The organism is Chryseomicrobium aureum, from assembly GCF_043182735.1.
Classification (GTDB): Bacteria; Bacillota; Bacilli; order Bacillales_A; family Planococcaceae; genus Chryseomicrobium; species Chryseomicrobium aureum.
Genome location: NZ_CP171117.1, coordinates 623,593 through 681,263, shown reverse-complemented (window position 1 = coordinate 681,263; position 57,671 = coordinate 623,593). Strand labels below are relative to the sequence as shown.

The 57,671-nt window shown below is 42.2% G+C and carries 48 protein-coding genes, 2 rRNA genes, 2 pseudogenes and 2 riboswitches (1 of these 54 running past the window's edge); of the genes and pseudogenes, 7 read left to right on the top strand and 45 right to left on the bottom strand.

What is annotated here, in order from left to right; genetic code table 11:
* The 9 genes from ACF3OH_RS03745 to ACF3OH_RS03705 form a co-directional block, all read right to left on the bottom strand.
* Positions 1 to 1,116 (bottom strand): 23S ribosomal RNA (locus tag ACF3OH_RS03745); it reaches 1,810 nt to the left of the window's first position.
* A 187-nt stretch (positions 1,117 to 1,303) separates the two neighbouring features.
* Positions 1,304 to 2,856: ribosomal RNA gene (locus ACF3OH_RS03740) — 16S ribosomal RNA — on the bottom strand.
* Together the 16S and 23S rRNA genes form the textbook arrangement of a ribosomal RNA operon.
* 409 nt (positions 2,857 to 3,265) lie before the next feature.
* On the bottom strand, positions 3,266 to 4,597 hold the full coding sequence (locus ACF3OH_RS03735) for an NCS2 family permease (protein ID WP_204590663.1): 1,332 nt from the start codon (positions 4,595 to 4,597) through the stop codon (positions 3,266 to 3,268).
* A 99-nt stretch (positions 4,598 to 4,696) separates the two neighbouring features.
* A riboswitch (purine riboswitch) is annotated at positions 4,697 to 4,798 on the bottom strand.
* A gap of 77 nt (positions 4,799 to 4,875) precedes the next feature.
* Entirely contained in the window at positions 4,876 to 6,429 is a 1,554-nt protein-coding gene (gene guaA / locus ACF3OH_RS03730; RefSeq protein ID WP_392455865.1) for a glutamine-hydrolyzing GMP synthase, read from the bottom strand.
* Between the two features lie 142 nt (positions 6,430 to 6,571).
* Positions 6,572 to 6,673, bottom strand: a riboswitch (purine riboswitch).
* Between the two features lie 32 nt (positions 6,674 to 6,705).
* Positions 6,706 to 8,874, bottom strand: a complete 2,169-nt coding sequence (locus ACF3OH_RS03725) for a transglutaminaseTgpA domain-containing protein (RefSeq protein WP_392455864.1) — start codon at positions 8,872 to 8,874, stop codon at positions 6,706 to 6,708.
* Complete coding sequence (locus ACF3OH_RS03720) at positions 8,871 to 10,052, bottom strand: DUF58 domain-containing protein (RefSeq protein WP_204590666.1); 1,182 nt, start codon at positions 10,050 to 10,052, stop codon at positions 8,871 to 8,873. Before ACF3OH_RS03720 ends, ACF3OH_RS03725 begins: the two co-directional genes overlap by 4 nt.
* The gene (locus ACF3OH_RS03715; RefSeq protein ID WP_204590667.1) at positions 10,049 to 10,999 is read right to left on the bottom strand and encodes a MoxR family ATPase; all 951 of its coding nucleotides are present in this window, start codon (positions 10,997 to 10,999) and stop codon (positions 10,049 to 10,051) included. The genes ACF3OH_RS03720 and ACF3OH_RS03715 overlap by 4 nt, the downstream gene beginning before the upstream one ends.
* Positions 11,000 to 11,121: 122 nt before the next feature.
* A complete protein-coding gene (nadE, locus tag ACF3OH_RS03710) occupies positions 11,122 to 11,946 on the bottom strand; it encodes an ammonia-dependent NAD(+) synthetase (RefSeq protein WP_392455863.1) in 825 nt (274 codons plus the stop codon).
* Positions 11,943 to 13,424, bottom strand: coding sequence for a nicotinate phosphoribosyltransferase (locus ACF3OH_RS03705; protein WP_204590670.1), 1,482 nt, complete (start codon positions 13,422 to 13,424; stop codon positions 11,943 to 11,945). The genes nadE and ACF3OH_RS03705 overlap by 4 nt, the downstream gene beginning before the upstream one ends.
* Positions 13,425 to 13,696: 272 nt before the next feature.
* On the opposite strand from ACF3OH_RS03705, the gene ACF3OH_RS03700 reads away from it, so the two are divergent.
* Entirely contained in the window at positions 13,697 to 14,377 is a 681-nt protein-coding gene (locus ACF3OH_RS03700; protein WP_392456684.1) for a gamma-glutamyl-gamma-aminobutyrate hydrolase family protein, read from the top strand.
* On the top strand, positions 14,364 to 15,266 hold the full coding sequence (locus ACF3OH_RS03695) for a dipeptidase (protein ID WP_392455861.1): 903 nt from the start codon (positions 14,364 to 14,366) through the stop codon (positions 15,264 to 15,266). Before ACF3OH_RS03700 ends, ACF3OH_RS03695 begins: the two co-directional genes overlap by 14 nt.
* Before the next feature lie 283 nt (positions 15,267 to 15,549).
* Here ACF3OH_RS03695 and ACF3OH_RS03690 read toward each other — a convergent pair whose 3' ends face one another.
* From ACF3OH_RS03690 to ACF3OH_RS03610, 17 genes and pseudogenes are all read right to left on the bottom strand, one after another.
* The gene (locus ACF3OH_RS03690) at positions 15,550 to 16,833 is read right to left on the bottom strand and encodes an aminotransferase class I/II-fold pyridoxal phosphate-dependent enzyme (protein WP_392455859.1); all 1,284 of its coding nucleotides are present in this window, start codon (positions 16,831 to 16,833) and stop codon (positions 15,550 to 15,552) included.
* A 39-nt stretch (positions 16,834 to 16,872) separates the two neighbouring features.
* A pseudogene (locus ACF3OH_RS03685) lies at positions 16,873 to 17,639 on the bottom strand (exodeoxyribonuclease III).
* Between the two features lie 151 nt (positions 17,640 to 17,790).
* Complete coding sequence (locus ACF3OH_RS03680; protein WP_392455857.1) at positions 17,791 to 18,618, bottom strand: GNAT family N-acetyltransferase; 828 nt, start codon at positions 18,616 to 18,618, stop codon at positions 17,791 to 17,793.
* Between the two features lie 76 nt (positions 18,619 to 18,694).
* Complete coding sequence (locus ACF3OH_RS03675; RefSeq protein WP_392455856.1) at positions 18,695 to 20,116, bottom strand: serine hydrolase domain-containing protein; 1,422 nt, start codon at positions 20,114 to 20,116, stop codon at positions 18,695 to 18,697.
* Between the two features lie 55 nt (positions 20,117 to 20,171).
* On the bottom strand, positions 20,172 to 21,026 hold the full coding sequence (locus ACF3OH_RS03670) for a MurR/RpiR family transcriptional regulator (RefSeq protein WP_204590683.1): 855 nt from the start codon (positions 21,024 to 21,026) through the stop codon (positions 20,172 to 20,174).
* 31 nt (positions 21,027 to 21,057) lie between these two features.
* Complete coding sequence (locus ACF3OH_RS03665) at positions 21,058 to 22,041, bottom strand: ABC transporter ATP-binding protein (protein ID WP_204590685.1); 984 nt, start codon at positions 22,039 to 22,041, stop codon at positions 21,058 to 21,060.
* The gene (locus tag ACF3OH_RS03660) at positions 22,038 to 23,069 is read right to left on the bottom strand and encodes an ABC transporter ATP-binding protein (RefSeq protein WP_204590687.1); all 1,032 of its coding nucleotides are present in this window, start codon (positions 23,067 to 23,069) and stop codon (positions 22,038 to 22,040) included. Before ACF3OH_RS03660 ends, ACF3OH_RS03665 begins: the two co-directional genes overlap by 4 nt.
* A gap of 14 nt (positions 23,070 to 23,083) precedes the next feature.
* Positions 23,084 to 23,983: an ABC transporter permease gene (locus ACF3OH_RS03655; protein WP_392455854.1), complete on the bottom strand. Its 900-nt coding sequence runs from the start codon at positions 23,981 to 23,983 to the stop codon at positions 23,084 to 23,086.
* Positions 23,984 to 23,999: 16 nt separating this feature from the next.
* Entirely contained in the window at positions 24,000 to 24,920 is a 921-nt protein-coding gene (locus ACF3OH_RS03650) for an ABC transporter permease (RefSeq protein ID WP_204590691.1), read from the bottom strand.
* A gap of 66 nt (positions 24,921 to 24,986) precedes the next feature.
* Positions 24,987 to 26,594, bottom strand: a complete 1,608-nt coding sequence (locus tag ACF3OH_RS03645; RefSeq protein WP_392455851.1) for an ABC transporter substrate-binding protein — start codon at positions 26,592 to 26,594, stop codon at positions 24,987 to 24,989.
* A gap of 19 nt (positions 26,595 to 26,613) precedes the next feature.
* Positions 26,614 to 28,083 carry a M81 family metallopeptidase gene (locus ACF3OH_RS03640; RefSeq protein WP_204590693.1) on the bottom strand — a complete coding sequence of 490 codons (1,470 nt, stop codon included), beginning with the start codon at positions 28,081 to 28,083 and terminating at the stop codon, positions 26,614 to 26,616.
* Complete coding sequence (gene menC, locus ACF3OH_RS03635) at positions 28,080 to 29,222, bottom strand: o-succinylbenzoate synthase (protein ID WP_392455849.1); 1,143 nt, start codon at positions 29,220 to 29,222, stop codon at positions 28,080 to 28,082. Before menC ends, ACF3OH_RS03640 begins: the two co-directional genes overlap by 4 nt.
* A gap of 494 nt (positions 29,223 to 29,716) precedes the next feature.
* Positions 29,717 to 30,610, bottom strand: a complete 894-nt coding sequence (locus ACF3OH_RS03630; protein WP_204590697.1) for a serine hydrolase — start codon at positions 30,608 to 30,610, stop codon at positions 29,717 to 29,719.
* Positions 30,611 to 30,625: 15 nt separating this feature from the next.
* Entirely contained in the window at positions 30,626 to 32,713 is a 2,088-nt protein-coding gene (locus ACF3OH_RS03625; RefSeq protein WP_392455847.1) for a S9 family peptidase, read from the bottom strand.
* A 179-nt stretch (positions 32,714 to 32,892) separates the two neighbouring features.
* A pseudogene (locus ACF3OH_RS03620) lies at positions 32,893 to 33,172 on the bottom strand (M20/M25/M40 family metallo-hydrolase); the annotation flags it as partial.
* Between the two features lie 87 nt (positions 33,173 to 33,259).
* The gene (locus ACF3OH_RS03615) at positions 33,260 to 34,027 is read right to left on the bottom strand and encodes an exodeoxyribonuclease III (RefSeq protein ID WP_392455846.1); all 768 of its coding nucleotides are present in this window, start codon (positions 34,025 to 34,027) and stop codon (positions 33,260 to 33,262) included.
* Between the two features lie 71 nt (positions 34,028 to 34,098).
* The gene (locus tag ACF3OH_RS03610; RefSeq protein ID WP_392455845.1) at positions 34,099 to 34,956 is read right to left on the bottom strand and encodes a dimethylarginine dimethylaminohydrolase family protein; all 858 of its coding nucleotides are present in this window, start codon (positions 34,954 to 34,956) and stop codon (positions 34,099 to 34,101) included.
* Positions 34,957 to 35,100: 144 nt separating this feature from the next.
* Between ACF3OH_RS03610 and ACF3OH_RS03605 the strand changes: the two genes are divergently transcribed.
* Positions 35,101 to 35,832: a YqcI/YcgG family protein gene (locus ACF3OH_RS03605; protein ID WP_204590705.1), complete on the top strand. Its 732-nt coding sequence runs from the start codon at positions 35,101 to 35,103 to the stop codon at positions 35,830 to 35,832.
* A gap of 26 nt (positions 35,833 to 35,858) precedes the next feature.
* Here ACF3OH_RS03605 and ACF3OH_RS03600 read toward each other — a convergent pair whose 3' ends face one another.
* The 7 genes from ACF3OH_RS03600 to groES form a co-directional block, all read right to left on the bottom strand.
* The gene (locus ACF3OH_RS03600; protein WP_392455843.1) at positions 35,859 to 36,953 is read right to left on the bottom strand and encodes a DNA cytosine methyltransferase; all 1,095 of its coding nucleotides are present in this window, start codon (positions 36,951 to 36,953) and stop codon (positions 35,859 to 35,861) included.
* A gap of 11 nt (positions 36,954 to 36,964) precedes the next feature.
* Positions 36,965 to 37,741 (bottom strand): DNA-methyltransferase, encoded by a 777-nt coding sequence (locus ACF3OH_RS03595; protein ID WP_392455842.1) that lies wholly within the window; start codon positions 37,739 to 37,741, stop codon positions 36,965 to 36,967.
* Between the two features lie 19 nt (positions 37,742 to 37,760).
* Positions 37,761 to 38,993 (bottom strand): McrC family protein, encoded by a 1,233-nt coding sequence (locus tag ACF3OH_RS03590; RefSeq protein WP_392455841.1) that lies wholly within the window; start codon positions 38,991 to 38,993, stop codon positions 37,761 to 37,763.
* Positions 38,994 to 39,004: 11 nt separating this feature from the next.
* A complete protein-coding gene (locus ACF3OH_RS03585; RefSeq protein ID WP_392455840.1) occupies positions 39,005 to 40,294 on the bottom strand; it encodes an AAA family ATPase in 1,290 nt (429 codons plus the stop codon).
* A gap of 65 nt (positions 40,295 to 40,359) precedes the next feature.
* Complete coding sequence (locus ACF3OH_RS03580) at positions 40,360 to 41,109, bottom strand: hypothetical protein (RefSeq protein ID WP_392455838.1); 750 nt, start codon at positions 41,107 to 41,109, stop codon at positions 40,360 to 40,362.
* A gap of 222 nt (positions 41,110 to 41,331) precedes the next feature.
* Positions 41,332 to 42,966 carry a chaperonin GroEL gene (gene groL, locus ACF3OH_RS03575; RefSeq protein WP_392455837.1) on the bottom strand — a complete coding sequence of 545 codons (1,635 nt, stop codon included), beginning with the start codon at positions 42,964 to 42,966 and terminating at the stop codon, positions 41,332 to 41,334.
* Positions 42,967 to 42,984: 18 nt separating this feature from the next.
* On the bottom strand, positions 42,985 to 43,269 hold the full coding sequence (gene groES, locus ACF3OH_RS03570; protein ID WP_204590731.1) for a co-chaperone GroES: 285 nt from the start codon (positions 43,267 to 43,269) through the stop codon (positions 42,985 to 42,987).
* 182 nt (positions 43,270 to 43,451) lie between these two features.
* On the opposite strand from groES, the gene ACF3OH_RS03565 reads away from it, so the two are divergent.
* Positions 43,452 to 44,192, top strand: coding sequence for a CPBP family intramembrane glutamic endopeptidase (locus ACF3OH_RS03565; protein ID WP_204590733.1), 741 nt, complete (start codon positions 43,452 to 43,454; stop codon positions 44,190 to 44,192).
* A 25-nt stretch (positions 44,193 to 44,217) separates the two neighbouring features.
* Here the strand turns inward: ACF3OH_RS03565 and tatC are convergent, their stop codons facing one another.
* The 3 genes from tatC to ACF3OH_RS03550 all read right to left on the bottom strand — a co-directional run bounded on the left by tatC (position 44,218) and on the right by ACF3OH_RS03550 (position 45,930).
* Positions 44,218 to 44,985, bottom strand: a complete 768-nt coding sequence (gene tatC, locus ACF3OH_RS03560; protein ID WP_392455836.1) for a twin-arginine translocase subunit TatC — start codon at positions 44,983 to 44,985, stop codon at positions 44,218 to 44,220.
* 21 nt (positions 44,986 to 45,006) lie between these two features.
* Complete coding sequence (locus ACF3OH_RS03555) at positions 45,007 to 45,201, bottom strand: twin-arginine translocase TatA/TatE family subunit (RefSeq protein WP_204590738.1); 195 nt, start codon at positions 45,199 to 45,201, stop codon at positions 45,007 to 45,009.
* Between the two features lie 93 nt (positions 45,202 to 45,294).
* Positions 45,295 to 45,930: a redox-sensing transcriptional repressor Rex gene (locus ACF3OH_RS03550; RefSeq protein WP_392455835.1), complete on the bottom strand. Its 636-nt coding sequence runs from the start codon at positions 45,928 to 45,930 to the stop codon at positions 45,295 to 45,297.
* 119 nt (positions 45,931 to 46,049) lie between these two features.
* On the opposite strand from ACF3OH_RS03550, the gene ACF3OH_RS03545 reads away from it, so the two are divergent.
* A complete protein-coding gene (locus ACF3OH_RS03545) occupies positions 46,050 to 47,981 on the top strand; it encodes an ABC-F family ATP-binding cassette domain-containing protein (protein WP_392455834.1) in 1,932 nt (643 codons plus the stop codon).
* A gap of 336 nt (positions 47,982 to 48,317) precedes the next feature.
* Here the strand turns inward: ACF3OH_RS03545 and tsaD are convergent, their stop codons facing one another.
* Genes tsaD through ACF3OH_RS03520 form a run of 5 tightly spaced genes read right to left on the bottom strand, consistent with a single transcriptional unit; the run spans position 48,318 to position 51,576 of the window.
* Positions 48,318 to 49,334 carry a tRNA (adenosine(37)-N6)-threonylcarbamoyltransferase complex transferase subunit TsaD gene (gene tsaD / locus ACF3OH_RS03540; RefSeq protein WP_392455833.1) on the bottom strand — a complete coding sequence of 339 codons (1,017 nt, stop codon included), beginning with the start codon at positions 49,332 to 49,334 and terminating at the stop codon, positions 48,318 to 48,320.
* Complete coding sequence (gene rimI / locus ACF3OH_RS03535; protein ID WP_392455831.1) at positions 49,331 to 49,786, bottom strand: ribosomal protein S18-alanine N-acetyltransferase; 456 nt, start codon at positions 49,784 to 49,786, stop codon at positions 49,331 to 49,333. Before rimI ends, tsaD begins: the two co-directional genes overlap by 4 nt.
* The gene (gene tsaB, locus ACF3OH_RS03530) at positions 49,779 to 50,453 is read right to left on the bottom strand and encodes a tRNA (adenosine(37)-N6)-threonylcarbamoyltransferase complex dimerization subunit type 1 TsaB (RefSeq protein WP_392455829.1); all 675 of its coding nucleotides are present in this window, start codon (positions 50,451 to 50,453) and stop codon (positions 49,779 to 49,781) included. The genes rimI and tsaB overlap by 8 nt, the downstream gene beginning before the upstream one ends.
* Positions 50,434 to 50,898 carry a tRNA (adenosine(37)-N6)-threonylcarbamoyltransferase complex ATPase subunit type 1 TsaE gene (gene tsaE / locus ACF3OH_RS03525; protein WP_392455828.1) on the bottom strand — a complete coding sequence of 155 codons (465 nt, stop codon included), beginning with the start codon at positions 50,896 to 50,898 and terminating at the stop codon, positions 50,434 to 50,436. The genes tsaB and tsaE overlap by 20 nt, the downstream gene beginning before the upstream one ends.
* Before the next feature lie 60 nt (positions 50,899 to 50,958).
* Complete coding sequence (locus ACF3OH_RS03520) at positions 50,959 to 51,576, bottom strand: SGNH/GDSL hydrolase family protein (RefSeq protein WP_392455827.1); 618 nt, start codon at positions 51,574 to 51,576, stop codon at positions 50,959 to 50,961.
* A 91-nt stretch (positions 51,577 to 51,667) separates the two neighbouring features.
* Between ACF3OH_RS03520 and ACF3OH_RS03515 the strand changes: the two genes are divergently transcribed.
* Both ACF3OH_RS03515 and ACF3OH_RS03510 read left to right on the top strand, forming a co-directional pair.
* Positions 51,668 to 52,735: an acyltransferase family protein gene (locus tag ACF3OH_RS03515; protein ID WP_204590751.1), complete on the top strand. Its 1,068-nt coding sequence runs from the start codon at positions 51,668 to 51,670 to the stop codon at positions 52,733 to 52,735.
* Positions 52,736 to 52,749: 14 nt separating this feature from the next.
* A complete protein-coding gene (locus ACF3OH_RS03510) occupies positions 52,750 to 53,220 on the top strand; it encodes a BsuPI-related putative proteinase inhibitor (protein WP_392455826.1) in 471 nt (156 codons plus the stop codon).
* Between the two features lie 40 nt (positions 53,221 to 53,260).
* Here ACF3OH_RS03510 and ACF3OH_RS03505 read toward each other — a convergent pair whose 3' ends face one another.
* The 4 genes from ACF3OH_RS03505 to ACF3OH_RS03490 all read right to left on the bottom strand — a co-directional run bounded on the left by ACF3OH_RS03505 (position 53,261) and on the right by ACF3OH_RS03490 (position 57,586).
* Positions 53,261 to 54,103, bottom strand: a complete 843-nt coding sequence (locus ACF3OH_RS03505; RefSeq protein ID WP_204590755.1) for a sugar ABC transporter permease — start codon at positions 54,101 to 54,103, stop codon at positions 53,261 to 53,263.
* Positions 54,103 to 55,386, bottom strand: coding sequence for a carbohydrate ABC transporter permease (locus tag ACF3OH_RS03500; RefSeq protein WP_204590757.1), 1,284 nt, complete (start codon positions 55,384 to 55,386; stop codon positions 54,103 to 54,105). Before ACF3OH_RS03500 ends, ACF3OH_RS03505 begins: the two co-directional genes overlap by 1 nt.
* A 112-nt stretch (positions 55,387 to 55,498) precedes the next feature.
* On the bottom strand, positions 55,499 to 56,782 hold the full coding sequence (locus tag ACF3OH_RS03495) for an extracellular solute-binding protein (RefSeq protein ID WP_204590759.1): 1,284 nt from the start codon (positions 56,780 to 56,782) through the stop codon (positions 55,499 to 55,501).
* A 282-nt stretch (positions 56,783 to 57,064) separates the two neighbouring features.
* Positions 57,065 to 57,586, bottom strand: a complete 522-nt coding sequence (locus tag ACF3OH_RS03490; RefSeq protein WP_204590761.1) for a GyrI-like domain-containing protein — start codon at positions 57,584 to 57,586, stop codon at positions 57,065 to 57,067.
* Between the last annotated feature and the right edge of the window lie 85 nt (positions 57,587 to 57,671).

Sequence of the window (57,671 nt, the reverse complement as noted above, 5' to 3'; positions counted from 1 at the left end):
CTTCTAAGCCAACATCCTGGTTGTCTAAGCAACGCCACATCCTTTTCCACTTAACGGTTACTTGGGGACCTTAGCTGGTGGTCTGGGCTGTTTCCCTCTTGACTACGGATCTTATCACTCGCAGTCTGACTCCCAGATACAAATCATCGGCATTCGGAGTTTGTCTGAATTCGGTAACCCGGGATGGGCCCCTAGTCCAAACAGTGCTCTACCTCCGAGATTCTTCATCTGAGGCTAGCCCTAAAGCTATTTCGGAGAGAACCAGCTATCTCCAGGTTCGATTGGAATTTCTCCGCTACCCACACCTCATCCCCGCACTTTTCAACGTGCGTGGGTTCGGACCTCCAGTGAGTGTTACCTCACCTTCATCCTGGACATGGGTAGATCACCTGGTTTCGGGTCTACGACCCCATACTCATTCGCCCTGTTCAGACTCGCTTTCGCTGCGGCTCCGTCTCCTCGACTTAACCTTGCATGGAATCGTAACTCGCCGGTTCATTCTACAAAAGGCACGCTATCACCCATTAACGGGCTCTAACTACTTGTAGGCACACGGTTTCAGGATCTCTTTCACTCCCCTTCCGGGGTGCTTTTCACCTTTCCCTCACGGTACTGGTTCACTATCGGTCACTAGGGAGTATTTAGCCTTGGGAGATGGTCCTCCCGGATTCCGACGGAATTTCACGTGTTCCGCCGTACTCAGGATCCACTCTGGAGGGCAATGGGTTTGGACTACAGGACTCTTACCTCGTGTCGTGGGCCTTTCCAGACCGCTTCGTCTACCCCTTGCCTTTGTAACTCCGTATAGAGTGTCCTACAACCCCAAGAGGCAAGCCTCTTGGTTTGGGCTCTTCCCGTTTCGCTCGCCGCTACTCAGGGAATCGATTTTTCTTTCTCTTCCTCCAGGTACTTAGATGTTTCAGTTCCCTGGGTCTGCCTCCGACCAGCTATGTATTCACTGGAAGGTAACACGCCATTACGCGTGCTGGGTTTCCCCATTCGGAAATCTCCGGATCAAAGCTCACTTACAGCTCCCCGAAGCATATCGGTGTTAGTGCCGTCCTTCATAGGCTCCTAGTGCCAAGGCATCCACCGTGCGCCCTTCCTAACTTAACCTAAGTTAGTGCTCTCCATAAAGAAGAGACTTAAGGTCACACGTCAATTCACTTGACGTTGTGTTTTGTTACAATCAATGTCGTTCTATCCAGTTTTCAAAGAACAGGTTGTTGAATGTATGAACATTCAAAACTGAACTGCAAGACGTCAAGTCAGACCAAACGGTCTGTTCCGAAATAATCCTTAGAAAGGAGGTGATCCAGCCGCACCTTCCGATACGGCTACCTTGTTACGACTTCACCCCAATCATCTGTCCCACCTTCGGCGGCTGGCCCCATAAAGGTTACCCCACCGACTTCGGGTGTTACAAACTCTCGTGGTGTGACGGGCGGTGTGTACAAGGCCCGGGAACGTATTCACCGTGGCATGCTGATCCACGATTACTAGCGATTCCAGCTTCATGTAGGCGAGTTGCAGCCTACAATCCGAACTGAGAATGGTTTTATGGGATTGGCTCCCCCTCGCGGGTTCGCAGCCCTTTGTACCATCCATTGTAGCACGTGTGTAGCCCAGGTCATAAGGGGCATGATGATTTGACGTCATCCCCACCTTCCTCCGGTTTGTCACCGGCAGTCACCTTAGAGTGCCCAACTGAATGCTGGCAACTAAGATCAAGGGTTGCGCTCGTTGCGGGACTTAACCCAACATCTCACGACACGAGCTGACGACAACCATGCACCACCTGTCACCGCCGTCCCCGAAGGGAAGGCCTAGTCTCCTAGGCGGTCGGCGGGATGTCAAGACCTGGTAAGGTTCTTCGCGTTGCTTCGAATTAAACCACATGCTCCACCGCTTGTGCGGGCCCCCGTCAATTCCTTTGAGTTTCAGTCTTGCGACCGTACTCCCCAGGCGGAGTGCTTAATGCGTTAGCTGCAGCACTAAGGGGCGGAAACCCCCTAACACTTAGCACTCATCGTTTACGGCGTGGACTACCAGGGTATCTAATCCTGTTTGCTCCCCACGCTTTCGCGCCTCAGCGTCAGTTACAGACCAGAAAGCCGCCTTCGCCACTGGTGTTCCTCCAAATCTCTACGCATTTCACCGCTACACTTGGAATTCCGCTTTCCTCTTCTGCACTCAAGTCCCCCAGTTTCCAATGACCCTCCACGGTTGAGCCGTGGGCTTTCACATCAGACTTAAGGGACCGCCTGCGCGCGCTTTACGCCCAATGATTCCGGACAACGCTTGCCACCTACGTATTACCGCGGCTGCTGGCACGTAGTTAGCCGTGGCTTTCTAATGAGGTACCGTCAAGGTACCGGCAGTTACTCCGGTACTTGTTCTTCCCTCACAACAGAGTTTTACGATCCGAGAACCTTCTTCACTCACGCGGCGTTGCTCCATCAGACTTTCGTCCATTGTGGAAGATTCCCTACTGCTGCCTCCCGTAGGAGTCTGGGCCGTGTCTCAGTCCCAGTGTGGCCGATCACCCTCTCAGGTCGGCTACGCATCGTCGCCTTGGTGGGCCGTTACCCCACCAACTAGCTAATGCGCCGCGGGCCCATCCTGTAGTGACAGCCGAGGCCGCCTTTCAACACCGGACCATGTGGTCTGGTGGATTATTCGGTATTAGCCCCGGTTTCCCGGAGTTATCCCAATCTACAGGGCAGGTTGCCCACGTGTTACTCACCCGTCCGCCGCTGAATCTGGAGGAGCAAGCTCCTCCTTCATCCGCTCGACTTGCATGTATTAGGCACGCCGCCAGCGTTCGTCCTGAGCCAGGATCAAACTCTCCATAAAAGAGAACTTAATAGAAGCTCATTTTGTTGCTGGCATCATAATGATGTCCATTTTTGAACGTCCATCACATCCCGTTAAAGGATGCGACTTGGTTCGTGTTTGCGTCACGCACACCCAACGGGGGTCGGGGCGGTGACGCTCTATCTTGACGTCTTGCATGTTCAGTTTTCAATGTTCATATGTCGTGTTGAGACAACTTTTATATAGTAACAAAACATTCAATGTGTTGTCAACTATTTATTTATTCTCTCTTGGCGACCTTTATATCTTAGCATCCTTTGCAATAGCCAGTCAACTAAAATTCAGTAGAAATATAATAACATTTTATTCTTAAAAATACAAGTGTATTTTTAAGTAATACAAACAAAAAAATCCTCATCAATAAATGATGAGGAATTGGAGTTTCTTCTTATAAGAATATAAAGTAAGCCAAGAAAATGAAAAATAGGCCATACATAATCGGATGAATCTCTTTCGCTCTTCCTGCAACTAACATTGTAATTGGATAGAAGATAAATCCGATTGCGATTCCTGTAGCAATCGAGTATGTCAGTGGCATCATCAAGATTACGAAAAATGCTGGTACTGCGACTTCGAATTTTGACCAGTCGATCTTACCAATTGAACTTACCATCAATACCCCTACAATAATTAAAGCAGGAGCTGTCACACTTGCCGTAATGACACTCAGTAATGGGTAAAAGAATAAAGATAGTAAAAATAATACTCCTGTTACGACGGCTGCAAAACCTGAACGTGCCCCTGCTGCTACACCTGCACTTGATTCTACATAGGAAGTAGTTGTCGATGTTCCAACGATTGCTCCTGCTGTCGTGGCAATCGCATCTGATAATAGAGCTTTACTCGCACGTGGAAGCTTTTCGTCTTTCATAAGACCTGCTTGGTTTGCGACAGAGATTAGAGTTCCTGCTGTGTCAAAGAAATCAACGAATAAGAATGTTAAAACAACGATTAAGAATTGAACTGTCAGTAGTGAAGCTGGATCATTAAAAATTGGTTCAAACGCAACACCGAATGTTGAGCTGACACTTGGCACTTCGCCGATAATTCCTGATGGCATAGGAACTAATGAAAATACCATTCCTACGATTGCTGTAATAGCCAATCCGTAGAATATTCCGCCCTTGATTCCCTTTACCATCATGATGACTGTGATCACAAGTCCAAAGATTGTGAGTAAGACATTCGGGTCTGTGAAATCTCCAAGGCCTAATAACACAGCGTCGTTATTTACAATAATTTGAGCGTTTTGAAGGCCAATAAATGTAATGAAAAGTCCAATCCCTGCTCCCACAGCATATTTTAATTCACTTGGGATCGAGTTGATAATGACTTCACGAATTCCAGTTAAAGATAAGATAATAAAGATAATACCAGAAAATAGAACACCTGTTAAAGCAACTTGCCAAGGGATTTCCATTGTTAAGATAACGGTATAAGCGAAAAATGCATTAAGTCCCATACCTGGTGCCAGTGCAATCGGGTATTTAGCAAGAATCCCCATGACGAGTGATCCGATTGCTGCTGCTAATGCAGTTGCAGTAAAGACTGCCCCTTTATCCATATACATAAAGTCTGGTAGACCTGGTACTGTTTCTAGAGAGAGCGTGATTGGATTGACGATTAAAATATACGCCATTGCTAAGAAAGTAGTGAGTCCACCGATGATTTCTCTTCGGTAGTTGGTGCCTAATTCTTCAAAACGAAAATACTTCTTCATAATTTCCTCCTGATTTCTGTCGCGAATAGCCTTGTCTACAGAAAAAGGGAGTATACGAATTCGCATACTCCCTCAATAAGCAAAACAAACCGACAAAAGTGGGAGTGCTGTGCTCATCGTAGTCAGATCATTTACGGTGATCCGGTAGAGACGTTCGGGCCTTATTCCCAAATATATACGACGACATGATTCAATTTTATAATCTTAGGATAACATTTCAGTTTTTCTCCGTCAACAGAAAAACCGAACATTATTTATATTTATTCCACGAAAGTTCGTTATTCCCACTCAATCGTTGCTGGTGGCTTAGAAGTAATGTCATAGACAACACGGTTGATGTGGTTTACTTCATTGACCAGACGAACAGAGATTTTCTCTAAAATATCCCACGGGATACGTGCCCAGTCAGATGTCATACCGTCAATTGACGTTACGGCACGAATTCCGATTGTGTAATCATATGTGCGTGCATCACCCATTACGCCTACACTGCGGATATCAGGTAGCACTGTGAAGTACTGCCAGATGTCACGGTCAAGACCAGCTTTTGCAATTTCCTCACGAAGGATTGCATCGGATTCACGAACGATTTCTAGTTTTTCTTCTGTCACTTCTCCAAGCACACGAATCGCAAGACCCGGACCTGGGAAAGGCTGACGCCAAACTAAACTTTCAGGAAGACCAAGCTCTGCTCCTAATGCACGTACTTCATCTTTAAAGAGTGTGTTTAATGGCTCGATCAATTCAAACTTCATGTTTTCAGGAAGGCCACCAACATTGTGGTGTGATTTGATTGTTTGAGCAGTAGCCGTACCACTTTCGATAATATCCGTGTAAAGTGTCCCTTGTGCGAGGAAGTCCATGTCTGAAAGCTTCGCTGCTTCGTCGTCAAATACATAAATAAATTCATTTCCGATGATTTTACGTTTCTTTTCAGGATCTGAAACACCTGCAAGTTTTGACATAAAGCGCTCACGAGCATCGATTTTGATGACGTTCATATTGAAGCCGTCAGCGAAAATTTTCATTACCTCATCTGCTTCATTTTTACGAAGAAGATTGTGGTCAACGAACATACATGTCAATTGATCGCCGATTGCTTTATGGATCAGTACCGCAACTACTGATGAGTCAACGCCACCTGATAGTGCGCAAAGTACTTTTTTATCGCCGACTTGCTCACGGATTTTCTCGACTTCAAGCTCGATGAAACTTTCCATCGACCAGTCCCCTTTTGCTCCACAAACTTTGAACACGAAGTTCTCGATTAACTGGTTTCCATAAATCGAATGACGAACTTCTGGGTGGAATTGGACAGCATAAAGATTTTTTTCAACGTTCGCCATCGCTGCCACTTCACATGAAGGACTTGTTGCGATGACTTCGAATCCTGGAGGTGCAACTGTTACATGGTCACCATGGCTCATCCATACAACTTGTGAATCTGGTAAAGAATCAAATAGATGTGTAGGGTTTTGAACAGCGATGTCTGCTTTTCCGTATTCACGTTGCATTGCGCGCTCCACTGTTCCACCGAAATAATGTGCCATCAATTGCATACCATAGCAAATACCTAGGATTGGAATATCAAGTTCGTAGATTGCTGGATCGACGTGGAATGCATTCACGTCATACACAGAGTTCGGACCACCTGAGAAGATGATTCCGACAGCGTTCATCTTTTTGATGTCTTCTGCTGTAATTGTATGGGGATGTAATTCACTGTATACGCCAAATTCACGAATGCGACGCGTGATCAATTGATTGTACTGGCTACCAAAGTCGAGTACGACGATTTTTTCTTGTTCCTGTAATAAAGGAGCAGCTGTCATGTGTTTGTCCACCTCATTGATTAGTATCACAGGTTCTGTCATGAAAAAAACGCATAGATGCCTTGATCTATGCGTCTGGTGTGGTCTACTGAAGTCCATCTAAAATGAACAACTAAAAGGACGAATAACGCCCCTGCATGTGCATGACGAAATCCGTCCTCATAGTCAAGTCATTTCCGGTGACTTGGTAGAGACATCCATACCAGATTAATGGACATATACGAGGCCTGTGTAGTTATTGAATTGTACCTAGTGTACAGCCTTCGTAGGGCAAAATCAACTGCTTAGGCGATTGATTAAATATTCCCAACTTTCCCGCAAGTGCTCCGGTTTTTCTGGTGTCCCTTTTCCGTATAAATGGCGCTCGTAATGGGTAGTCAAATTACGCATGTGCCCTTCGCCAAAATAGTTGTCGATCTGGGCGGCGTAGCGCGTCAGTGTATGCCCTGGTTCTTTCGGTAATCCATACAGCGCCAAATAACGAAGCAGTCGCGTATATAATTTTTCAAATTCTTCTGCTGATTGATCTGAAGCCAAATAGCGGCGCAGCCAGAATTTCGGCAACCATTTCAAACGGAACTTATAAAGTAAGCTTCCGATGACACCGAGTAAACCGAATAAACCGAGCAGTCGCCATTTGTTGGCATCGAGCCATTCAACAGCAGGTTCTAATGAGAAGTTCGATTGCTGTGTCGTCTGTTGATCTGGTGTTTCTTGCTGTTGTTGCTCTTGTTGTTCAATTTCTTGTTGCTCTGCTGCAAGTGCATCGTCTGGACTTAACTCGATGTCAAACTCGATATCCGGTGTATTCGTAAATCCGATAGTCGGCTCAAAATTCATCCAGCCGATTCCAGGTAAATACGCTTCGACCCATGAGTGCGCGTTGTTATTCGTCACTTGAAAGATTTGCTCACCGTTTTCAGCTTGTACAACTTCGCCAGGAGCAAATCCTTTCACCCAGCGCGCTGGAATATCAGCTGCACGAAGCAAGACGACCATAGACGTCGAAAAGTTGTCACAGTACCCGATTTTTGTATCAAACAAGAACTGGTCAACGTAATCTGTGTCCCCTTCCGGAACGGCCACGTTGTTTTGACTGTAGGTGAAGCCATTCGTTCGGAAATACTGTTCGATGGCTTTTGCTTGGTCATAAACACTTTGTTGCTCAGAAGTAATATCAAGCGCTAAGTCTCGCACACGTTGCGGAAGTGTATTCGGAAGCTGCAAGTAACGGTCAAATTCTGAACCAATCGTTTGTAAATCTTCGATGGCAGTTGATCGAAGCTCACTTAACAAATAACTTGGCTCTGCAAAGTCGACACTGTAACTTTGCGGTTCTACAATTGCTTCTTGATCGACTGCATCAAACTTGTTTGTACTGAGGTTGAAACGGACGTCAAAGGGTTCTCCGCTCGTATAGGACGTTGCCCCGTACGTATGGAAAAGAAAAGGGAAATCCGTTTGCATGTCGAATGTCATTTGTTGCACATCGTCTTCTACGCTAGGTGGGAAGTCTAATGCAAATTCTTCCTCTTGTTGATAGTAATCATAGACAAGCTGAGGTTCTGATTGGATCCACCCTTTCGATGTATACGTATCCTTTGTTTCTACACGGTAGTAGCCACGAGAGGTGGAAGTTACTTGGAATACCTCGGTATCATCACTGATGAATGAGCCTCCGAGTTGTTCATCATTTTCATCATAGCCGACTTTATTGATTCCTCCTGCCCCACCTGGACCAGTCCCTGACTGCGGATTGGTTGAGTAGAAATACGGCACGGGGTCTGGCCATAATGGTCCAGCTTTTGGGAGCACGATGGCAAGTGATACAGAAAGAAGAAGAAGTGCTGCTGTAAACGCAATGCCAATGTAGCGAACTTGCTTTTGGTTCTCGTGCAACTTAAATAAGAATAGGAAGGCACTGACTCCTAAACCGATGACAAAGACGCGAACAATCGCTGCAGAACCGTCATACGGAGTAAATGTGTCAAGAATGCCGATGATAATGACTGTTAAAATAAAGAATACAAATATAGTTGCACGCATGCGAATCCAGTAGCCAATCAAATAGACAGTCATCCACAACAAAACAAAAAATAGGATTGTGCGGAACGGATCAGTCATTTGTGTCAAATCCAATGTAATCAGTTGTGTGATATTGAAAATGAGTTCAGTCAAAAAGAAGCGAATACTCTCTCCACTTAAAATCGTGAACTCTGAATAAATAGAAACGATGAACCAATAAATATAAGCAATTTTTACAAATCCACTGATCCACCAAGGGGTTTTCAAAAATAACAAGATGAAGGAAATCGCGACAAAAATGTAGAACACGCGAATAAAACCAATATTCGTCAATTCCGCAATTGGGCCTAACCATTCAATAAGTAACAATAAGGCAGCTAAAAACGTCACGGCCTCCATAATAAATGTGCGCTGCTTCATCGTTTGGCCACCTCCCCGAATGCATCCGGGAATTGAGACGGTGAGACGGTGATGACCGACCAACCTCGTGCTTTCGCATACTCTTCGACTGGCAGTTCAGCTGAAGTCAGCCGCGGAGCATTTTCCCCTTTTACTACAAAGCAAATGCCTTCTCGTAAATTCGGTGTCATGTGTGTAAGTGCTTCAATTCGTGCTTTTTCAAGATAAGCAGTAATACAGATAATGCCCTTGAACGTACCCAGTCGTTTGTCTTCAGAAATCAATCGACGCATCGCTTGAGCTTCGATTGCTTCCGTTGTGGCCAATTCTCGTTTTGCTCTTTCTACATGTCCTTGGTGCTGAACAGTCGTCAGCATCATGCCCTTGGAACCTGGAATGATGAATGCACCGGTGGAATCCGACTTTTCCATTGCATGAACGACAGAGAGTGTGAAGTCGATGGCATCGTCAAAGCTTTGTCCTTCTGTTCGGTCAAGGTACAACAAAGTATCTTGGGCTTGACGATCTTCGAAATCTTTTGTTCGCAGGGTTTGACTTTTCGCAAACGATTTCCAGTCAATCCAGGAAACCCGGTCACCTGGTTGATACTCACGGACTCCTGTTGCAACAGAGTTTTCTTTATGCGCTTGGAAACGCGCTCGTGCTGCACCTTGATCATAATTGGAAGCAATCGGCGTATAGAAAAGGTCTGTCACACGAGGATACACCGTTATCTGGTGCGGACTTGAGACTATCCACGATTTGCGTAACCAGCCGAGAAGGTCGACGAGTTCAAGTTCTACATCGTCAAATATGTATATACCGCGTGGCAATTTCTCAATGGCATACGTGAGCGTAATGGATCGGCGGAAGCCTACAAATACAATACGTTGTTTTGGTTCATAGTCTTTAAACGGTGGATAGTCTCTTACTTTCATATAGTAGAGGGGCCACCAGTCATTTCGTGTTATATGGAGAGTGACTTCAAGTGTTTGACCACGTGTGAGTTCACCTGAAGTCAATTCGCGCTCCACTGTCATTTTTCGGACAGGGTAAAAATAAATAATGAGCGCAAAAATTAGAAATGGGATGATAGCATAGAGTAAAAACCAACTGACAAACCCACCTTGAAACATTGCGTATGCAAAACTTGCAACTCCTATCAGTAAGAGGCCTATCAAGCCTGCATGGTGTTTCATGTCGCAACATTCCGTTCCACAGGCACAGGAGTGCGCTTGATGATTTCTTTCAAAATCGCTTGCGCCTGCATCCCTTCATATCGAGCTTCTGGTTTCAAGATAATACGGTGTGAGAATACGAATGGGGCGAGATATTGAATGTCGTCAGGCATGACAAAGTCTCTGCCTTTCATTAAGGAGTACGCCTGCGCTGCTCTCATTAGTGCTATAGAAGCACGTGGACTCGCACCTAAATAGACATACGGATCGTTTCGCGTACGTGTTGCAAGCTCGACAATATATGTTTTCAAGACGTCCGAGACATGCACCGCCCGCACTTCTTTTTGAATCGCTGTCAGCTCTGCTAGTGAAATCACCGTCTCAAGTTCCTCGATTGGCACATTGTGTTCAAGACTGTTTAATACCTGAACTTCTTCCGTCACAGTCGGGTAGCCCATTTTGAGCTTCATGATGAATCGGTCGAGCTGGGCCTCTGGAAGTGGATACGTCCCTTCATGTTCAATCGGGTTTTGTGTAGCCATAACAAAAAACGGTTTAGGGATCGCAAGTGTCTCTCCGTCTACGGTGACAGAGGATTCTTCCATCCCCTCAAGTAGTGCAGATTGGGTCTTTGGCGATGTCCGGTTAATTTCATCGGCAAGAACAATGTTCCCCATGATCGGGCCAGGTCGAAATTCAAATGCCATTTCTTTCGGGTTATAGATGGAGACGCCTACAACGTCAGATGGGAGTAAATCTGGGGTAAACTGGATGCGGCGGAAATTAGCACCTGTGGATTTTGCTAAAGCACGAACAAGCATCGTCTTCCCAACACCAGGCACATCTTCTAATAGAATGTGGCCTCCTGCTAATAGAGCTGCTACCGATAGTTCTGCGACTTCACGTTTTCCTATTATCACTTTACTGATATTCTCTAATACTTGGTCAATCTTCAATTTGGCGTCCATTGCGCTCGTCCTCTCTATAGGTCCGGTCATTTTTCGAAAATTACGTCAGTTCTCTTTTAGCATACCCAATGACCTACAAGAAAACAAATAAAGAGACTGCAAATGCAGCCTCTTCACTAGGTTTATTTTTTCCACCACGTGTCAAATACAGTGACGGGCATCGTACGTTTATGACGCGAGCGGATAAAGTAGCCTTCAATCTTTTCTTGCGCCTCTAGATCAATCTGTTTTCCTTCAAGGTAGTCGTCGATATGATCATAGGTAACGCCTAATGCCACTTCGTCTGGAATCGCCGGACGGTCTTCTTCTAAATCCGCAGTCGGGATTTTCATATAAAGATGTTCTGGAGCTCCAAGTTCTTTTAACATCGCACGACCTTGGCGTTTGTTCAGACGGAATAAAGGGGTAAGGTCCACACCCCCATCGCCGTATTTTGTGTAGAATCCAGTAACAGCTTCAGCTGCGTGATCTGTACCGAGCACCACACCATTGAAACTTGCAGCAATCGAATACTGAGCCTTCATTCGTTCACGTGCCTTTTCGTTTCCTTTTGCAAAATCACTCAAGTCAACTCCTGCTTCTAGCAATGCTCGGTCGCTTGCATCCACAGCTTCTTTGATATTAATAGTAATCTTTCGGCTAGGTTGAATGAATGCGAGCGCATCTTGACGATCATGTTCATCAAACTGCACACCATAAGGGAGACTGACTGCAATAAATTCATAGCCCCCCTCTGTTTCTTCATTCAATTCGTCTACAGCCATTTGAGCAAGTTTACCAAGTAACGTAGAATCTTGCCCTCCAGAAATTCCAAGTACTAGTGATTTTAAAAAGCTATGTTTTTTCATGTAGTCTTTCATGAAATCAATCGTCACACGAATCTCTTCGTTCACATCAATTTGCGGCTTTACACCAAGCTCTTGAATAATTTCTTGTTGCATTGTCATTGAACTTTCCCTCCTGTCGCTTTATGCATGTCGACCATTTCTTTCACTTCTTGAATATTGCGCATTTTGTTGTCCCAGCATTTTTGACTCAGGTCGACAGGATATTCTTCTGGGTTCAACGAACGTTTGTATTCATCCCAAAGGAGTGTCAGGTTGGACTTCGCGTAAGCCTGCATCTCAGGTAAAGTTGGGTTGTCATAAATCACACGGCCATCTGCCACTACGTGATGATGCAAATCAATGGCATCAAAGTTGGTAACAAATTTTGATACGAATGTATGAACCGGGTGGAACATTTTCAAGCGATCCTCTTTCGTCGGATCTTCTTCTTTAAGTGTAATGTAGTCCCCTTCTGCTTTTCCGTTTTCACGGTCGATGATGCGGTAAATCCTTTTTTCACCGGGAGTCGTCACTTTTTCAGTCGTAGAAGAAATCTTAATCGTATCTTCCATTTCTCCCGCATCATTTTCGATAGACACGAGTTTATAAACGGCGCCGAGTGCAGGTTGATCATACGCAGTGATCAGCTTTGTCCCGATTCCCCACATGTCGACTTTGGCCCCTTGTGCCTTTAAGTTCAAAATTGTGTATTCATCTAAATCGTTGGAAACCACCACTTTTGCGTCTGGGAAACCTGCTTCATCAAGCATGCGACGTGATTCTTTAGACAAGAACGCAATATCCCCGCTATCGAGTCGAATGCCGACAAAATCTATTTTGTCCCCTAGTTCTTTGGCTACCTGAATCGCTGTCGGTACACCAATATTAAGCGTGTCATACGTATCGACTAAGAACACACACTTTTTATGGCGCTTGGCGTAGGCATGGAATGCTTCGTATTCAGATTTATACGCCTGAACCATAGAATGGGCATGTGTTCCTGAAATCGGAATGCCAAATAACTTTCCTGTGCGCACGTTACTTGTTGCTTCTGCTCCCCCAATATAGGCAGCACGTGCTCCCCAAATAGCTGCATCCATCTCATGCGCTCGGCGTGAACCAAATTCCATGACGATTTCGTCTTTGACCACTTGTTTAATGCGTGATGATTTCGTCGCAATCAACGTCTGGAAATTGACGATGTTCAGGAGCGCCGTCTCAATGAGTTGGGCTTCGATTAGGGGTGCTTCTACACGCACGAGTGGGGCTTGCGGGAAAGCGAGCTCTCCTTCACGCATGGCATAGATGTTGCCGGTAAATCGCAGGTCCTTCAAATACGCTAAGAAATCTGCCTGATAGCCTTGTTCTTCTAAATATGCGAGGTCTGATTCACTGAAACGGAAGTTCTTTATATAGTCGAGAATCCGTTCTAGCCCAGCAAAAATTGCATACCCATTGCCAAACGGGAGCTTCCGGAAGAACAGTTCAAACACGGCTTTGCGCTCGTGCATGTTGTCTGCCCAGTAGGCCTCTGCCATGTTGATCTGATAGAGATCGGTATGTAATGTTAAACTGTCATCTGCATAAGGATGATTCATCTCGTCGCCTTCTTCCATACATAATTAGTTCTTAGTATACCCTTTTCCCCGAAAATGTGACAAAAAATCATTTCTTTTGGAATCGAGATAAAGAGACCTGTTCTCTATCATTATACTTCTTCACAATGATGCTCACTCAAGGTATAATGATACTCAAAATAGTAGCGTAAACTTAAAGTGGATGATCGCCACATAAGGAAAGTTCGTTACAACGGTAATAGAACTAAGCACTTCAGTCCCAATCGAATTACAGACATATGAGGAGCATATAGATTGGTTCAGAAGAAAATGAACGATTCACGCTCGCGTGTGGTTATATGCGGTCGATTGAGGATGCGGGTTGCAGTGCGGTTTATTTAATCGGCTCTCTTGACGAGTCGATTCTTCAGAAGATGGACGGATTTGTGCTTACTAGCGGCGGATACATTGACCCGATTCATTTCGGAGAAGCCCCCCTTCCTGGTCTCGGGGAAATTAACGGGTCACGAGATATCCGGGAACTCGCCTTCTTAAGGAAACTGACACAGGTGCGTAAACCTGTACTCGGGATCTGCAAGGATATGCAAATGTTGAACGTCGCGTGTGGTGGAACGATTCACCAAGACCTCTATTCGATTGCAGATGGGTCATTCCTCCAACATAACCCGAAGCGTTCACGCGAAGAAGCCCATCATGTTGTTGACGTTGTTTCTGGAAGCTTCTTAGAAAAACGGACAGGATGCACATCACTCCCCGTAAATTCATTTCACCACCAAGCCGTCCATCGTTTAGGTGATGGCACGCGCGTGAGTGCCACATCGTCTGACGGAGTTGTGGAAACAATCGAGCGCAAGGCTTCTCCTTGGTATAGCGTACAATGGCACCCCGAAACGATGGTGAATTGCCTGCATTCCAGTACATTATTTGCTGCATTTATAAAACACACAAAGGAGCTTAATTATGACACTTATTGATCTACATTGTGACCACTTGTATAAATTACAGAAGAATTTTCAGGGTGAACTAGATACATCGATTGAACGCTTACGGGCTGGCGGGATTACTGCTCAGGCCTTTGCGATCTATGTGGAACCTTCGCTTTCTGCGGAAACCGCCTATACAGCAGCCATGCATCAAGTAGAGCTTTTTCACAAGCATGTATTGTCTCATCCAGACGTGCACTGGGTACGCAACTGGCCAGAGCTTGCTGAACGTCCGGACGGCAAAATCTCTGTCTTCTTAACGCTCGAAGGACTCGAGTGTATCGGCAATGAACTGACGAAACTCGATGCTTTTTTGGACGCAGGTGTGTTATCTGTCGGGCTCACTTGGAATCCTGCAAACTTGGTAGCGGACGGCTGTGGGGAACCCCGTGGTGCTGGACTGACGACGTTCGGTAGACAGGTGGTGGCTCGGTTGAATGAGCGAGGGATTCTCGTCGATCTTGCCCATATTGCGGAAGCAGGGTTCTGGGAGACACTCGAGCTTGCCGAGTTTCCGATTGTCAGCCACGCGAATGCGCGTGCGCTCTGTGACCATCCTCGGAACTTATCGGATACTCAATTGCGAGCCATGATTGAAAAAGGCATACCGTTACATATTGTGTTTTATCCGGGGTTCATTTCAGGTAAAGACCATGCTGAAATCGATGAATTGATTGTTCATTTCGAGCACATTGTGGCTCTCGGTGGGGAAGACATTATTGGATTCGGTTCAGATTTCGACGGGATTAATATCAAAGTGGATGGACTGGAACACGCTGGACAGTTCCCTCACCTATTAGAACGTTTGCGCTCGAGTTTTAGTGACGACCAAGTGGAGAAGTGGATGTATAAGAATTTTTATCGATATGTGATGGGGTGAATGGGGCTTAGTCAGGGCTGGAGTGTGGATGAGCGGGAGTTCACCTTACAGCACGTGCATTTCTCGTGACAAAACAGTGATTTGTCGTGACGAAATAGAACTTTCATCTAGCAGAAAATCGATTTGTCGATCTTTACAAGCTTGTTCCCGGCCGGCTCACCACACGCTAACCTGCCCGCATGCACTAAACCCAAAACCCTAGCTGCCCAAGCCCTTGCTAGCAAGATCTACCCCACTTAAAAAAGCCGACGCGTGGATGCTTCCATACGTCGGCTTTCGTCATTTAGTTGGTTGTTAAGTCTTCGCACGCTTGGTAGATCAAGTCGAATAGCTCTGTCAGGTCTTCCTCGTCCACGCAACTAAATGCGACACGAATATCCGTCTGGTTGTTCGAGATGACACCCACGCCGTACTGGTCGAGTAAGTGTAAACGAAGCTCTTCTGCATCGATTTCATGCAACTTCACACACATAAAGTAGCCAGAGTTGAACGGATAGTACGTCCAGTGCTTATCAAACTTCGCGTCTGATAAAATCTCCTTTGTCTTCACGGCTCGGCCTTTCATGACGTCAAACTTCTGTTGCTTCTCGACTTCAAATTCAGGTGACTGAAGCGACTCTAGTATCATCGTCTGCGAAATGTGAGCCCCACTTGAAATGGTCCCACGAATAATACCTTTCGTTTTCTGCTCAAGAGCAGCCAGCGTCTCTTTGCCTGCAGCATACGTTATGAAGCCTACTCGTAAGCCCCAAACATAGTTCTCTTTCGTCGCTCCGTCAATCTTCACCGGAAGAATGCGGTCATGCACTCCTGCTAGGCGCCCAAATAGGGATTCAGTGATTGAATCTTCATAGAATAGACCAAAGTACGCGTCGTCTAACACGACGACTAAGTTTAATCCATTGTCTGCCGCTTCTTTTAACACGTCGACGATTTCATTCGCTTCGTCTTCGTGCGGTGTGTAACCAGTTGGGTTATTCGGGAAGTTTAACAGCACAATCGCTTTTCCGGATTGTTCTGCGAGCGCCTCGCGAAGTCCGTTTGTATCAAAACGCGTGTTTTCCGCGAACAGCGGGAACGTGACGATCTTTCCACCACGACGAACTCCGAATACGGTGTTGTAGTTGCCCCAGTAGTGGTTCGGTACGACGAGCGCGTCTCCTTCGTTCATAAATAAGTCCGCGAGAATCGATAGTCCGTGCGTCAATGCATTGGTGACAATCGGCTTCCCAATGGATTTGCCGACCATTGACGGGTTGTCTTTGTAGAGTTTTTCAAGCCATGCATCACGCAGTGCAGGCTTCCCTTGAGGGGATGCATACGGGTAGACATCTTTTGGTGCATAGTCGATGCGTTTCTGGATATGTGAAAAGTGCATCGGTTCGCCATGTTCAGTCGCAATTCCGATCGTCGCATTGAATTTATGCGCTTTCTCAGACGCTTCAGCTCCTTGGCTCAAGATGCCTTTTGGATAGAATAAGTTTTTCCCAAGCGACGACAACATGTCGTGGACAGCCGGGCTTTCGTTTTGGATCTGGGTGTTCAGTTGCTGTGCTAATGGATTCACGAGTCAGAACCTCCTGCGTTTTTCTCTATTGTACGCTATTTACTTTGAAAATTCTTTCCCTAATTCTAAAAAGATTGGACAATGGTCACTGCCCATCGTGTCCGGGTGCATCCCTGCCTCTTTAATTAATGGAGCCAGTTTTTCGGAAACGATGAAGTAATCAATGCGCCACCCGATATTGCGCTCACGCACCTTCGCCATATAACTCCACCACGTATAATGGCTTTCTGCAGTTGGGTGAAGATAGCGGAAAGAATCCACAAATCCATTGTCGAGCAGACGTGTCATCTTCTCACGTTCTTCAAAGGTGAATCCGGAATTGCCGATGCTCGACTTCGCATTGCGGATATCGATTTCTTGGTGCGCGACATTTAGATTTCCTGCATAGATGACCGGCTTCGTCAAATTGAGCAGCGTCAAATAGCTATACATACGGTCTTCCCATTCGAGTCGGTACGGTAAACGTGACAGGTCTCTCTTTGCGTTCGATATGTAGGTGTTCACGAGATAAAAGTTGTCGTACTAAAGTGTAATGATGCGCCCTTCCGCTTCATCCGGATCGTCTTCTAATCCGTAATGAACCGACAGCGGCTCATGCTTCGTAAAATAGCTGTGCCGGAGTAGCCCTTTTTCTCAGCGTCATTCCAGTACTGATGATATCCCGGAAGATCCAGGTCCAGCTGCCCTTGTTGCATCTTCGTTTCTTGAATACAGAAAAAATCAGCGTCTTGCGCGTGGAAGTACTCCATCCATCCTTTTTTTACACATGCGCGGATGCCGTTTACGTTCCATGAGATGAGTTTCATGCTGCCGCCTCCTTTAGTTCGAGACTAGTTTACCATAAAAAAAAGACTCGCTAGGCAAGTCCGATATTATTTGTTGATACAACTTTCACCTATCATTAATTTCTTTCACAAAGTAAACGAATCTCCCTTAACCACTCATCTATTTGGTGTATCATGTATGTGCCTCACTTGTTTTCTGTCTCTGTAAAATGTAATAATTCATCGCAGCACTGTCTTTGTGACGGATGACATCAACCACCCGATACCCTGATGAAAACGCCTTTACAAAAGCTTTACGCAGTTCATGTCTCCAGAGTTGCGCTATCTTGATGCTTTGCTTTTTGATGAAATGAATGTCTCTTGGAACTGCTACTGCATAATAATCATCCACCAGCTCCTGTAAAGATCCGATCGGTGATAGTAGGTCAGCCACAACTTCACCATCTACCAGGTGGTCAATCACGTCAAGGTCCACTTGCGTCCTTTTCATCAACTCTTTTTCAGCTCCATGGACATCCCATTCAACCAAAAAACGGTCAGCGGGCATTCCCTTATTGATTTCGTCCGTCATTTCACCGTAATACTCCTTGTAATAAGTTCGGACATATCCCCCTAACTTGTGAATATTCAAATATCCATTTCTTGACTCCAAAGGGTCGTATGTCCAAACAATTTTGGTGTAACCATAATCAGCAGCCCAGGATTTTTGCGATATTTTTAGGCTTTCACCAATTCCCATGTTTCTATATTCCGGATGAATGGCCATCATATGTGAAATGAGAAGGTTTTGGCTGTCTTTAAAACCGGCAAATCCATAGCAAAATCCTACTAATTTTTCTTCGTCGAACGCACCGATGACAACTCCGCCATTATGAATGGCTGCAATTAAGTGGGGCAGCATCGTTACACTTTCAATACTCCAAATCCATTCCTGAAATTTTACGATTTCTTTTAAACGTTGAATATCGGTTACTTGTCGATAAACAATATGTGGAGACATGATTGTATCTCCTTTCCATAAAAGTTTTGTCTTAAATAAAACCCTTAGCTATACGGGATAGCTAAGGATGAAGAAACTAATTAGTTTTTGGGAATTGACGATAATGATAAGCGACTCTATCTATTTTCCCTTCGGAATTTCGCACAAAACGAATAATTTCTTTTTGGTCATTGACATCAGCCAAAAATAAATCTTTCCCTATACTTTTTACCGGGAAATTAAAGCCTGGCACTGAAAACTCAAGGCTGTCTTGTTTTAAATCCACTGTGAGTTTCATACCCTCGTTGGATACGTATTCCCCCACGAATTCAGCCAATTCTTCTGGTGTATGTGTATAATCATCGAATTCTACAGGAGATGCATCGAACTCCCTTCCCTCATATACATTCAATGCACGAGCCATGATTGATGAAGCTGGAACTGCTGCTAGGTTTGTAAGGATCATGGCGCTGACCCCTCTTTCCGGAATGACACATAGCTGTGAAGCAATCGCTTTTAAATTGCCTCCATGTTCCACTAATGTACCGCCATAGTAATCCGGTGTAATCATTAATCCATACCCGTAATATCGACCTAGGGAGCACTCTATGTGAGGTTTAATCATTTCTTGGACACTTTCTACAGAAAGAATCTGGTTATCTCCGACTTTTCCATTGTTTCTGAAAATCTCGGCATACTTCAACATGTCTTCGACCGTCGATTTCAAATAGCCTGCAGCTCTCATTGAAGGCGAATCCCACCATACGGGAGCTTCATACACTTCCTCGCCATTTTCGCCTTTTTGAATGGCGTAGAGTGATGTGATATTATCGTAGTCTCCGAATTCTTCTATTAGAAACCCTGAATGATTCATGCCTGCCGGTTCCAAAATATGTTCTTTCACAAAATCTTCATAGGATTGCTCACTAACACGAGCTATAATGGCACCTAATAAAGCATAGCTGTCATTCGAATAACTAAATTCGTTACCGGGATCGCCTAGCAATTCAAATTGCTGCTTCCCAATAAACTCCATCAGCTCTTCAAATGTATCGATTGGTCCTTGTTGTTCTTCTTCTTCTTTCAACTTGAGTCCAGGATAATCGTTTACAGAAGGATCGCTATCAAAGCTTCTTTTATTTGCGTACACCAGAGACGGGAGCGGCGGTAAACCAGCTGAATGAGTCATGAAATGATGGATTGTCATTTGATCTGTTTTATCTGTAAGAGTCTTAAATTCAGGCAAATACTTCACAACTGGATCATGTACATTTAGCTTGCCTAGTTCCTGCAGCTGCATGATGGCAACACAGGTAAAAGATTTTGTGACGGATGCAATGCCATAGATAGTTTCCATTGTTACCGGCTTTTCCTTCTCAATATTACGATAACCAAATCCTTTACCGTAAACCAATTCACCATCCTGAGCAATACCAATAGCTACTCCCGGAATGAGGTACTTGTCAATCAACTCCTGTCCGGCATTTTCAAACGGCTTCATGTCCAATGTTTTAATCATCTCAACATCCCCTTATTTTTTATTCAGATAAAAAAAGCTGTAAAGATCGTGAATATCATTCTCTTTGGTTATAAAACGTAGGATATACATCACTTGTCCGCTGGTATTCTTCAAGTCTCTTTTCGACTTCTTGACTATTTTTAATCATCACACCTGACACCATGGCGTTCAGAATAGAAAAAATAGTTGGCATGCCTTTCAAGCTTGAAGGATTAGGTGTTATCACATTAAGTGTAATGTCAGACATGAGGCCTAAAGGTGATAATTCATCATCAGTAATCGTAACGATTTGTGCACCTTGTTCTTTTGTGGCACTGACAAAAGAGATGGTTTGCTGGGAATAGCGTCTGAAAGAGAGTGCGATAACCAACCAGTCTTCATCAATCAATGTAAGCAAATGGTGTGCGTCGTCGATGTCACCCTTAAATAAGTACGTATCACCTTTAACAATATTCAAGCTGTAGGATAGCCAATTGGCAGCCGCATATGAAGTACGAAGACCAACAATTAACACCTTTTTGGAATCAATGATTTTATCAATCGCCTCATTAAAGTGGTCCTTGTCCATAGAATCAAATGTTTTTCTCATGAATTCAATGTCTTGTTCCACTGACGCCTGAATATCAGGCGATTCATTCTTCATTCCATCGGTCAATGCTTTGAATGGATCATTATCAGGCTGGAGCAGCGAATTTCTGATTTCTTCCTGTAATGCTGCATAACCTGAATACCCCAAGGCATGGCAACATCTGATCACAGTAGTTTCACTTGTATTGGTCAGATTCCCGATTTCCTTTGCCGGATATAGAGCAACAGAGTTGGAATTTGCCACTATGAAATTTGCTACACTTTTCAAGCCTTGTGTGAGTTCACTATAATTTTCTTTAATTTGTTGCTTGAGTTTTTTCATTGAAATCTCCTTTTAAGTGCCCTTAAGTGGATTAATTGTAAGCACTATCATATAAGTGACAGGATACAACATGACCAGGTGAGATTTCAATGTCTTTCGGTTTTATTGTTTTGCAAACTTCCATGCATGCATTGCAGCGCGTATGGAATGTACAGCCAGAGGGTGGAGCTGCAGGGTTTGGAACGTCACCTTTCAATGAAATTTTTTCTTTTTTCATTAAAGGATTCGGAACTGGAACTGCGGACATTAGTGCCTGTGTGTATGGATGTGATGGATTGGAAAATAAATCATCTTTTGAAGCATATTCCACCATTCTTCCTAAATACATGACGCCAATTTTGTCACTAATATGTTTCACTACACTCAAATCGTGGGCAATGAAAATATAAGTTAAGCCCATTTGTTCCTGTAGATCTTGAAATAAGTTCAAGATTTGAGCTTGTATGGAAACATCAAGAGCTGAAACAGGCTCGTCTGCAATAATTAGAGTTGGATTTACAGCAATTGCACGTGCAATTCCTATACGCTGTCTTTGTCCTCCACTGAATTCATGAGGATATCGGTTGGCTAACTGTCGATTCAAACCTACCCTTTCCAATAGCTGAAGGACAATTTCTCTTCGTTCTTTTTTATCCTTCCCAATGCTGTGCGTGGATAATGCTTCCTCTAATATAGAGGCAATCGTTATTCTTGGGTTTAATGAAGCATAAGGATCCTGGAAAACAATCTGCATTTCTTTTCTGAGCTTAAGAAGTTCACCTTTGGAAAGTGACGTTACCTCTTTTCCTTTATATTTGACGGAACCGCTAGTAGGATTGATTAAACGAAGAATACTCCTTCCCGTTGTCGACTTACCGCAGCCGCTTTCCCCGACAATTCCCAACGTTTCTCCTTTTGCTAATTTAAATGAGACTCCGTCTACAGCTTTAACGAATCCAGTATTTCTTTTTAAAATGCCCTTTTGGATAGGGAAATGTGTTTTGAGATCACTGACTTCCAGTAATTCTTCTTTCATGATACTTCCCCTTCCTCTTCAAATAACCAGCATCTGACTTTTTGCTTTTCAATATTAAATAATGGTGGATTTTCCGTTGAACATTTTTCTAAAGCAAATTGGCATCTAAAACGAAAAGGGCAGCCTTCAGTAATTTCCCCTAAATTTGGTACATTCCCTACAATCGGATCTAATCTATCCTTATTTTCCTCCAAATTAGGAATAGAGTTTAGTAGACCTAATGTATAAGGATGTTTTGGTTGTGTAAATAATGTAGTGACTTCTGCCTCTTCTACTATCTGCCCGTAATACATAACCATAACCCTGTCTGCAACTTCAGCAACTACTCCTAAGTCATGAGTGATCAACAATATCGTTGTATCAAATTGATCTTTTAAATCATTCATTAAATCCAATATTTGTGCTTGAATGGTTACGTCCAATGCAGTTGTGGGCTCATCTGCAATAAGCAAGCTTGGATTGCATGCCATGGCCATGGCAATCATGACACGTTGCCTCATCCCACCTGATAACTGATGAGGATAATCATTTATAATCTTATCGGGTCTTGGTATTTCCACTTTTTTCAACATTTCAATCGTTTTTACTTTAATCTCTTCTTTAGAAGCTTTTGTATGTAACCTGATTACTTCACCAATCTGCTTTCCGATTTTGTGGACAGGATTTAGCGAAGTCATTGGCTCCTGAAAGATCATGGAAATTTCTTTTCCCCGAATTTGACGCATCTTCTTTGGTGATAGCCCATTAAGTTCTTTATTGTTCAGTCGTATGCTTCCTAAGACATCGCCTGCATGCTTTGGAATAAGTCCCATGATGGAAAGTGATGTAATGCTCTTCCCGCAACCTGATTCCCCAACAAGTGCTACAGTTTCTCTCTTTTTCAGATTGAAGTTTACATGATTTACTGCTCGAACATGACTTTTCTTTTCCGCTGCAAATTGAATCACCAGGTTTTCAACAACTAGTAAATCATCCTCGTCAACAGCTTCTGGGTTTTTTTCTAATAGCTCAAGTAAATTGGTTGTCATAGTCATTACCTCCTTTACTTTAGTCTTGGATCAAGTGCATCACGAAGACCGTCTCCCAATAGATTAAATCCTAAAACGACCAACATGATTGCAATGCCAGGGAATAAAGACATCCACCATGCTTGTAACAAGAACGATTTTCCTACATAAGCCATTGCCCCCCATTCAGGCGTGGGTGGTTGAGCACCTAAGCCTAAAAAGCTGAGTGCAGCAGCTGCCAGTATACTTGTGCCAAATTGTAAAGTAGACAATACTATTACTGGAGATAACACATTAGGAAATATATGTTTGACAATAATTTTAAAATCACTGACACCCAATGCTTGAACAGCCTCGATGTACTCTTTTTCACGAATTGATAATACTGCACCACGTACAACACGGACATAGGATGGTATAACCGAAATAGCAACAGCGATCATGGCATTTGTCAGCCCAACACCAAGAACTGCAATAATTGCGATTGCCAATAACAAAGAAGGAAATGCAAGTAAAATATCCATCATTTGCATAATGTAAATATCAATTCTTCGATAATAGCCGGAAATCACGCCGAGGACCACCCCGGTAATACCTGCAATAGAGACAGCGACAAGTCCCATCATCAATGATATCCGGCCGCCATGCATCATCCGTGATAATATATCTCTTCCAAATTCATCTGTTCCAAGCAAATGGTCAAGGGATGGAGGCAAAAAACGGTTTTCCATCTTCATTTCATCGATAGGAAAAGGAGCCAAAACAGGTGCCAATAGAGCAGCCCCTATAAAGAAAATCAATATAAATGATCCAGCCATTGCACCTTTGTTTTTCATCAGTCTTCCCCATACGATTTGCCAATATGATTTCGTGTTGTTTTTTTGGAGGTGAATAAGTGAAGGATCTATATTTTTTGAAGTAATTATTCCGCTCATTTACACTTCCTCCTTTCTATTCATATTTAATACGTGGATCTATTACACTATAAAAAATGTCTACGATTAGATTTACTACAATAAACATAAAGGCCATAAATAACACCAATCCCTGGACTGTCGGCATATCCCTTGTTGCAATTGCATCGATTGCCAAACTTCCTATTCCGGGCAATGCAAAGACCGTTTCAGTTACAACCGCTCCTGCTAACAAGTTTCCAAATTGAATTCCAATGAGTGTGATAACAGGTATCAAAGCATTTTGTAATGCATGTCCAAAAATTAACTGAAATACATTGACTCCTTTTGCTTCTGCAGTCCGCATATAGTCCTGTTTAATAACTTCCAGCATACTTGATCTGGTCATACGAGCTATATTTCCTGATGTGCCAAGACCAAGAGTGATTGAAGGAAGAATTAAAGAATATATGCCGTCATATCCCGATATAGGAAAAATAGGTATTAAATATGAAAACAAATAGATTAAAAATAGTGCTATCCAAAACCCTGGCGCAGATATTCCCACGAGGGAGATTAACATGGCCAATTGATCAAAAATGGTATTTTGTTTAACAGCAGCTATAATCCCCAACAATATTCCGACTATGGAGCCGATGATCAAGCTAAACACGGCTAACTGAAAGGTTACCGGAATTCGATTTATTATTTCTTCTATTACACTTAAGCCTGTAATATAAGAAGTGCCTAAATCACCCTGTATGACACCTAATAAGAATACAAAGTATTGGATGAGAAGATTTTTGTCCAAGCCTAATTCGCTTTTCAGCTTATTCACCGCTTCTTCGGTCGCAAACTCACCAAGAATATAGGTAACAGGATCACCAGGAATAAGATGTACCATTAAAAATACAATGATGGAAACACCCAATAAAGTTAAGAGCGTAGTAAATAATCGTTTCACAATATATCCTGACACACCAACTAACCTCCTTAAAACCAATAATTAGGGGAGGAAGTTATGCCGTTCCCCTAATATTGAAGCCTATTTCTTAAGCTTTACGTCCGACCATATAATCGTCCCCGTTATTGGATGTATTTTCAATCCTTCCAAGTCACGGTGTGCCAGTACATTTTCCCTAACAAACAATGGTACCCACGGAGCCTCTTCAACAATGATTCTCTGAGCTTCCTCATAAAGTGCCATACGTTCATCTGTATCAACTACAACACGAGCTTTTTCCAATATACTGATTAATTCATCATTTTGATAATGTACGCGAGTTGACAAACCACGACCAAACATGGAATTTAAGATGTCTGCATCATACCAGCCGTAAGTCCAGAGAAGCATTTCATGAACACCTTCAGGGGATTGTGCACGTATTGTTGCATCTTCCTGAACTGAAATCCTGATTTCAATACCCACTTCCTTCAATTGATTTTGAAGTACTTGTGCAATTCGCTGCATAGTCGGTTCTTGTGTTACCCAAAGCTCGATTGATAAAGGTTTCCCATCTTTTACGACAAATCCATCTCCATTTGTTTCTGTATATCCGGATTCTGCCAACAAGCTTTTTGCTTCCTCTAAGTCACGAGCATATTTTGCTGCAGCCTCGTCCTCAACAGTTTGGCTATATCCTGGAATCGTTGGAGGAAGGGGGCCGTATATAGGTTGTGCAGACCCTTCAAGCGCGAAATCTACGATTGTTGAACGGTCGACAGCTAATGCTATAGCTTGTCTAATATTTTTGTCTTGGAAAATTGGTTTTTGATTGTTGAAACCAAGGTATACGTGTCCATTTGCCAATGTCCGCTCTAACGTGACGTTCGGATCTGCTTCCAATTCCTTAATATAATTGGGAGGAACGGACATCATGATTTGTGAATTTCCACGCTTGAATTCAAGAAGTCTTGTATCATCATCTGAAATAAAACGGAAAACGACCTCATCAAAAGTAGCTGCCCCCTTGTTTTCTGAATAGGCAGGGCCTAAATTGAAATTTTCGTAAGGTACATACGTAATGGAGGATCCGCGTTTTATTTCTGAAACTTTTAATATACCAGCTGAACTTGCAACATCTGTTAAGTCTTCGCTATATTCCCCAATTACAGATGGATCAAGAGGTGCTAAATAAGAGACAGTAGCATTGCTAAGAAAAGGCGCAAATGGTTCTGAAAAGTGGAATTCAAATGTCCTATCGTCTATGACTTTAATTTCTTTCAATGGACCGATCATGTAGCTTGTTGGAGATGATTCAATAAAACGCTCAAAGGATATTTTTACAGCGTCTGATGTTACTGGGGTGCCTGTATGGAAAGTGGCGCCTTCCTTAAGCGTGAAAGAAACAACAAGACCATCAGTTGAAACTTCATAAGATTCCGCTAATGCAGGAACAATATTGCCATCAAAATCGAATCGAAGAAGAGGCTCATACAAGTGATTATTCGCATCATCTACCCATGTAGTCCTTTGGACGTCGACCGTATCAGGCTCACGGACAGAGGTAACCACGATTGTGCCCCCTTCAGAAGCTTCTGCCTGGCCGTCGCTTGTTTCAGTTTCTGAAGACTCACTCGGCGAGCAGGCTGATATTACCAGTAATAGTACAAGCAGCATAGACCAAATTTTAAATGGTTTCATTTTCCCCATAATTCTTCCCCCTAATCTATTATTTAATTAATACTTCACTTAGCGGATATACTTCTGTTTTTAAATTTGTATACTTGAAGGATGTAAAGTCTAATGTTGTTAAGCCTGGAGAATCTACAGTGATGATCTTGGAGCTGATAGGTTCGAAACCTGCGCGGAAGTGCTGACTTGACTTTAACGCAACGATTTTATAATCTTGTACGTCAATGCCATGGAGTAAGAAGATCTGTTCATCTAATGTTTGTGCTTTTACTGAGCAGACAATGATATCTACGCCATTGCTCTGCAATCTGACAGAAGGTCCTAAATTAATGACAGAACCTTTCCCCATAGGAGAGGATTGAATAAATACACCATCTGTAATACTTTTTACATAAGCTTTTAATTGTATCGGTTCGCCATGCAAACTATCGGTTTTTCCACCTAATTGGGTCTCAATGGTGGTGCCGATGCCGGACTCGACTGCTTGTTTCACCACTTCTGGGTCAAATATAAAACCGAAGCAGCTTTTTTCAATGCCTTTATTAATCATTGCCTTTAATAAATACGTCCCATCAGCAGGAGTTCCCCCCCCAGGGTTATCCGATGTTTCATTGATGACTACTGGCTTCCCCACATGTGCAAGGGCAAGTTCTATGCCTTCATCCGGAGATGGCTGTTTTTGCAGAAACTTTTCTTTGTTATCCCAAATATATTCACTAATTTTATTCGCAATATCTTCTGCATACTCACTGCTATTGTTGGTTGTGACTAAAACGGATACTCCTACTTGAGAAATGTTCGTGTAGGGGAATCCATGGAAAAAGGTACAATCCACAACTTGGTCGCTCTTTTCCCAATCAAAGCATAGATTATTCACTTCTTTTGCCGGAGGGAGATTCGTTGTGGAAGTGGGAATCATCAATGGAAGATGTCGCAAAAACATGGTCGGTTTTAGATTTCCTTCAATGATTTGCACGGCACAGTCAACTGCTTCCATTCCTATTTCATAGCTATCTGTGTGGGGATACAAATGATTCCCCAAAATGAGCGTTGCATGCTTGACCATCTCGAATGTAACGTTTGCATGTAGATCCAACGTAACGATAATCGGAATATGATTTCCGACAACTTGTCTTACTTTACTAAGAATGGAACCTTCCAGATCTTCTGTAACTTCAGAAACTCCTGCTCCATGAAGCGCAAGAAGAATAGCATCGTATCCATCAGCACTTTTGATGCCTTCGATCAATTCATTCAATAGTGCTTCATAGGCCTCAGAAGTGATGATTCCTGCTGGATAGGCAAAGGTAGCAAAGGTAGGAATCAATCCAATTCCTAATGCTTCTGCCTGACCTATCATGCCGCCTAAATAATTTCTTACATTTCGGTTTTTTGAGAGAAGGTCTTCACCTTTGTTCCAGCCCCATAACTTGAAAGCTTCGACTTCTGTTTTTACATTGGAAAACGTGTTTGTCTCATGTAAGATTTCGCCGATTAATAATTTCAAACTACCTCTTCCTCCCCTAATTGAGATTTTGCCCCGAATGAAACTTCTTTTGTTAAATACTTTCTGATCACTTGTTCATTCAGCTCAAAACCAATGCCGTCGCCTTTAGGGACTTCAATAACCCCTGGTCTAATCGTGGTTACTTCCGGTAAGACAATATCTTCATTCCAGTAACGGTTTGAGGCCGATGTATCACCCGGAATACTGAAATTATGCAAGGATGCAATGGCAATATTATGTGCTCTTCCTACACCTGCTTCTAACATGCCTCCACACCACACGGGAATATTTTTTGATGCACAGTAGTCATGAATTTGTTTTGCTGCTGTTAGCCCCCCTACTCTTCCAACCTTTATATTAATAATTTTGCAGCTGCCCAATTCTATGGCTTTTCTGGCATCTTCTAGTGAGTGGATACTTTCATCCAAACAGATAGAGGTTGAAATTTGAGCCTGTAATTTCGCATGGTCGATAATATCGTCATGGGCTAGCGGTTGTTCGATCATAATCAATTTGTATCGATCCAACTCTTTCAGTAGATCAATATCCTGTAATGTGTATGCTGAGTTTGCATCTGCCATAAGGGGAACATCGTAGCCGTACTTTTCCCGGATGGCTTTGATTGGCTCTACATCCCAGCCCGGTTTGATTTTGACTTTGATTTTTTTATAGCCTTCATTTAAAAATTGACCTACAACTGTAAGAAGTTGTTCTATGCTGCTTTCAATCCCGATACTGACACCGACATCAATTTCTTTAAAAGATCCCCCAAGTGCGGTGGACAAGGATTGATTGTTTGTTCGGCTGTATAAGTCCCAAACAGCACTTTCCAGCACAGCCTTTGCCATATTATTTCTGCGTATATGTGAAAATAATGATGAAACATCATCTGGGTGTGAAATTTCGTTTTCTAATAATATAGGAATCAAAAATTCCTCCATAATGTTCCAAATAGTGCCATTCGTTTCTTCGTTATAGAAAGGAAATGCCAATGCCACACTTTCTGCAATGCCAACCTTGCCTTCACTATGTAGCCGGACAATCGTTATTACTTTCTTTTCCTGCGTCCCAAAACTTGTAACAAATGGTGATTTTAAAGGCATTAATATTTCTTGCAATTCAACTCTTTCTATTTTCAAAACTCCTCCTCCTTGAACAATAAAAAATTTATGAAGTTTAAACTTCAATTATTTTTTGTGATAAAGTTTAAACTTTCATACATTATATGACTATTATCTTTGAATTACAACTTAATTTTTATATTTTTTTGAATATTTTCAAATTTAAATATTTATAAAAAGAATGAACCTTTTCTTTTCTTTGATTAGAATCGAAAAAGGCTGCTAACTCCTAAATGTTCAGAGAGATACAGCCGCAAATATTTAAATATTATTAAGGAGTTCTTTTTGAATTCGTTATAGCCGTTACCATCCGATCTATTACTGGAACGGTACTTGATTTGTAGTCATATTCACCAATGCAGGACGTTCATAGTCAGTATTGTATGGACTGTCAGTATCAATGTTCTTTCAACAGATTGAGCCATTAATCTCCCCTCCCATATAATGGGCCCTAACAAAAGAAAAAACCGTTCACCACATACTATGATGAACGATTGTTAAATTAAATGGATTTACACTGCTGTAAAGTGATCATAAGCAATTTTAGCTATTTGAGCGATGGTTTTTTCTCCCTCTTCCATGGTCACGTTATTTTTGGAAAAAACAGAGATGGTGTAAGCACCTTTTCCATCCGGCAGGTAAACAATCCCGACATCGTTAACTACATCACGAATAGTTCCCGTTTTGCTTGCAACTTTAGTCCCGTAAGGCAAATGATGTGGAATTCTATTTCTATACTGCTGCTTGTATAGAATTTCTAATATTCCAATACTGGAGGCTTCTGAAAGTAATTCTTTCTTTGCGATCATCTCTAACAGCCGGTTCATTTCAACTGGACTTGATTCATTACTTCTCTTGTTTGGATGAAAGACAAAACTGTCCGTATCAAATGATTCTGGTGTGAAGTCAGTTGTCCGAAGTGTATGGGCTGCTTCAGCTGAATATGTTTTTGCATCCATGCCTAAGCTCGTTGTGATTAAATCCCAACAACTTTGATTGATATAAAGTTCATTCAGCCCGAGTTCTTTCATATAGGTTGAAACACTTTCAATACTGACAAGCTTCAGGATGGCATCAGTAGCAACATTATCACTCAGAATAATCATAAGCGTTGCCAAATCTTTAATTGTTACCTTTATTCCGTGATCAATCTCTTGGAGAATTCCAGATCCTGGTACATAGCTTTCTTCGCTAATTTCAATCCTGTCACTAAGTGAAAGCTTACCTTCTTCCACATCTCGGAACAGTGTCACTAATATCGGGATTTTAAATGTACTGGCCAATTGAAATTGACTACCCCCGTTAATAAAGGCACTTTCACCAGTTTCCAGATTCTTTATGGCAACACCAAATGTTCCTGGAAGATTTTCTAAAGTGGCATCTAATTTTTGCTGTAGATTCAACACGTCATTTCCCCCTTCTTACTCCGGCAGATGGGTATTAATCCAATCGACCATCGCTTCGACCCTTGCTATCCGATTTTCCGGTTCTGCATTTTGTAACATGCCATGGCTGGCGTTCGGGATACGCAAAAACTCTACTTCTTTTCCTTGTCGCTTTATATAAGAGTAAAACTGTTCCGCTTGTTCAATCGGACAACGCAGATCATCTTCTGCATGGACAATGAGAAGTGGGGTTTGAACATTTTCAACGTAGGCAAGCGGTGAAAATTTCCAAAGTGATTCCGGATCTGTTTTTCCAAGAAACTCCTGGGATATAAAACCAGGGGCAATGTCGCTTGTTCCGAAAAATGATACCCAATTCGAAATGCAGCCTTCCGTAATAGCAGCAAAAAAGCGGTCTGTATGAGTTACCAGCCAATTTGTCATGAAACCGCCGTAGCTAAGTCCATTGACCGCGACTCGTTCACCGTCTAGAAAATCATATCTTGTAACGGCTTCTTTCACACCATTGAGAATATCCTGCATATCCTTCCCGCCGTAATCGCCTTGTACCGCCTCAGTAAATTCTCTTCCAAATCCGGAACTGCCCCGAGGATTTGTAAATACAACACCGTAGCCTTGGGCACTGATTAACTGCAATTGGTGGAAATAAGTATAGCCATACATGGAATGTGGGCCACCATGAATCTCGAGGAGGACAGGATATTTCTTACCTGGTACCACATTAGCTGGCTTCAGCAAAAATCCTTGAATTTGCCAGCCATCTACCGATTCATATGAAAATGTTTCTGGTTCAACCACATTCAGCTCTGACAAAAGTTCATCGTTACAATCGTCTATACGTACTTCATTTTTAGGAAATATTGGATTATATACTTCAATGATATCCGTTACATTACGAATGGTGCGAACAACAGATTCTTCTTCCGATATTCGATTGGCAGTTATTTTTCCTGGATGCGAAGGAGAAGAATATGCGGCAACAACCGTCTCATCACCATCATAGGCAAAGTGGAATATAGCACGTTGTCCACCTACAACTGTTGTTTGACTACCATTTTCTGAAACTGAAAAACGCACAACTTCATTCGTTCCCTGGTGTGTAGTAAGAGCATAAATAAAACGGTTATCTTTCGACCATTGCGGTTTTACGTAAGATTTGATATATCGCATGTCGGTATAGTTCAAGTCAGCTAATGTATCCGGATAATCATCACTCAAACTTATCGATTCTCCACCATCGGCAGGAATGATGAGCAATTGTCGATGTACCACATCTCCACCTATGAAACTGATCCACTTTCCATCCGGTGAATAAGAAGGACTGGCAACTTTTGATGCATCATACAGTTTTTCTGCTTCTCCTCCCTTTACAGAAATCCTATTTAGTTCGCCTTTATACAATATATTGTCATTGTCGCTGCTGATAGATGAAAAAAGTAAATATTTCCCATCAGGGGAGATAGCAGGTTCTGTAACATCGTGAGCTGCATTAGTCACTTGGCTGAATGATCCAGAATGCGCATCAATGGAGACCAGTTGTAGCTTTAAGTTTTTTTGCAGACCCGTTCCATCAAGTTTGTAGTACAATCCACTGTAACGTTTAGGAGCGTTTTTCCAAGCAATATGGTCATTTGGACCCCATTGTTTTGCTTCGTCATCGGAATCTCGTTCTTGAAACACTTCTATTTCTTCGTTCAGCTTAACCGGAACCAACCCATAAATGGTTTCCCCATCTGGAGAATATAGGATGGAACTGATACCGCGTTTAAACTGTGAAATCCTTTTTTTCTCACCGAATTCCAATGATAGTACCCAAACCTGTGTCCCAAATTCTTCATTTGAAAGATAGGCTATTTTTTTCCCGTCAGGCGACCAGATAACAGATGTGTTTAGGTTTCCTTCTGAGGTCAAAACCTTGCGAGACTGTCCACCAATGTCCGAAAGCCAAAGATGTGTTTCATAGCCGTTTGTGGATTTTTTCGCGATCGTTTTTTCATATACTACTTGCTTGCCATCCGGCGAAATGACCGGAGTGCTTGGCCATTGAAATTTATAAAGATCTTCAGATGTTACCGTTCTTAATGTAGACGTCAATGTACTCATCATAAAAGCTCCTTCACCTATGGTTTTTTAAACCTTATATTATAAATTTCGCTTACCTTAAAATTTCTACTTTTTCCTGCCCACTAACCTCAGACTCAGTATTCAAGTAGCCTTGGATTGCCGCATTAAACTTTACCGGTATTAATCATGGAACGTTCGTCCGCATCAAATTTCGGATGATGCAGGTCATGTCCGCATGCATGCATGACACCAGGAATTCTTGATTTGTACGAGACCTCTTTTTCATCCTGTATAGGCAATGCATCAAAATCTGCACGCAATGCAACCGTTTTGCCGGGCTTGCCCCTCCTTAAGGTATCTAACAACACCTCTTCCGCCTACTCTAGTTTTCACTTCCATACCCAATTCACTAAGAAATTCTGCTATTTTTTTGGGGGTTTCATCTTCTTCGAATGACAGCTCGGGATACATGTGAAGATTTCTTCTAAAATCGACCATAACCGGGTTATACTCTTCAAGTTTTTCAAATAATTCTTCCAGATTTACGTTAACGGACCTCCTACGTTTTTCTATATTGTATGCTATTTACGTCAAAAACTCTTTGTCTAGTTCTAAAAAGATTGGGCAGTGATCGCTCCCCATTGTCTCCGGGTGCATCCCCGCTTCTTTTATTGCAGGTGCAAGCTTTTCGGAGACGAGGAAATAGTCAATGCGCCATCCGATGTTGCGCTCACGCACTTTCGCCATATAGCTCCACCATGTGTAGTGGCCTTCTGCTGTCGGGTGCAGGTAGCGGAATGTATCGACGAATCCATCTTCCAAGAGCTTCGTCATTTTTTCACGTTCTTCATATGTAAATCCAGAGTTCCCGATGTTCGACTTGGCGTTGCGGATATCGATTTCTTGATGCGCGACGTTTAAATCGCCTGTATAGATGACGGGTTTTGTAAGGTTCAAAAGTGTTAAGTACGAATTCATACGGTCCTCCCATTCTAATCGATAGGGAAGGCGCGACAAATCGCGTTTTGCGTTTGGCACGTAGCAATTGACGAGATAGAAATTTGGGTATTCGAGTGTAATAATGCGCCCTTCTGCTTCATCAAGATCTTCACCAAGTCCGTAATGAACAGAAAGTGGTTCGTGTTTAGTGAAGATCGCGGTACCCGAGTAGCCTTTCTTCTCAGCATCGTTCCAGTATTGATAGTAGCCGGGTAGGTCGAGATCGAGTTGACCTTGTTGCATCTTAGTCTCTTGAATACAGAAAAAATCAGCGTTTTGTGTGTGGAAGTAGTCGAGCCATCCTTTTTTGACGCAGGCGCGGATGCCGTTGACGTTCCATGAGATGAGTTTCATGTTGCTGCCTCCTTTGTCCGCATTTAGTTTACCATAAAAAAAGACCCGCTAAGCGAGTCGATGTGTCTTGGTCAGTTGGTTCTTGTTAGTGGCATCGTACAACAACGGAACGACCCGCCGGATTTGATAATTTCACTGAAGTCGATTTCGATTACGTCGAAGTGATTCGCACGCAATTTTTCATTCACAGCTTTATTTTGTGGAAGACTGATGATTTTGTTATTGCCGATTGCAAGTACGTTTGTCCCCATTGCGAACTGCTCCTCTTTTTTCACTTCCATCAATGTATAGTGTTTCCCTAACATATCCAATGTCTCGGATGAAAGAGCGTCGGGATATACTAGAGCATGCGTCGGAGAGAGAATTGTGAAGACGCAGTCCAAGTGAAGACAAGATGCGTCAAACGGAACGCGGATGATCTCATTTGTCGGCAATTGCTTCTCTAAAAAGTCAATTGCCTCGTGATTCGTGCGGTGGCTGACACCTACAAACACTTTGCTACCGTCTACCACTACATCTCCACCTTCAATCGATCCAGCTGTCATCTTCTGATACGGAATGCCGTTTGATCCAACCCATTCACGCAGAATTTTTTCTTCTCCCTGACGAATCGGGCTCGCCATTTCGGAAATGAACACACGAGTTCCGATCGTAAAACCAATATCACGAGTGAAGACCTGTTCGGGGAATTCTTCATGCGCTGGAAGTGTAATGACTTCCACTCCATTGTCTTTAAGCACATCTGTAAAAGCAGCGTGTTGCTGAAGAGCGGTTTCCACATCGATATTATCCTTTGCGTACCGTTTTTGTACAGTATTGATGACTTCTTCAATTTTCATATAGGTTGGTTCACAAACAATGACTTGAGTGAGTGTGTCATATTCTGTTGAGCAGCCGTCCCATTGGTGTTGTTGTTTTTCAAGTCCCATCTTGTCTCCACCTTTTCCGTTCCTATTTTATATGAATACTATTTCCTCTTTTAGTACCGCTAAACTTCTTTTGGAAGTTTTTTGGTTTCTTTTTGAGAAAGTAGGGAATCAGAAGACAAATAGATAGATGAAGGGATTGTTTAGATGATTGCTGCAAAACATACACTATTGACGAAAGAAGATGTCGAGACACGCACGGATTTACCTGAGTGGTTCAAACGGGAATACCAAACATTTGAGAATACCGTCACTGACAAAACGTTCCCTTGTTATTTTGGTCGAACAGGTCATTTACGTGGTGAGTTGCGTTATGCATTTATCGAACAAAAAGACTGGACGAATGCAGCGAGTGCTTTGAAAGATTTCTTAGCATTATTTGAAGACCCAAACCACAAACGTCATGGGTTGTTTTTATTTGTTGAGCCCTTTGAAACGGAGCAGTCATTAGAAGCCTACCGCAAGCAGTTCTGGGATATTCTGCAGTATTTGCATGAAGTAGATGATGAAGAGTGGCCACAGGAAGCTCCAAAAGATCCAGATCATTATTTGTGGGATTTCCGTTATGCAGGACAACCGATCTTTGCATTTGGGAATACACCAGCATACAAACAACGCAAAACACGTGACCTTGGTAATTCGATGGTCATCGGATTCCAGCCACGGTTAATCTTCCAAGGACTCGAGGGAACTGAAAAAGGTGGTATCATGTCACGCGAAAAAGTACGAGAGCGAGTCGAGGCATGGGACAACCTTCCGAAGCATCCGGACATCAGTCATTTCGGTGATCCAACACACAACGAATGGAAACAATTCTTCATCGGAGATGACAGCGAGCCGATCTTAGGCAAATGCCCTTTCCAACATAAAGCTCTATAAAAAAATAAAGTAGCAGGCTCATCCTGCTACTTTACTTCACACATCTCACTGGCGACAATTATCTCATTACTTCCCTCATAGTCTTTTAGTATAGTGAACGCAATATTTTTAGCGAGCAGTGGTGGCACTGCGTTACCAACCTGTTTCATTTGTGAAGTCTTCGTTCCGTGAAACACAAACGTATCAGGAAAAGATTGAATTCTTGCTGCTTCTCTAACAGTAATTGCTCGATGTAAATAAGGGTGAGTAAATCGTCCTGAAGACGGAGTATCAAATCGAGTAGTAATAGTGACAGCAGGCATATTTTCTATCATTCTAGACCATGTTCCACTATAAATTGACTTGGTTAGATGTTCTTTTGGCAACACTTCTCTACCTTTACCCGGTGGCACAAGCATCATCCGCTCAATAGCTAAATCCGAATGCTTTGTAGCTGCATGATTATAAAGTGCAACTGAATTCTTACGCATTTCTTTCTGATAATCAGAAGTCGGTTCCAAAAGGTATTCTTGGAGAAAATCACCTTCACCTGACTCTAAATATGCTAAATCCCAAATAGCATCCTTAATTGAAATTCGTTCCGACAAGTTCCCTGGTAATGAGACGGAGTTACCTTGTTTTCCTAAGATAAATGCTCTTTTTCTAATTTGCGGAACCCCATAATCATAGGCATTCAATATATTTGAATCTAATTCATATCCGAGTTCAATAAAATTCTGATGAATTTGGTCCTTAAATACTCCGCCTCCTGAAGTCAAAAGGTTTGGTACGTTTTCCATTAAAAAATAGGTGGGTTTAAGGTATTCAACGACTTGATAAAAGTATTTGTACAAGTAATTTCGTTCGTCATCCCAAATTCTTCTAGCACCTTTTTGGGAAAAGCCTTGACAAGGGGGACCACCAATAACCACATCCACACTTCCTTTAAGCTCTGAAAAAACAGTGGGAATATCCAGTTTAGTGATATCATCATTAATCATTTTTACATTAGGGTGATTCTTTTTATATGAATCGGATATCTCTTTATCAATTTCATTAGCAAAGACTACATCGAATCCAGCCATAGTAAATCCTAAGGATAGTCCGCCGACTCCAGAAAATAAATCAACTACTTTCAACATTAATTCAACTCCTAGTTAACTCCACTCGAATTGTTGAGCACCAAACTCTTTTGTTCCGAAGTTATCCGTTTTAAAGCACCCTCATAGTAATCACTCTCAAGTTCGCACCCAATGAAATTTCGGCCACGACGTTTAGCTACTACCCCTGCAGTTCCGCTACCCATAAATGGGTCAAGGACCGTATCATTCTCATTAGTCAGCAAGTCAATGAAGTGCTCAAAAAGTGCTTCTGGTTTTTGTGTTGGATGCGAGCCAAACTTTTTCTCGCTTCCAGGTGTCACGGATGTTTCTATGAAATCATGAATAACTTTACCTTCGTTGTTATAGGTACCAGTTTTTCCATCATTGATAAAGTACAGCCAACCCTCTGTTGAATTAATGAAATGTAAGTTCATATTACGCGGCATAGGATTCTTCTTGTGCCAAATTCCAGTGGTTTTATAATAGAACTTATGTCGAGCTGCCAATTCTACTATAGTTTCAACTCTAATCAATGACATAAACATAATAACCGAACCTTTTTTCTTTAAAACACGAGATATCTCTTTGAAAAGGATGTCCATAGAATCTTTCCATTCTTCATTTCCTAAGTCGTCCCAACCTGCATCACCAAAAAAGTTATCCCTCATCTTTTTTAAATTCGTTTGTCTATCCCTCATGAAATTCCCTAAATTATAAGGGGGATCGGTTAGGACTAAATCGACGCTATTATCTTCCAATTTCTTCAAAGTTTGTAGGCAATCAGCGTTGTATAATACTATTTCATTTTCAATATTTACTTCTGTCATTTTAATGCCAACCTACTTTCTATCCTTCAACTATCTCTTTCAAGCAATTAAAAAAAGCTTGTCTATTTCTTCCAAGCTCAGTTAAATCAACCACTCTAATCTTTACTAAGAGCAAATCCTCTTGATTATTAAAGTTGTAATCCCCTATCATTTTAGCATTATTTTTGCTTTTAGGATATAATAAGACTCCTTCATGAATACCTTCGAAGGTGTTCAAATAGGAATTCATCTGATAAATATCGCTTTCTTCAACAACACCCTTACTTTTCCATTTTGTATCAATTATTTTCAAGTTATCCGGCAAGTTCAAAATGATGTCTGGCTTGAGTCTTAATCTATTGATTCCTGTCTCTGTATTACTTAAAAGTTTTTGTTTTGTGTATTGAAATAAAACGTTTTTATATATTTTTTTATAGCATTTATAAATGAACTTTTCGAATAAAGCATTCATATCAAAAAGCATAAAATCAATATTAACCTTTCCAGCATTTAATTCAAGTGACTTACCGGAAACAAAAATTTTGCAATAAGATATCACTTCATTGAAACGAATAGAATTCCTGTTAAGTATAATTTTTTCGATATCTTCCTTTGTAAAAAACTTTGATTCAACAAGGTCAAAGTATGGAGAAATTTTCGCTATAAGACTAATATTGGTTTGCCTGCGAGTTAGTCTCTTTAAAATAGTGAGTGTATATTTAATTAGCTGATTGAGTGGATTATTGAAGTTTAATACAGGATAATTGCAATAGAATTTATGATGCATCACTGTATTCTTTCCAATTTGTTTCGTAAAATCAATACTACCCTTTACTGTATTTAAATTCTCTGTTAGTGTCTCATAGGATTTAATCATTCCTCGCATCACTTGCTTTTCCAGTTCTTTAAGGAAAAGCGCAGCAATTATATCAATAAAGCCATGACTTCCATATGAAGTGTTGGCATTTATATTTTTTCTGATAGGAATATCATTTGTAACTTTCAACATTTCAATGAATGAGCTTTTTATAAGATTTATATTTTGTTCTTCAGCTATCTTAGGGAGAATTTCAATAGTTATATCGGGAGTACTAACAATCCCAATCCACTGTTGAGGGGTTAAGTAATTCACACCCCATTTAAATATCTGCTTTCCTTGCTTCTCTTCAAGAACTCTTAAATGATCGGCATCTTCCTTGGATATACAATAACGAGAAGGGTCTCGTCTGCTAGATATATATATTCTCTGATGTTCCAATACTTCATATCTCATAAAGCCCCCCCTTAATTCGTATACACTTTTTTGAAGGCGTCTGTTCCTGCATCGTAATTGGTACGGTAGCTTTTTTTATTCTCTAACTCGTACTCCCCCGGATATTCGAAAAGCCTATCTGCATCCAACTCTTGATGCTTATAAATTACATCGTGTTTTAGTTCTCCATCTTCATCCAAATCTGAAAAGATTAATTGAATTTTTTGAAGGTCGTCATAAAAATACTCTTCTAAAAGTGGAATGATTTTTTCTACTACAACTTCTTTCAAATCGTTAAAGTTAGAAAGGTTCGTGAAAAAAGCGTGACCCAAAATGAAATTGGCGTCAAGCAATACTTCAATTCGCCGATTGACAGCTTCAATAAACATAACCAAATCTATACCTTCAATATCCCTTGGGTTTATACCTCTCTCCTCCATTATTTTAATAAGATGATCTTTGCGATAAGTCTGTTCGATAAATTTAAAGCGCCTTCTTAGCGCAATATCGAGAAGGGCAATACTTCTGTCGGTAGAGTTCATTGTTCCATAGATATCAAGATTTTTGGGTACACCAAACTTACTTTTGGAATAGGGAAGAATTATTTCTAATTGATTTACTTCACCTAATCTTTTATCTGGTTCAATCAACGTAATCAATTCTCCGAAAATAGATGAAATATTACCTCGGTTGATTTCATCTATGAATATTGCATAGTTGTTGTGTGGATTCGCTTCTGCTATCTGACAAACTTCCTTGAAGACTCCAGGTTGGACAGTATACTTCAATTCGCTTGTTTCTTCGTCTATATTTTCTCCTTCATCTGCCACTACTGGGCGTATGCCTTCAATAAAATCTTCATAAACGAACGATTGATGAAACGTGACGAACTTAAATCGCTCTTCAATATTATCTTGGGACAAATAATCCTCTAGAAAAGTCGGATGATAAGCAGAAACTTTATCAACATCAACAAACCACTTACTGTCGATCTGATAGAATACCTTCGGCTCGCGAGAAGTGAAAATAGGATTTAAACCGATTGAATGGTTTTCTAATATACTTGATGTTCTAATATTCAACGAAGTTGACACAGGAAATGGTAACACTTCTACTCTTGCATGTATTTCAGCATTTGTCATCGGTCCATTATTCTGTAGCAGTATAAGAGTAACCAGCAACCAATCTTTCGATGTATTAATATAAGCATCAACTATTATTTCATCTTCTATATCATAAGCAGTGTACTTATTTTTAAGTTTCTGCATTGTATATGTTTTTCCAGTCCCTGGTGGACCATAGAATATAATATTTTGCCCCATTATCTTATTCCTTTCTAAAAAGAAGTGATTCTTTCCTACCAAGAAGTAATTTGTAGTAACAAAGATTAAACTTGTTCAATCCCCTTTAAGCCCGGGAGAATATTAGGGTTCTTACATGTTCTGAATTCTGGAGAAATATCTACTGTAGCCTTCTGATATCGTACAGGTGAAATGAATCCAATACTTTTAAGGAAACTTTCGTGTTTAATGCGTATCTGCTTCTTACGAGAAGCCGAAGAACTCCCTTTCCTTACTCTTGCTGAAGCTAATGCATTCAAGTTAGTTTCGATACGAAGATTATTCAATACTCTTCTCATCAATCCTTCAGTATTCTCGCCATCATAGTCTACTACGACAAATTTTGCAGTTTTGTCATATGAACCTCTGCCATCAAAAACACCAACTAAAAAAGCTCTTTGGACATCCTCCCCAGAAGCAAGCAATGGAACCGTTATATCTTGAATGAAGTCATCGATAGAATATATAGTAGCTGTCTGTTTGAACAAAGTTATTATTCCTTTTTTCCCTGCATTAAATTTCATTATAGGAACATCTTGTTCTTTATAAAAGTCCGTTAAGTGGGTGAAACTATCTTTAGAAAGTGAGCGAGCAATTCTTTTGATAAAGATTAAATGGTCTTCCAATTGTTGTTGAGTAAAGTGTGTCGGGTTGTGTCTTACAGAAGCCTGCCAGTAAATATCATTCTGAAACTTTATTTGTTCATCTGCCAATAACATTCCCAGAAAATATGCTGTTTCTTTAGATAAAAACCTACTTCCGAGTTCCAACCCAGTCTCTATAGTATGTAAAGTCATAATTTCCCCCCCAATAATATATTCTTTGCTGATAGTATATTGACAATAAGCTTATTAGAAAAAATATCTTTAATATTGTAAGTATAATACTAAAATTTAGCTTTCGACAGGTAAATAATCACTTCTTTTCCAGATCTATTAACATTTATAATTTACCGGACAGAATTAAAAGAGAGAAACCCTTGATACACGAGGGTTTCTCTCTCATTTTTTTCATTAATGTTACATCATGCCGCCCATTCCACCCATGCCGCCTATATCTGGCATACCGCCACCAGCTGGCTCTGGAATATCTGCAACGACTGCCTCTGTTGTTAAGAACAGAGAAGCGACTGAAGCTGCGTTTTGTAAAGCTGAACGCGTTACTTTCGTTGGATCCACAATACCTGCATCCATCATGTTCACCCATTCACCTGTTGCTGCGTTGAAACCGATACCGATTTCTTCACGCTTCAAGCGGTCTACAACGATAGAACCTTCAAGACCTGCGTTTGTAGCGATTTGACGCACTGGCTCTTCTAGAGCACGTAACACGATGCGCACTCCAGTTGCTACGTCGCCTTCTACTGTATCTAAAGTTTCTGCTACTTTGTTGTAGACGTTAACTAAAGCTGTACCTCCACCGGATACGATTCCTTCTTCAACAGCTGCACGCGTAGCATTCAAAGCATCTTCAATGCGAAGTTTACGCTCTTTTAATTCTGTTTCAGTAGCTGCTCCGACTTTGATTACTGCAACACCGCCAGCAAGTTTCGCTAGACGCTCTTGAAGCTTCTCTTTGTCGAACTCAGAAGTTGTTTCTTCTAATTGTGCACGGATTTGGTTGACGCGACCTGCAATGCGGTCAGAGTCTCCAGCACCTTCAACGATTGTCGTGTTTTCTTTTGTAACCACGACTTTCGCAGCACGACCAAGTTGTGTGATGTTCGCTGATTTCAGATCAAGACCTAGGTCTTCTGTGATCACTTCTGCACCAGTTAATGTTGCGATATCTTCAAGCATCGCTTTACGACGGTCACCGAATCCAGGAGCTTTAACTGCTACTGCATTGAATGTTCCACGTAATTTGTTCACAACTAGAGTGGCTAGTGCTTCGCCTTCCACATCCTCAGAGATCAATAGAAGTGGTTTTGATTGTTGTACGACTTGCTCAAGCACTGGTAGGATTTCTTGAATGCTTGCAATCTTTTTATCCGTTACTAAGATATATGGATTTTCAAGGACCGCTTCCATCTTATCAGAATCCGTCACCATATAAGGAGACGCATATCCGCGGTCAAACTGCATACCTTCTACGACGTCTAGCTCAGTCGTGAATCCTTTTGATTCTTCGATTGTGATGACGCCATCGTTTCCAACGCGCTCCATCGCTTCTGCGATCAATTCGCCGACTTCATTATCGCCAGAAGAGATAGAAGCAACTTGTGCAATCGACTCTTTGCCTTCGATTTCTTTAGAGATTGTTTTTAATTCTGTAATAGCTGCTGCAACTGCTTTATCGATCCCTTTACGGATACCAACTGGGTTAGCGCCAGCTGTTACGTTTTTCAAACCTTCACGAATCATCGCTTGTGCTAGGACTGTTGCAGTTGTCGTACCGTCCCCTGCGATATCGTTTGTTTTTGAAGCTACTTCTGCTACAAGCTTTGCGCCCATGTTTTCAAACGCATCTTCAAGCTCGATGTCTTTTGCAATCGTTACACCATCATTTGTGATGAGTGGTGAACCAAATTTCTTTTCTAAAACGACGTTGCGCCCTTTTGGCCCAAGCGTTACTTTTACTGCATCTGCTAATTTATCTACACCACGAAGCATTGCGCTACGTGCGTCTTCACTAAATTTAATTTCTTTTGCCATAATTGATGTTCCTCCTTGTTATTGGATAACCGCTAAAATATCAGCTTCACGAAGAATAAGTAGTTCTTTACCGTCGTACTTTACTTCTGTTCCTGCGTATTTTGAATACAAGACGCGATCCCCAACCTGCACATCTAATTCAGCACGTGTGCCGTTATCAAGGGTGCGACCCGTACCGACAGCAAGTACTTTACCTTCTTGTGGCTTTTCCTTCGCAGAATCTGGAAGTACAATACCTGAAGCTGTTTTTTCTTCTGCCTCGACTAATTCGATAACAATACGATCACCTAGTGGTTTTAACAAATGAAACGACCTCCCTGATAAATGGTAAATGATTTATTAGCACTCTCACTCACAGAGTGCTAACACAATTCTTATAATAATAAACGACAGGAACGATTGCAAGTCAGAAGGTGAATTTTTGGCTAAATTTTTTTCATGCGTTACAATAGAAGAACCACAGCTCAGAAAGGACTTACCTATACATGTCACATCAAAAAATAGCATTCTCTTTGCTGATTACCTACGTCATCATGCAACTCGCAGGTGCAGTCGGCCCAATCCCGCTCCTCTTTCTCTTTGAAAGCATGGGTGTAGAAGACCCTAGGATGCAAGCAGTCGGCTGGTGGATCTTTTCTAGCATGCTCGCAGCAGTAATTATCTTCTTCTATTTCATTCGAAAAGATAAAACATTTCTAAAACCACTTGGCCCGAAACCCGCCTCGAACTTTGGCGTACTTGGCTGGGGTATCGCAGGATTCTTCATGGTGCTGTTTGGACAAGCAGGTGCTGCTTGGATTGAGCAATTGATTGGAATTGAACCAGGTTCTGAAAATACAGCACTGTTCATCGAAATCGCACGCTCGGTGCCTGTCGTCATTTTTGCGATTGCAATTTTCGCACCAATTTTAGAAGAAATCTTGTTCCGTCGTATCTTATTCGGCATGCTGCTTCCAAAGACCAATTTCTTTATTGCAGCACTCATCAGTTCCGTGATGTTCGGGATCATTCACTTTGAACTGAGCCACATTCTACTGTATTCGGTCTCTGGTTTTATATTCGCGTTTATTTACTACAAAACAAAACGCATTGCAGCATCCATCATTGCACACATGCTGTTGAACGGATTTGTTGTCCTCGTTCAATTCTTTAGAGAAGACTTAGAACGCTTTGCAGAACGCCAAGGCCAATTGTTCATCCAGTTCTTCATTCAATTCCTGACATAAAAAAAGACCATCCGCGGATGGTCTTTTACTTCGTCTGATGAAGTTGCTGTTCTTCAAGCTTTCGTTTTGCCTCAGCCGCCAAATACTTCCGGTACCCGACACGCGAAATCGCGATACTGATCTCATATAATATGAACAGCGGTACCGACGTGAACAAGTGCGAAATCAAATCCGGTGGTGTGATAAACGCGGCAATAATGAAGAGCACAAAGTATGCCATCTTCCGTGCTTTTACGAGCATCTGTGGATTCACAAGACCGAGTCGCGTCAAAAATAACAACACGATGGGGAGTTGAAAGATTATCCCAAACGGAATCGTAATCTGGAAAATGAAATTAAAGTAATCGTTGATACTGATAATCTGTGTAATTCCAAGTTCTGTTGCAAGTCCCGTCATAAACGTCATGAGGTAAGGGAACAACAAGAAATACGAGAACGATACCCCGCCAAGAAACAATAGAAAAGCGAACGGGATATAGCTCAGTGTGGCACGTCGCTCCTGCTCTTGCAGTCCTGGGCTTACAAATGCCCACAGTTGGTACGAGATAATCGGAGACGTAAACGTAAAGGCTAGAAACAACACTACTTTCAGGTAAATCAAAAATGGATCAACGACCTGTAAAGCATTTAACGTAATATTTTGAGCGGGTTCCGCATTTTGTAAATAGTTTATCAATGGTTTCGCTAAAAAAAAGCTACCAATCACAGCAATCGTTAGGAAGAAGACCATAACAAACAACCGTTTTCGGAGCTCATCTAAATGTTCCACCACTGTAAATTCATTATTATTCATGAAAGAACATCCTAACTTAACTTACTTCACGTCAGATTTCGGTGGATCTACTTTTTTAACATCATCATCGTCGTCATCTGCTAAGCCTTTTGTAGCCGTTTTAAATTCACGCAAAGTTGAACCCATAGCGCGTCCAAGCTCTGGTAATTTTTTCGGCCCGAACAAAAGAAGTGCAACGATACCAATAACAATTAAGCTAATTGGACCTGCTCCCATTGCGGGCACCTCCTTAAGTAGTATGCCTTCATCTTACATCATTTACTAGCAATTTGCTATTTCTACACAGACCCCAGATGTGACAGTTTAACGTCAACTGTGATTACGAATCATATAAATCAGCGTCTGCAATTCAACAGATAAATCAATCGTCTGTACACGAATCGAAGGACTGACGTTCAAACGGACAGGTGTAAAGTTCAGAATCCCCTTAATCCCTGTCGCTTCAAGCCGTTCAGCTGTCTGTTGTGCCGTTCGACTCGGAACTGTTAAAATACATAACTCGATTCCGAATTCATGAATCTTGTCTTCTAATACATCGGGATGAAAAACAGGAATTCCTGACTTCGTTTCTCCTTCAAGTGGCGCGTGTGTATCAAAGGCGACGACAATCCGTGTGTTGTGGTTCTTGTGGAAATTGTAATTTAAAAATGCTGTCCCTAAGTTTCCCACACCAATCAAAGCAACATTTGTGGCCTCATCTTGATCGAGTGTTTGGCGGAAAAACTGCAAGAGATGCTCGACATCATAGCCATAGCCTTTCTTTCCAAGTGCCCCGAAGTGCGAGAAGTCCCGACGGATCGTTGCAGAATCGATATTCATCGCATCGCTCAGTTCTTGAGACGATACGCGGGTCTGTCCGGCTTTATGAAAGTTTTGCAAAAATCGATAATATAAAGGCAGACGCTTTGTCGTTGCCTGAGGTATTTTTTGTTTGTCAGCTGTCACTCTGTTCGCCTCCTGTAAATCAGCTTTATCTTACACCTAGCTGAGTTTCCTGTAAAGCAGGCACATTGCCGAGTGGCGTACTATCCAGTACACTTATAGAAGAGAATAGAGGTGGTCGCATGATCGTACTACAAGTACAAAATATAACAAAATCCTTCGCAGGCGAAGAGGTTTTGATCAATTGTAAATTAGAAGTCAAAGAACGTGAGCGTGTCGCACTAGTCGGCCGCAATGGTGCAGGAAAATCAACGCTTTTGAAAATTATTGCAGGTGAGATGAGTTACGACTCCGGAGAAATCGTCATGCCAAAAAACAAGACATTTGGCTATTTGGAGCAACACTCTGGTCTCGACAGTCCCCTATCCATTTGGGCTGAGATGATGACTGTGTTCGAACCCATCAAAAAACAAGAGGCTACACTGCGCGAACTTGAGCACCAAATGGCCGACCCGGACGTTTACAACAACCCGGAACTTTATGCAAAAGTGACGCAAGACTATGACCGACTACAACAAGACTTTAAAGACGCAGGCGGCTTCCGCTATGAAAGTGACACACGGTCCATTTTACACGGACTTCAGTTCTACCCAGAAGACTATGACAAACCTGTGCAGTCCCTCTCCGGTGGACAACGGACCCGTTTAGCGCTCGCAAAACAACTGCTCATTCAGCCGGACTTGCTGCTTTTAGACGAGCCAACCAACCACTTGGATATTGAAACGCTCGGCTTTTTAGAAAATTATTTGAAGAACTACCCGGGCTCTATTGTCATCGTCTCCCATGACCGCTACTTTTTAGATCAAGTGACGAATCTCGTGTACGAGATCTCACGCCGGAAAATGACCCGTTATGTCGGAAACTATTCTGCGTACCTTGAACAAAAGGCGCTGGATTACGAAAAAGATGTGAAGACCTTTGAACGCCAACAAGAAGAAAAAGCGAAACTTGAAGATTTCATCAGTCGTAACTTGGCACGTGCTTCTACAACGAAGATGGCCCAGTCACGACGTAAAGTATTGGAAAAGACCGATTGGATGGACTCTCCTGCTGGCGATGAAAAGTCTGCATCTTTTGGCTTCTCCATCGAACGTGAAAGTGGCAATGATGTACTTCGTATCGACAATCTTGCTATTGGCTACGAATCTAAACAAGTCGCATCTGGCATTACGTTTCCTATTTATAAGAAAGACCGCATCGCGCTGATTGGTCCGAACGGAATCGGCAAATCGACGTTGCTGAAGACAGTGATGAAAAAAGTACCTGCTTTTGAAGGTACGGTTCATTACGGAACCAATGTACAATTTGGCTATTACGATCAAGATCAGGCAGATTTAAAATCATCCAAGTCTGTCCTGCAAGAGCTTTGGGACGAGTGGCCGATGTTAAATGAAAAAGACGTGCGAAACGCTCTTGGTCGCTTCTTGTTTTCAGGTGACGATGTGCTGAAACCTGTCACTTCTTTATCTGGAGGAGAAAAAGGACGACTTGCTCTAGCAAAATTAATGCTGTTAAAAGCGAATACACTTGTGTTGGATGAGCCAACGAACCACTTGGATCTTGATAGCAAAGAAGTCCTCGAGAATGCCCTGCTCGATTTTCCGGGAACACTATTGTTTGTTTCTCATGACCGGTACTTTATCAACCGTATTGCCACAAAAGTTGTGGAGCTCTCGCCTACAGGCAGTCATGTCTATTTAGGTGATTACGATTATTATCTAGAAAAGAAAGAAGAAGAGCTCGAACTGAAACAGCTAGCTCAGATAGAAGCAAACCAATCTACTCCTACTCCTGTTGTCACGACAACACAGATTGATAAGTCTGCGAAAAAACGCGAACGTCAAATCACGCGTCGTGTAACAGAGCTCGAAGATCAACTAGCCGTTCTCGAACAAAAGAAAGCAGTGATTGAAGAGGAGCTATGCAAACCGGAAGTATTCGGTGACCACGAACAAGTAGCATCGCTCAATGCAGAACTTGAAGTCATACAAGACGAGCATGACACCCTGTCAATGGAGTGGCTTGAGTTGCAAGAAGAGCTTGAAACGTTGTAACAGGACCAGCATTCGTGCTGGTTCTTTTTTATTCGACAAGAAGCATCTACATATTGGTCAAGAGGCAATTTAAGAAAGTTTTTTTCCACAGATTTGCACACATTGAAAATGGCTTTAAATAAACTATCAACAGACTTATACACATTATCCACATGTGTTTTTTGTGGTTTTGCAGTTTCGTACACAAAATACACCCACTATATATTGTGTTATCCATAGTTATGCACAAGTTACCCACAAATTGTGCATAAGTACAGATGTTCCCTCTTGACGAATGATGTCACATTTGATCAAAGACTGTAATCTTTGTAATAAAAAAGACCGTAGAGAATTTCTCTACAGTCCATTCCAGCTCGAAAGTGGCATGCCAGGTCGCCCATTCATTGCATAATCGCTTCGAGCACCTGCTATAAATTTAGAATATCCCGCTGCTGCTATCATGGCTGCATTATCCGTGCACAACGAAAGGCTAGGTACATAAAATGGCACATCCGCTTCTGCGAAAGTTGTTTCCAACGCCTTACGTAGCCCTTTGTTCGCAGCAACCCCTCCTGCTGCAATCACTTGTTTCACGCCATACTCTTTCGCTGCTCGGCGCGTCTTCTCAACGACAACTTCTACTACACTTTGCTGAAAGCCTGCAGCGACATGTGATGGGTTGATCTCTTGGCCTTTTTGTTGCAAATTATGTTGGTAGTTGATGACGGCAGACTTCAAACCACTGAAACTGAAATCATACGAACCTTCTTCCAACCAGACGCGGGGGAAATCGACTGCTCCGTCACTCTCAGACGCAAGACGGTCGATATGAGGTCCACCTGGATATGGAAGTGATAGTACGCGGGCTACTTTATCATACGCTTCGCCTGCTGCATCATCACGTGTCTCTCCGATTTTTTCAAAGTGACCATCTTCTTGCATGACGATCAGTTCTGTATGCCCTCCAGAGATGACCAGTGCGAGCATTGGAAACTCCATTGGATTCTCTAGTGCGTTCGCATAAATATGTCCAGCAATGTGATGAACGCCAATGAGTGGTAGCTGATGTGCAAATGCAAAGGCTTTTGCAGCTTGGATACCGATGAGAAGCGCACCCACAAGTCCGGGACCTTCTGTCACAGCGACGGCGTCTAACTCTTTTGGCTCAATGGCTGCTTGCGTCAGAGCTTCTTCTATGACAAGTGTGATTTGCTCTACGTGATGGCGAGACGCCACTTCGGGTACGACCCCTCCGAAACGCTTATGGCTCTCAATTTGGGAAGCAACCACATTTGAGACAATCACTGTTCCATCTTTTACAATAGAAGCTGCAGTCTCATCACAACTTGTTTCAATTCCTAATATATATGTCATGTAAATTCCACCCACATTACGAGCGCATCTTCATGCGTATCCGTATAATAATTTTTTCGTATACCGCCTTCTTGGAAACCTAGCTTCCGGTAGAGGTTTTGCGCCGTATCATTCGAGACACGCACTTCGAGTGTCATAACGCGTCCACCGTTTTCGCGCGTGACGCGAATCGCTTCTCGCATCAAGGCTTCTCCAAAACCGTTCCCTCTAGCACGAGTCGTCACCGCTACATTCGTGATATGACATTCATCTGTCACAAGCCACATTCCACAAAATGCAATCACTTCAGACGCCTGATTTTCTCCGACAATATAATAAGCAAAACGATTTGCGAGCATTTCATTGACGAACGCTTCTCGTGACCAAGGCGTCGGGAATGCTTCTTTTTCTAGTTCCCAAACGGCATCCACATCGTCTAGTGTCATCCGTCGAAACGTAATGAACTCAGTCATTGGCTTTCATCCAATTCACTTCAGCTTCTGTTAACCGCAAATAGTCCGGTGTGAGCTCGTGGATGGAAGTAGCTGGTTCTAGTTTTTGTGCAAGACTGATCAATTCAGACGCACGTGGTAGCTGCTCTCCAACACCTGCAAAATACGACACCAGACCGGAAGCCAAAATTGCTTCTTCAAACAGCTTGGCATCTTGTCCGCACCACAAAACAGGCCGTTCCTGTTGGTGTAAAAAATCAAGTAGGTCTGCAAATGAGCGGTGCGCTTCTGTAAGTACCGTTTGTTTGTCATAGACACCAGCAAAAACGTGTTGGCGTCGCGCATCCATCACACTAACAGTCAATCCGTCAAACCACTTTCCAGGCGTTGCAAGGACCGCGAGACTCGACACTGGATAGACAGGAATGTTGAGTGACCAACCTAGTGTCTTCGCTAAGGTCATTCCGATACGAATGCCCGTATAAGATCCAGGTCCTTTCGCTACAGCAATCGCTGACAGCTGGTCCGGTGTGATGCCCGCTTCTTTCATAATACGTTCGATAGTCGGCATTGCAGCTACCGAATGGGTCGTTTTAAAACTATCCGTATGTTCAATCAAAAGTTGCCCGTCTTCAACGAGTGCCACACTCAGTGGTGTATTCGATGTATCAATTCCCAGCCAGATCATGTGCCATCTCCTTAATCAATTGGTTCATTCGGGGAGTTGTACCCGTCATTTCACAGACGCGTTCGCCTGTGGATGCAAATCGAATGGTCATATCGATTCGTTCATCCGGCAAAGCGTACTCGATATACTGTGCCCACTCCACAACAGCGACTGCGTCTTGGCGGAAGTAATCTTCCCACCCAAGGTCTTCTTCACTGTCTGCCAAACGGTATACGTCCATATGATAAAAAGGGACTCTCCCCTCGTACTCTTTAATGATTGTGAACGTTGGACTGTTAACGGTCCCTTCCACACCGAGCGCTTTTGCAAAGTATTTTGTCCATGTCGTCTTCCCAGCACCTAGGTCTCCTTCAAGCGTGATGACCTCGCCTCCTGACATGCGGTCTGCAAGTGCTTGGGCATGGCGCTCTGTTTGTTGTAACGTTGTAAAGTTAAATTGTTGCATTGTCATTCTCCGTTCTAGTCACTGCTCTCCATTATAATATGAAGCGCTGTTTGATGCCACCTATGCAAACCAGCTTCTGACGCGTTCAAAAAGTGAGAGATTTCGTTCTGGAAGCGTTTGAAGACGTTCTCTGATGACTGGCACAAGAGTCTGCTCCACAACTTTATAACCCGCTTCTCCGTAGTGCAGTCCGTCATCATCTTGTCCTTTTAAAGCTGTTTTCATATCAGTTTGTTTGATGAATGCATCGTATAAGTCTGCAAACCCTGTATTGAACTCCGCTACCACTTCTTTTAAAGCTTCTCCATACGCTTCAATGACTTGATTGGAGCGCTGCGTCTGCTTGTCCTCATCAACAGGTGGCGGGGTCACTAAGATACAACGGTCTGGACCAATCGCTTTGACCATTTGTTCCAGGTTCGCTTTATACATCTCACGCGGAACGTGTTTATGAGCTGATGAATCGTTCGAACCAAATTGGATGACAACAAGGTCTGGCTGTTCGGCTATCACATCTTTTTGTAGCCGCTTCATCGCATCATTAGTTGTGTCTCCGCTAACACCTTTATTACGAATCTGGTGTTCAGGAAAATGTGGTTCTAGGTGCGCATTGATCATTGGTTTATCGAGTCCTTCATGACGTGCTGTTAAGCTATCTCCAAATAGTACGATTTTCATAGTGACTTTCCTCCAGGTTTCAGATGGCGTGTAATGATGGTATTATATCGTGTGGACCATTTCGTCCAGGTTTCAGAAAGGGGGATTATCCGTGGCAAAAAAACGGATTCACTGGCTGGATGCTGCCAAAGGATTTTTGATGATACTCGTCGTTCTTGGCCATTACCCGCATGACATGCCATTCCCATTGATTCAATATATTTATTGGTTTCATATGCCAGCTTTCTTTTTACTTAGCGGCATTTTCTTTAAAGAAGTACATTCGTTAAAAGACGCAAAAGGGTCTCTAACAAAACGGTTTATGCAACTGTTATTCCCGTATTTCTTTTTCTTAATCGCAATCACAACCGTTCGGTATTCCATTGAGCTTGCTACGTTGAACTTCGATTGGCGTTGGTATGCAGAAGATTTCTTGAAAATCTTCGTTGGAGGACGATTTGCCCGAGGTGCATACGGAGTCATCTGGTTTATTACAACTCTTTATTTCTCGTATGTGATTTTCACTTTCTTGACGCTCTATACGAAACGCTACACACAATGGGTGATTCTTGCTCTATTATATACTATCGCACATATCCAAAGCTTCTGGGCAATGGATGTCGTCGGGGGAGCACCGGATGAAGCGAGCCAGACGATTCCGATGCTTTGGAACCTGGATGTCGCATTTATTGCCGTTGTGTACTTTGCAATCGGAAGCTATTTGAAGACGTTTTGGTTGGAGGTACCTCATAAAGTAGGTGTTGCAGGCATAGCAGTAACAACAATCGCTGTTGTGGTCGATAAAATTGGTTGGATCGATTACCATTTGAGTCTCAAATTCTTGCGCTACAACCATTTCTTCTTGGACTTGATCATTCCAATTGCGATGATTCTCTCGTTTGTTTGGATTTTCCAATTGCTTGCTAGCAAGTTTGAGATGAAGCCTATGCAAGTCATTGAAAAACACTCGATCGCCATCATGTACTTGCATATCTTTACGTACATGATTTTAAACGATTATTTCTTACTTGGACCTATTGGATTCACAGTAGCAGGAATTGTCTTCCCGATTCTCGCATCTATTGCCATACAGAAGCTCATTCCTCATGGCGAAGTGTTGCTTGGAAATATTTCGCGCTTTTATGTAACGAAAAAAAGAGTCAGCAAGTCTAATGGCTAAAGGAGGAATCGCACATGGCAAAGAAATTACAAGTTCTACTCGGTTTACTCATGCTCACTTTCTTACTTATAGCTTGTGGCTCAACTGAACAAGGAGAGACTTCGGGCGAAGGAGGAGAAGAGATGACAAATGAATTGACACAGCAACTTCAAGAACAAGATGGGGAGTATACACTTGTGATTACGAATGGCACGGATGAGGATGTGACACTCTCATTTACAAGTGGTCAATTATTCGAATACCAACTGCTTGATGACGCGGGTGAGACCGTCTACACGTATTCCATGAATAAAATGTTCACTCAAGCACTAACTGAGCAAACAGTAGCTGCTGGAGATACATGGGAGCTTCCTCTAGAACTTTCAACAGATCTTGCCGCGATGTCTGTTCCAGAAGGCACGTACCAGTTAGATGTCTGGTCACTTGCTGAACAATTCGATGGTGAAAAAGTGACAATTGAAAATTTTGAGTGGTCTGGACAATAAAAAAAGCACTTCCGGTGATCTGCGGGAAGTGCTTTTTCTATTACCCTTTCGTTCCTCCAGCCGTCAAGCCAGAAACGAAATACTTTTGGAAAGCTAAGAACAACAAGGCAATCGGCACAGAGACTAGTACTGCTCCTGCAGCGAACGTCGTAAATGAATTCCCGAACTGCTTCGCAACCAAATCATACAATCCAACAGCTAGTGTAAACTGCTCATTGGAACGTAATAAAATACGCGCGATGATGAAGTCTCCTAGTGGTGCAATAAACGCAAAGAGCGCAACAACAGAGATGATCGGCTTAGCCAGTGGCATGATAATCTGGATAAAGATACGGAAGTGTCCCGCTCCGTCCATACGTGCTGACTCGTCTAAGTCTTTTGGAATCGTATCCAAGTACCCTTTCATCAACCACGTACTCATCGGAATTTGTCCACCTACATAAAACAGAATTAATCCATAATGGCTATCGATCAATCCTAAGCGTGTCGCTAGAACAAAGATGGCAATCAATGCAGCGAAGTTAGGAATCATTTGAAGAATCAAGAACGTCATCAAACCATTTTTACGTCCAACAAAACGGTAACGTGAGAATGAATAGGCTGTGAACGATACTAAAATTACAGAAAGAACCATCGTCAGTAAGCTGATCTTCATGGAATTCCAGTACCATAACAAATAATTCGAACGCTCTAAATCAAACAAGAATGCATAATGTTTTAATGTTGGGTTTTCAGGAATCATACGTGACCCTGACAAGCTATCCCCTGGGTTAAATGAAGAACCTAGTACCCATAGGAGTGGATACAATACAATCGCACACATCGTCAAGATGATTAGATACGATACTGTCAAACGAATTAATTTCCCTTGTTTCTTCGACATTACATCATATCCTCCTCTTGGAACGACTTCGTTCTTCTAAACTGCCATAAAGCTACAGTGATAACGATGATGGAAAGTATCATCGTGATAGCTGCTGCTTTTCCGTACTGGGCACTGGTCATCGTCAAGCGGTAGATCCACGAGATCAAGATATCTGTACCCCCTGCATTCTGACTCGGCAGTGCAGGTCCCCCTCCATTGAACAGGAAGATTACGTTGAAGTTATTAAAGTTAAATGTATATTGCGTAATTAAAATAGGTGCTGTTGCGTACAAAACAAGTGGTAACGTGATGGAGAAAAACTTCTGGAAAACAGAAGCTCCATCTACGTCCGCTGCTTCATACAACTCTTCTGGAATCGACTGAAGGATACCTGTTGTCATCGCGAAGATGAACGGGAAGCCTAGCCACGATTGAATCATAATCAATGCTATCCGCGTAAATGTTTCGTTCGTCATCCACGGGATTGCATCCATACCAATCATTGGTAAGATCACACGGTTGATGACCCCAAACGTATCATTAAACATTCCTGAGAAAATCAAGATTGTAATGAATGATGGTACTGCCCAAGGCAAAATCATAATCGTACGGAAAAGAACTTTTCCTTTTAAATCTTTTTGGTTGATCAAGATGGCTAAGAAAATACCAAGTGCCACTTGCAGCGTCGTTGCCCCAAACGTCCACACAATCGTCCAAGTCAATACAGAGAAGAATGTAGAACGCCAGACATCTAATGTAAAGATGTCTTTGAAGTTTTGAATACCTACCCAGTCCACTAAGTTTGCAGGTGGGGAGTGATACAAATCATAGTTCGTAAACGCTAATAATAATACGAAGATAATCGGGAAAATAACTACGAAAATCAACAAGAAGAACCCCGGTGAAATCATCAGATACGGGAATCCATTGTCAATCAGGTTATGATACTGCTGACGAACAGAATTGACCCCTTCACCTAGATCGCGACGCTTTCCGTTATGATACGCATCATAAAGGTTAAATGCGTAAATCCCGAGTCCCATTAAAGTAAGTAATACAGCAATAATTCCATCAATCAATAAGAAAATGGAGTGATCTAGCTTCGGAATTTCACCAAGGGTTATAAGGCCCCAGTAACCAAAACCAATGTATTGAAAAAATACTGAGCCAAATGAAACAGCCAAAATCAGAAAGACAAGACCTTTAAGAATTTGTTTGTTGTAAAATTGCCCGACCCCTGGAATTAAGGATAACAGCATCGCCGTTTTCCTGTGTTTTGTGGAAGATGTTGATTCTTTCATTCGGCCTAGCCTCCTAAGTGCAGTGCACGTGTTCATAATTCGAATATGTATAAAAAATGGAAGGAAAAGCGGTGGCACGTGAATGCCTACCCGCTTTTCCTAAGTGTTAGGATTAATGATTTGTTTCGATGTTTGTTTTGATTTGATCAACCGCTTCGTCTAAAGCAGATTTCGAATCTGATTTGCTTGTTGCGATTGTTTGTAGAGCTGAAGCCATTGGCCCCCAAACCTCACCCATCTCTGGGATGTTTGGCATTGGCACAGCGTATTGTGATTGAAGGGCTACAGCTTTAGCGCCTTCGTTGTCAGCGATTGCAGGCTCTTCAACTAGCGCTACGTTTGCTGGGATTTCAGAAACTGCTTCGAAACGCGCAAGTGATACTTCATCACTTGTTAAGTGTTCGATTAATTTTGTTGACCAGTATGGGTATTCAGTGAATGATGTTACGTTCCACCCTTTAACACCCATGAATGTTTTCATTGGCTCACCGTTTGGAAGTGTTGGCATTGCTGCTACACCGATGTCGATTCCAGCGTCACGCATACCTTGGAATGCCCATGGTCCGTTCATAACTGAAGCCACTTTACCTTCGTTGAACAAGCCGTCCATTGCTGCTCCACCAGTTTCACCGACGATACCTGCTGGGAATAATCCCTCAGAGTACCATTGTTGAATGTAGTCAGCACCTTCAACAGCGCCTTCGTTGTTTAGACCGATATCTTCACGGTCAAGACCTTCAGCACCTTCACCGAATACATAGCCACCCATACCACCTAGTACAGCGTGTGCGAAGTAGAAGTTATCCCAAAGTGCTAGGAAACCGTAGTTGTCTCCTGAAGTAAAATCTTTAGAGAATGTGTAAAGCTCGTCCATCGTTGCAGGAGCTTCGTCCATCAATGCTTTGTTATAAATAAATACTGGTGTTTCAGTAGCTTTTGGTAATCCGTAAAGAGCCCCATTGTACATTTGAGCTGATACTGATGACTCGCTGTAACGAGCTAATACGTCATCTTCAACTGAGATTTCTTGAATTAGACCCTCTGTTACAACTTGACCAATTTGATCGTGTGGAAGTGTTACGATATCTGGTGCATTTCCAGCAGGACCATCTAAACGTAATTGATCACGGATAGCGTCTGCCATATTTAATTCTTTAAATTCAACTTGAATGCCGTGCTCTGCTTCAAATGAAGCAATTGCATCTTCTAACCAACCTGCAGACTTGTCGATATCTTCCCAGATAACAAGTTTTTCAGGCTTTTCTTCTGTTGCTGCTTCTTCTGTATTTGTAGACCCCTCTGGTGCTTCAGCTTGTTCTTCGCGATCTGGTGCACAAGCTGCAACAATCATCGCTACGAATAATACTAGCAATAAAACTAACCAATTCTTTTTCATAATGCCCCTCCTCTTAGGTTTTCCCCACTCATGCAAGCGTTTGCACACCGCTCATAAATAAATTTCACATCGTCCAGATATGTAAGCATTTTTATAATTCATCCGGAAACTACGTGAAAGCAGTGAAAACGTTTGCATAAATTTAATTTTATTATAGCGTGAATTCACAATATTACAATGCTTTTTTACAATTCTTTTTCAAATTGCTCCTTTTGATTCAGTTGAACCTTAGCTATGTCAGAACTTTACAAAGAAAAACTCTTCGCCAAAAATGAGGAAGAGTTATCGAACAGCTACCAGTACGTCAATTTCATTAGTAGCTTGGAACGGATTATAATCTGTGCGCCATTCTTCTATATCAAATCCTAGTGGCGAATAGTCCTTTTGTTGCTCACAATACGAATATAAATAATCATGCACTTCATGGATAGTTGCAGAACTTCCAGTGTGTCTGACCTTCATATATTCACAAGAAGGGATGGTCAAGCTCACCATATTTTCAGGTAGTTCTAATGCACGCTGCACGCGATACCCGATAACATGTTTGAATCGATCCTTTTTTGGATTGAAATTATCTTTTAAAGGATAGGATTGCACAACTAAGACTTCATCACTTAACCGGTTTTGAATCAAGTCTTTGTTCAGTATCAATTCATTAAAATAACTATGTATCGGGTTTAGCTGCTCTACCTCTAAAAGGCTAGCTTCGAATTGAAAACCTACTATTGTAAATGCACTTCGTTTCACAATCTTCGGAATCATAACTGTTTCCTCCACCTGATATGTCGTATCCGCTTGAACCATTTTCTTGCCTCCTTATCTGCGATTAGTTTATATAGTATTATTCGAAATACCACTTTTATTTGAGGGGGTCGTACTTCAAGTATAC

Excerpts from the sequence above, each read along its gene's own strand:
- ACF3OH_RS03735 (WP_204590663.1), bottom strand. The coding sequence starts at position 4,597 with ATGAAGAAGTATTTTCGTTTTGAAGAATTAGGCACCAACTACCGAAGA.
- guaA (WP_392455865.1), bottom strand. The coding sequence starts at position 6,429 with ATGACAGCTGCTCCTTTATTACAGGAACAAGAAAAAATCGTCGTACTC.
- ACF3OH_RS03725 (WP_392455864.1), bottom strand. The coding sequence starts at position 8,874 with ATGAAGCAGCGCACATTTATTATGGAGGCCGTGACGTTTTTAGCTGCC.
- ACF3OH_RS03720 (WP_204590666.1), bottom strand. The coding sequence starts at position 10,052 with ATGAAACACCATGCAGGCTTGATAGGCCTCTTACTGATAGGAGTTGCA.
- ACF3OH_RS03715 (WP_204590667.1), bottom strand. The coding sequence starts at position 10,999 with ATGGACGCCAAATTGAAGATTGACCAAGTATTAGAGAATATCAGTAAA.
- nadE (WP_392455863.1), bottom strand. The coding sequence starts at position 11,946 with ATGACAATGCAACAAGAAATTATTCAAGAGCTTGGTGTAAAGCCGCAA.
- ACF3OH_RS03705 (WP_204590670.1), bottom strand. The coding sequence starts at position 13,424 with ATGAATCATCCTTATGCAGATGACAGTTTAACATTACATACCGATCTC.
- ACF3OH_RS03695 (WP_392455861.1), top strand. The coding sequence starts at position 14,364 with ATGACACTTATTGATCTACATTGTGACCACTTGTATAAATTACAGAAG.
- ACF3OH_RS03680 (WP_392455857.1), bottom strand. The coding sequence starts at position 18,618 with ATGTCTCCACATATTGTTTATCGACAAGTAACCGATATTCAACGTTTA.
- ACF3OH_RS03675 (WP_392455856.1), bottom strand. The coding sequence starts at position 20,116 with ATGATTAAAACATTGGACATGAAGCCGTTTGAAAATGCCGGACAGGAG.
- ACF3OH_RS03670 (WP_204590683.1), bottom strand. The coding sequence starts at position 21,026 with ATGAAAAAACTCAAGCAACAAATTAAAGAAAATTATAGTGAACTCACA.
- ACF3OH_RS03665 (WP_204590685.1), bottom strand. The coding sequence starts at position 22,041 with ATGAAAGAAGAATTACTGGAAGTCAGTGATCTCAAAACACATTTCCCT.
- ACF3OH_RS03660 (WP_204590687.1), bottom strand. The coding sequence starts at position 23,069 with ATGACAACCAATTTACTTGAGCTATTAGAAAAAAACCCAGAAGCTGTT.
- ACF3OH_RS03655 (WP_392455854.1), bottom strand. The coding sequence starts at position 23,983 with ATGAGCGGAATAATTACTTCAAAAAATATAGATCCTTCACTTATTCAC.
- ACF3OH_RS03645 (WP_392455851.1), bottom strand. The coding sequence starts at position 26,594 with ATGGGGAAAATGAAACCATTTAAAATTTGGTCTATGCTGCTTGTACTA.
- ACF3OH_RS03625 (WP_392455847.1), bottom strand. The coding sequence starts at position 32,713 with ATGAGTACATTGACGTCTACATTAAGAACGGTAACATCTGAAGATCTT.
- ACF3OH_RS03615 (WP_392455846.1), bottom strand. The coding sequence starts at position 34,027 with ATGAAACTCATCTCATGGAACGTCAACGGCATCCGCGCCTGCGTCAAA.
- ACF3OH_RS03610 (WP_392455845.1), bottom strand. The coding sequence starts at position 34,956 with ATGGGACTTGAAAAACAACAACACCAATGGGACGGCTGCTCAACAGAA.
- ACF3OH_RS03605 (WP_204590705.1), top strand. The coding sequence starts at position 35,101 with ATGATTGCTGCAAAACATACACTATTGACGAAAGAAGATGTCGAGACA.
- ACF3OH_RS03600 (WP_392455843.1), bottom strand. The coding sequence starts at position 36,953 with ATGTTGAAAGTAGTTGATTTATTTTCTGGAGTCGGCGGACTATCCTTA.
- ACF3OH_RS03595 (WP_392455842.1), bottom strand. The coding sequence starts at position 37,741 with ATGACAGAAGTAAATATTGAAAATGAAATAGTATTATACAACGCTGAT.
- ACF3OH_RS03590 (WP_392455841.1), bottom strand. The coding sequence starts at position 38,993 with ATGAGATATGAAGTATTGGAACATCAGAGAATATATATATCTAGCAGA.
- ACF3OH_RS03585 (WP_392455840.1), bottom strand. The coding sequence starts at position 40,294 with ATGGGGCAAAATATTATATTCTATGGTCCACCAGGGACTGGAAAAACA.
- ACF3OH_RS03580 (WP_392455838.1), bottom strand. The coding sequence starts at position 41,109 with ATGACTTTACATACTATAGAGACTGGGTTGGAACTCGGAAGTAGGTTT.
- groL (WP_392455837.1), bottom strand. The coding sequence starts at position 42,966 with ATGGCAAAAGAAATTAAATTTAGTGAAGACGCACGTAGCGCAATGCTT.
- ACF3OH_RS03565 (WP_204590733.1), top strand. The coding sequence starts at position 43,452 with ATGTCACATCAAAAAATAGCATTCTCTTTGCTGATTACCTACGTCATC.
- tatC (WP_392455836.1), bottom strand. The coding sequence starts at position 44,985 with ATGAATAATAATGAATTTACAGTGGTGGAACATTTAGATGAGCTCCGA.
- ACF3OH_RS03555 (WP_204590738.1), bottom strand. The coding sequence starts at position 45,201 with ATGGGAGCAGGTCCAATTAGCTTAATTGTTATTGGTATCGTTGCACTT.
- ACF3OH_RS03545 (WP_392455834.1), top strand. The coding sequence starts at position 46,050 with ATGATCGTACTACAAGTACAAAATATAACAAAATCCTTCGCAGGCGAA.
- tsaD (WP_392455833.1), bottom strand. The coding sequence starts at position 49,334 with ATGACATATATATTAGGAATTGAAACAAGTTGTGATGAGACTGCAGCT.
- rimI (WP_392455831.1), bottom strand. The coding sequence starts at position 49,786 with ATGACTGAGTTCATTACGTTTCGACGGATGACACTAGACGATGTGGAT.
- tsaB (WP_392455829.1), bottom strand. The coding sequence starts at position 50,453 with ATGATCTGGCTGGGAATTGATACATCGAATACACCACTGAGTGTGGCA.
- tsaE (WP_392455828.1), bottom strand. The coding sequence starts at position 50,898 with ATGCAACAATTTAACTTTACAACGTTACAACAAACAGAGCGCCATGCC.
- ACF3OH_RS03520 (WP_392455827.1), bottom strand. The coding sequence starts at position 51,576 with ATGAAAATCGTACTATTTGGAGATAGCTTAACAGCACGTCATGAAGGA.
- ACF3OH_RS03510 (WP_392455826.1), top strand. The coding sequence starts at position 52,750 with ATGGCAAAGAAATTACAAGTTCTACTCGGTTTACTCATGCTCACTTTC.
- ACF3OH_RS03505 (WP_204590755.1), bottom strand. The coding sequence starts at position 54,103 with ATGTCGAAGAAACAAGGGAAATTAATTCGTTTGACAGTATCGTATCTA.
- ACF3OH_RS03500 (WP_204590757.1), bottom strand. The coding sequence starts at position 55,386 with ATGAAAGAATCAACATCTTCCACAAAACACAGGAAAACGGCGATGCTG.
- ACF3OH_RS03495 (WP_204590759.1), bottom strand. The coding sequence starts at position 56,782 with ATGAAAAAGAATTGGTTAGTTTTATTGCTAGTATTATTCGTAGCGATG.
- ACF3OH_RS03490 (WP_204590761.1), bottom strand. The coding sequence starts at position 57,586 with ATGGTTCAAGCGGATACGACATATCAGGTGGAGGAAACAGTTATGATT.